The sequence below is a fragment of the Ignavibacteria bacterium genome (genome assembly GCA_016873845.1).
Lineage (GTDB): Bacteria > Bacteroidota > Ignavibacteria > Ch128b > Ch128b > JAHJVF01.
Map to the genome: position 1 here is coordinate 1 of VGVX01000017.1, position 40,575 is coordinate 40,575.

Here is a 40,575-nt window from a genome sequence, read left to right on the forward strand (position 1 = left end):
TTTTGAAAACGTACTGTTATCGACATTCTTCTTCAATATTTCGCCGCTGATATTATTATGAAATAAATTGACGGCTGGATCAATTCTTAACCACGGGATCATAGTTATACTTGAAGAAAGCTCCGCACCAATGGTTCTGGTTTTAGCAATATTATCAAAGGAGATTACGAGCTTTCCTTTATCATCTACAGTCATGGTCTGCGTGAAGGAATCATCTTGAAGTCTCATATAAGTTTGAGCTGACAAGAAAACTCCAGGAATGAATTTTTGAAAATTCAATTCAAATGAATGTGTGTATTCCGGAAGCAGGTCGGGATTACCAACGCTGCTTATATATGAATCGCTGTAATTCGGATAAGGATTTAGCAGCTGCTCTACCGGTCGATTTATTCTTCGTGTATAGCTGAATTGAATCTGATTCCCCTCACCAATTTTTCGAAGGAGATTAAGAGATGGGAAGAAATCGAGTTTTGTGAATTTGTAATCTTTGCTCATTGTGATCTGTTCAAGAACTCTATCAGTGTATTCTGTACGCAAGCCAAGTTGATAATCAAAATCAAACAAATTGTCGGAATAAGTAACAAATGCCGCATAGACATTGTTTCTGAAGTCAAATTGATTAGTAAAGTCCGTCTTTACATCCCACACTAATGTTGTCCAATTAAACACTTTATTGCTGATATCAAATTTTTTAAATGATAAAGTTGATTGTAGCCCGGTTTCGAGTTTACTTTTTGGATTGAAGGTATAGGTATAATTCAATTTGATTCTGCCGTCGTTCCGTTTTGTATCATCTTTGAATTCGCGCATTTTTGGGTTTGGAAGTAAATTCTTAAAACTTGCATCCGATTTGTACTCAGAAGTGTTTTGAGTCCTCGGCATGAAGAGATTTGTATAGGTCGCTTCAAATACTAACTCGTCAACTCCCGGTGTGAACTTGTTATTATAATAGAGTGATGAATTGACATAATTCGCTGTTAAATCATAATTATCATCTACGAAAATGTAATCATCCGCAGCAGTTGAAAGATTGTGTGTGCTGAAATCAAACGATCTTTTCAAATCGACTTTACCGGCTGCAGCATTCAGTGCGATGCCGCTTTGCTGAGAAAAATTATAATCTAATCCTGCACGAATTGCATAATTATTTCGAATTACTAATCCATCAACTGATGTGTTATTCAATATCGTTTCTGTCGGGAGATAAGTTTCTCTCTCAATTTTCTGGTCGATTAAATTAGTCCCTTTTCGATAATCAAATCCGCCGGTTAAAGTATAGTCGCTGTTCTTATAATTAATTGTCGATTCGGTATTGTACTTATCTCTTGAACCGCTTCCAACGTTAAAAATTCCGCTTAAGTTAGATTCAGTCTGTTTTTTAGTAATGATATTAATGATTCCTGCAGAACCTTCCGCGTCATATTTTGCCGATGGATTCGTGATCAGCTCAATGTTATCGATTATATTAGCCGGAATTTGTCTCAATGCATCCGAACCTTGCAGGACACTTGGTCTTCCGTTAACTTGAACTGTGAAATTTGAACTCCCTCGGAGAGTAATATTCCCCTCCTGATCTTGTTGAACAGAAGGCTGTTCTTTCAAAACGTCGAGTGCGGTTCCACTTGTTGCGGATAAACTTTTACTGACATTGATAACTTTCTTGTCGATATGAAATTCTTCAATTGGTTTTTCTCCAACTGCTTTGACCTCACCTAACTCAACAGATGTTGATTTCAATGATATTGTCCCGACCGATACATCTTTGTTTTCATTTGTGATTGCTGCATCTGAAATAATTGCCTTTTCGTATCCAACAAAGGTTACCTGCAAATAATATTTTCCGACAAGAACATTCTCGATAAGAAAATTACCTGCCCGATTTGTTACAGAACCGCCAATAAAAGTTGAGTCTGTGTAATTAAACAAACCAACGTTTGCATTCTCCATCGGTTTGTTATCTTTGGAATCGATTACATTTCCTTTAATCGTTCCTTTTGTTATTGGCTGTGCATACGATTGATGCAGAAAACAAATGAATAAAACAGCTGCGAATAGAATTTTTGCTCTCATCTCTACCTTCATATAAATTATGATTAATTTTTTGATGCTGTATACGACAACTAAAAACCTTAGTTTCAAGATATATTCAACAAAAAGCCCAATCAGTTGCATAACTAATTGGGCAAAAAAAAATATTTCTTGTCACAATTACATCACAGTAGTCAACTATTAACCTCTCAATTTGTCGAGTAGATTATTTAAAGTTTCAGCTTCAGATATGGTTAAACGATAGAACATTTTTTCAGATTCTTTCACACTTCCATCCAATTTCTTAAGCAGTGCCAACCCTTTTTGTGTTATTTTGACATCAACTCTTCTGCGATCTTTATTGCAGATCTCTCTCTCGACGAATCCTTTGGTTTTCAGTCTATCGACAAGCCGTGAAGCATCGGACATTTTATCGAGCATTCTATCTTTTAGGAGATTGATGGTCGCAGGATTTGGATATTGTCCTCTCAAAATTCTCAAAATGTTGTATTGCTGTGGAGTTAGATCATAATCGGTAAAAACTTTGCTTTGATGAGAAATAAGCCAGCCGTGAGTATATAAAATATTCACGGCTAACTTATGATATTCGTTTCGAAACTTCGATTGTTTTATTTCATCTTCGAGTTTCATGATTGCTGCTTAGCTAATTCAACCTTAATAACTAATTCAACTGTTTTACCTACTACTAATCCGCCAGTCTCAATAGCGGCATCCCATTTCAGACCATAATCGAATCTATTCAATTCCCCTTTGACAATAAAACCGGCTTTCGTATTTCCCCAAGGATCCTTGACTGTTCCATTATGCTTCACATCAAGTTCAATTGTTTTTGTGATATTACGAATTGTAATATCACCTGCCAGTTTATATTTTTTATCTTCGATCTTTTTAAATGATTTACTTTTAAAAGTTATTGTCGGATATTTTTCTGCGTTAAAGAAATCGTCTGATTTCAGGTGAGCATCTCTTTTTTCATTATCTGTGGAGATGCTGTTCACATCTGCTGTGAATTCGATTTCAGTATTTTCAAAATCTTCACCCTTTGATGTGATCTTTCCGTCAAACGTTCTGAAAAATCCATCGACTTCAGCTATTACTAAATGTGTTACTGTAAATCCAATTTTCGAATGTGATTTATCGAATGTCCATTCAGTCTGAGCAAAACTTATTGAAAGTAAAGCCACAAGTGAAATGGCGATTAGTTGTAATTTTTTCATTTTATCTACTTTTATATTAATTACTTAGAATTTAATTGATAACAATATATGTTATAACATTTAATGTTGCAACAGATATATTCTTGAAACAGTTCCGAGGTAGTGCGGATTTCGGAATGCGGAATACGGGTAGGAAAATTGATAATGAGCTTTTTAATCGGATCGATTTTGAGTCAACCGATATGCTTACATTCTGGACAAGAAATTGTGAGCGAATCGAGAAGTTGTTACTTCAGCAAAATTCCTTTCACTCGTTTTACTGTATTATTCGCTTTCAGTTCAAATATATAGAGTCCACTTGATAAATTGCTTCCATCAAAAGTTACCGAATGAAGTCCTTCACGCTTGTGTTCATCAACTAAAGTTGCGACCTCCTTGCCTAAAATGTTATAAGCTTTAATTAGAACCTTCCCATCGAATTCATAGGGTACGTAATATTCAAGCTTCGTTTGGTTGTTGAATGGATTGGGAAAGTTTTGTGAAAGATGAAATTTAATTGGTGGATAAAAATCATCTTCAGCATAATCATAAATTCCAAAATACAAACCACACAAATACCATAATTCTGCTTCAATAAGATCATTTGTATCATTATTCCCAAATATCGTATACATTATATCTACCCTCCCAAAATAATGAACCCCAGTATACAGAAATGAAGACATCTGAGTATATTTTTCATTTATATTTTTAGTATTAGTTACGTTTAGAATAGTTTTTGGTGAACCCCATGCACCAGCAAGAAATATATCATATAAGGAATCCAGTTGGCTTGGTATATCACAAAACTTAATCACTCCAAAAGTTCCATTCCACGACGAAGCAAATTTTACTTCATTTAATGTAGTCAGTCCGCCTGGCAAACTAAGTGAAGTTCTATTTACTTTAGCAATCAATTCCCCATTCCAATTTATCTCCTCACCCCATAAATGATAGATTCCAGTATATCCTGAGAGGGACTTATCAAGTGTATCTAAGAACGTTCCAACAAAATGAAGTTTTCCATAATTATCCGTTGCAGCATCAACTTCATAATTCAATGCGTGAACCTTTCCTGATAATGAAGGAATTGTATATGGATTCACCCATGTCCAATTCGTATCCCATGTTGCTCCATCATTAGTTGTCTTCTTGTAACCGAATGAATAAAAATTTTGTCCTGATTTTTTTCCCTGAACCATTATATAGCCAGTCCCATTTTTGTTAATGAAACCTTTCGTTCCATTCCAGGTGTCTTGCTCGAAATCAGAAGTTTTAGAAATTGGGCTCTTAGTCCAAGTTACACCTCTGTTTGTAGACATGAACAGATCCATATTAACAGTATCGGATCCAATAATTTGATAATCAATTTTCGGTGCGACTGTAAAAATATCTCCTTTAGAGTTGATGAACATTTCATCATTTGGATAATATGTACTATCTAAAAAGTGAGTGAAAGTCATGCTTCCAACAGTAGGATCGGAAGAAAATTCTAAATAATGCCAAGTTGTAGTTAGAATTGGGAAACTTGCGATAACACTTTGTGCACCCGGAGTTACATCCTTGGTTGGATTTGATAATGCAATATTCGGATGTCGGCCCAGAGAGCCCGGTAAATTCATCGGACCAACCTCGGGTGTCCAATTGGCTCCATCATCATCGGTCGCCTGATAAACTATTGTGCCGCTGTTCGGATACTTTCTGCTGCCCCGATGTACAACACTGATCAATCCGGAAAATGGATCTGTGAAAATTTGATTTGTATAAGATGCCTGCGTTGAGTAAGCATTCCACATTTTTCCAATTAACACTCCAGTAGGAGGATATTGTGATGGCATCGGATCATGAGGATAGTTTTTGTCCAATTTCAGATCCTCAAATTTTGGACGGGGAGCTTTTTCGTGAACAAGATGAGAAGTCTGTGAATAAAGATTTAGTGACGAGAAGAGAAAAGCGAAAACAAAAATTATTGCTTTCATAAATCACCCAATTTTTTAATAAATACTCAGACTATTTTTCTAAGCAGCACTTGATGAATATATCTAATTCCGAATTAAGCTATGGGTTTTAGGACTTCGAAATTAGAATTTCGAATTTTTCAAATCATCAATGAACAATAATTACTTATAAATTACCGTAAGAAATATAATTAATTTTCTACAATTTGTCTCTAACATTGCTGTAAAATTTTATTTCGACTTTTTTCTGGTGCTTAGCATTTGTTTCAAGATAAAATGAACCTCTAACTAAGCCAGAATGAGTTGGTAAATAGGTCCCCTCAATTGTGGCAACTTCATCTGAGTTAAGCGTGTATTTATCAATCTTTAATTTTAGATTTTTAGTTGAGTTATCGACTTTTAAAATTTTAATCGGACTGCTGGTTCTATTAATTATTTGAACGAATGCATTTTTATCCGAACCAACAACAGCATTGTCGAATACGAGATAAAGCGGAACAACGTCTAATTCGACTGCAATGTTGACTTGAACTTTTAAAATAACCAGCGGCTCTTTCGATCGCCGCTCATGGACGTAAATGTTTTTTTCTTGGTATCCTTGGAAGCTTTCGGAATCAAATTCGGCTGTAACCTTTGCTTTCTGTTTTGGTTTCAAAGTCTTGTTCGAGATTAGTGCAGCCGTGCAGCCGCAGGAAGTTTCCACTTTATCTACTTGAATTGTTTTTGAAGTTAGGTTCTCAATTTCAAATACGTGCTTTACTTTTTGTCCTTTATAAATCGTTCCAAAATGATGTGTATCACCGCCAATAACTTTTACTCTGATCTGTCCAATCCCAATTGCAGAAGTTAAAAGTATGCAAATAATTGTCGCAAAATATTTCATTTATTCGTTCCTACTTTTTGTATGAATATAAATTTTTTATCTTTAATACCAAATTGAGCGATATATGTTTCGAAAATATCTTTAATCGCCAATGAGCCAAGAAAGCAAAGTTATTTGTAAAGAGAAACAGAGGAACATAAATTGAAGAAATTAAAAATCGGTACATGCAGTTGGAAATACGATTCATGGAAAGGAATAATCTATCCAAATGATGCAAAATTCAATTATCTCGAAGAATACTCAAAATACTTTAACACAGTTGAGATTGATCAATGGTTTTGGTCGCTTTTCGATAAGGATAAAATACGTCTGCCGAATCCTAAGGATGTAAATGAATACTACAAGTCAGTGCCGGACAGTTTTCAATTCACGATAAAGCTCCCAAATAGCATAACGCTCACACATTACTACAAGAAATCAAAGTCTGCACCCTTAATTCCAAATGACAATTTTCTTTCAAAAAAACTTTTTGATACGATATTGAAAAAGCTCGAACCGATGAAAGAAAAAATCGGAATTTTAATGTTCCAATTTGAATATTTAAACAAGCAAAAGATGAGTTCTCAGATTGAATTTCAGGATAAATTCTCTTCATTCATTTCGAAATGCTCTGATGAGTTCAATTATGGAATTGAAATCCGCAATCCGAATTACTTAAACCAAACTTATTTTGATTTTTTAAAAGATGATGGATTAGCTCACGTTTTTCTCCAAGGATATTACATGCCAGACATCTTCGAACTATTTCAGAAATTTGAAAAGTCAATCAAGAAGCAGACAGTTATACGTTTGCATGGTCCTGATAGAAAAGGAATTGAAGAGAGAAGCGGTAGCGATTGGAGTAAACGCATCGAACCTAACGAGTCTGAGCTCGAAAAAGTTGTTGAAATGATTCAAACTCTTCAAAAGAAAAAAGTCGATTTATTTGTAAATGTCAACAATCACTTCGAAGGTTCCGCTCCGTTAACTATTAAGAGAATCGAGGAGTTGATGGGAGTTTAGTTATTAGTTATTAGTTATTTGTTAATTGTTTTATGCTTTAGTCAGATGATTGACTTCTGAAATTATGAATATTTCATGAAGTTCTTATCAATATTTGGGTTTTGTTATTTGGAATTTGGATTTTCTACTATTTTAAGCTGAGTATATAATTTTTCAATCAATATTATTTTAGGTAAATTTGAATTGACAATTTTTACGGATTAATGAAGAAAATATCTTCTAAGAGTTTTACGTTCCCTTCAAATAAATCTTGCCTTTGGCAAAACAAATCGAATCTTTTAATTTAGAATTATAATAAAGGAGTTCAGAAAATGTTATTTATATTCTTTTTAATATTATTGATTGCATCCATTGTACTTTATAGTAAAAGCAGAAATTTAGTCGGCAATCCTTTTAGAACTTTTTCACCAATAGCAGTTGGAATATTTGCACTTCTCGCACTTCTGCAATGTTTTACAGTAATTCCAGCGGGAAATGTCGGTGTTGTCGATTTCTTCGGTATGGTTTCCGATAACACGCTTAAAGCTGGAATCAATCCAGTTAATCCATTAGCAAAGGTTGTCAAATTCTCTGTAAAGACCCAAGAACTTAAAGAGGATATGGATGTTCCATCAAAGGAAGGTTTGACTGTAGGACTTGAGATAAGCGCTCTTTTTCATTTAACCCCCGATATGGTTGCTTCAATTTACAAAACAGTTGGTGAGAATTACGCTCAAATAATTCTGGTGCCACAATTCCGCTCAGTTTGTCGCGGCGTAACTGCAAGCTACGATGCAAAAGCACTTTACACCTCAGAACGAGAAACATTGGCACTGCTAATAAGAAAAGAGTTAGCTAACATTGTAGAAGCACGCGGAATATCCATTGAGTCAACTCCCTTACGAAAAGTGGGGCTCCCCTCAGGATTAGCTCAGTCTATTGAAGCTAAACTTCAAGCCGAGCAGGAAAGTCAGCGAATGCAATTTGTTTTAGCAAAAGAAGAACAAGAAGCACAAAGGAAAAGAATTGAGGCAAAAGGAATTGCTGATTTTCAGGATATTGTTGCTCGCGGAATAAGCGAACCCTTGCTGAGATGGAAAGGGATTGAGGCAACTGAGAAACTTGCATCGTCACAGAATGCCAAAGTAGTAGTAATTGGCGCAGGCAAAGACGGGCTGCCGTTAATTTTAGATACAAAATAGGAAAATTCTTTGCGGCACTTTTTTGACAAATACAGTGGAAGATTTCTATTTGTTATCGCTCTGCTTGCATTCGCTGCACTTCTATTGCAGTATGGATTTTACCTCACTCCAGAGATCCACAATCTGATTAGTTATTCTTATGTAATAATTTTTGGATTGTTCATTTATTACCAATTCGGAAAAATATTTTATTCAGAACACAGAATTGAATACATGAAATCGCGTTGGTTTGATTTAATACTCTTGATTTTAATTTTAATTCAAACAGTGATTTTTATTATCATCCCATCTGTATTTACCGATGTTGCTGGTTATTTCCATGTTACAGATTTAAATGTTTTCTACATAATTGTGCTGCAAATTTATATTGTCGTAAGCTTAGCGATAAAAGCAGTAAGATTTGGACACACAATTGCTGAGTTTAAAATTCAACCGGCAAAACTTTTTCTATTCAGTTTTCTTCTTTTAATATTCTTCGGAACTGGATTGTTGATGCTTCCCAAAGCAACCACAACTGGAAACATCTCTTTAGTCGATGCATTGTTTACATCAACAAGCGCCGTTTGCGTGACTGGATTAATTGTTGTTGATACAGCAACATACTTCACTCAATTTGGACAGATTATCATTTTATGCTTATTTCAAATCGGCGGACTTGGCGTAATGACAATAACAACTTTCTTTGCAATTTTCTTTGCCGGCGGACTGGGAATTAAAGAGAGAGTTTTAATCGGCGATATGATAGACGAAGAAAAAATTGGGCAAATCTCAAAAACTTTGATCCAAATAATTTTACTGACTTTCGGATTGGAAGCAATAGGCGCTATAATAATCTTTCAGGGTTTCGAAGGGACATCACTAAGTTTAAATGAACGAATCTTTCACTCAATCTTTCATTCTGTTTCTGCATTTTGTAATGCTGGATTTTCGACTTTTTCAGAGAATCTTTACTCAATTCATACAAGATTTAATTATACGATACTGACTACAGTTTCTTTTCTAATTATCTTCGGAGGGTTCGGCTTCTCTGCATTTCTAAATGTTCTCGAAACTGCGGTCAGCAGATTTAAAAAGAGCAGATTAAGACGTAAGCATCTTACTATTCAATCCAAAATTGTTCTTTTCTCTACTATTGTTTTAATATTTGCTGGAATGTTTTTTTTCGTTGGATTAGAGAATAACAATACATTGAAAGATTTTACCCTAGATCAAAAGTTGTTAGCTGCTTTCTTTCAATCGGTGACCACGCGAACTGCCGGATTTAATTCAATTCCTATCGACAAGATTTTAATTCCGACATCATTGATCTTTATAATGTTGATGTTGATTGGTGCTTCGCCTGGCGGAACAGGCGGCGGATTAAAAACTACAACTGTATTTATATCCATTGTTGCATTTTTTGAATTTGTCCGCGGAAAGAAAAAAGTCGAGATCTTTCATAGAAGTATTCCGGATGAAATCATTCATAGAGTTTTTACTAAAATGGTTTTTTCATTTGTATTTCTTTTTTCAACTTTGATAATTCTTTCGTACATAGAAAAGCACAGCTTGCTGGATTTGATCTTCGAACAAGTTTCTGCCTTCAGTACAGTTGGATTATCAAGAGGAATTACAGGACAATTGACTGATCCGGGAAAAATTATTATTTCATTGATCATGTACATTGGAAGAGTTGGACCATTAACTTTTATGCTGGCACTTACTAGAAAAATCGTTACAGAAAACTACGACTATCCATCAGAAAATATATCAACCATTTAATAATCGGAGATAAAACGTGGCAAAGAAAATCGCAATAATTGGATTAGGAGATTTTGGGATACCATTAGCTACTACACTAACGGAACTTGGCGCTGAAGTTCTAGCAATAGACAGCAACTTCAATGTAATTGAAGAGATTAAGGATAAAGTCACGGTCGCTGTTCGGCTTGACAGCACAGATGAACGAGCGCTCAAAGCACAAGGTATTATTGAGATGGACGCAGTAGTTGTTTCCATCGGCGCCGGGTTTGAAGATGCACTGTTAACAATAATGAATCTAATTCACATGGGAGTTAAAAGAATTATTGCACGTTCAACCTCCCCAGTACATAAAAAGATACTGTCAAAAGTCGGAGTTAAAGAAGTTATTTCACCCGAAGAGGAAATTTCAAAAAAGCTCGCAAGCAACCTTATTCATGAAGATATTCTTGATTACATTCCATTAGGGAGCGGGCACAATATCGTACATTTAAAAACACCGGATGCATTTATCGGTAAGTCAATTCAAGAACTTGATTTAAGAATTAGGTACAATGTCAATCTAATCACAATAAAAAAATTTGTAACCGCAATTGATAAAAAAACCTCTCAAAGTGAAACGGTTGAAAAAATTGCTGGAGTTCCTTCTGCGAGTACAGTTCTTGAGAAAGACGATATTCTAATTCTCTTTGGACGAGATAAAGATATTCAGAAATTGATAGACTAAAAAAAGCTCGAACTGCGATAAAACAATCCGAGCCTTGCAAAAATTACCTAAATGTGGTAATCTACTTCTGCGAAATTCTTAATCTATTCTTGGCTCTTTCCATTGCAAGGAAAGCTCTCTCATAATCTAAATTTGCAGCTTTTTCCTTAATCCTGCTTTTAGCACGCTCTAATGCTTCTTCGGCACGTTTTACGTCTATCAAATCAGATTTCTCAGTTGTCTCTGATAAAACTGTAACAACATTTTCAAGAACAACTGCAAATCCACCGCTCGCTGCAAAATACTCTATAGAATCATCTACGTTTTGAACTTTGATCTGTCCAATTGATAGATTACTCAGAATTGGTGCATGATTATAAAGAACTTGGAAACTTCCAACTTCACCTGGAAGAGTTACAGACTGAACATCTTTTGAGAACACAACTTTGTTTGGAGTGATTATCTCAAGTTTGATATTCTTCGAATCACTCACACTGCAGCCTCTTTGCTTTTTCGACAGCTTCTTCGATCGTTCCTACCATAAAGAAAGCTCCTTCTGGCAAGTGATCATAATCCCCATTAATGATCCCTTTAAAACCTTTGATCGTATCTTCAAGTTTTACATATCGGCCTGGAGTTCCTGTAAATTCTTCTGCCACAAAGAACGGCTGAGAAAGAAACTTCTGAATTTTTCTTGCACGCTGAACTATTATCTTGTCATCGTCAGAAAGTTCATCGATTCCAAGAATATTAATAATGTCCTGCAAATCTTTGTACGACTGAAGAATTTCTTTCACCCTTCGAGCAGTTGTATAATGTTCTTCACCAACAACTCCTGGTTCAAGAATTCTGGACGTTGAATCTAGTGGATCAACTGCAGGATATATTCCAAGTTCTGCAATTTGGCGGCTCAATACTGTGGTTGCATCAAGATGTGAAAATGCCGACGCTGGTGCGGGATCAGTTAGGTCATCAGCTGGAACATAAATCGCTTGAACTGAAGTGATCGAACCTTTCTTCGTTGAAGTAATTCTCTCTTGAAGTTCACCCATTTCCGTCGAAAGTGTTGGTTGGTAACCTACTGCTGATGGCATTCGTCCTAATAGTGCACTTACTTCACTGCCAGCTTGGATGAATCTGAAAATATTGTCGATGAATAAAAGTACATCTTTTCCTTCTTGATCTCTAAAGTACTCTGCCACGGTTAAACCGGTTAATCCAACTCTTTGTCTTGCTCCTGGCGGCTCGTTCATTTGTCCAAAGACCATTGCTGTTTTATCAAGCACTCCAGACCCTTTCATCTCAAGCCAAAGATCGTTTCCTTCTCTAGTTCTTTCACCAACACCGGAGAACACAGAATATCCGCCGTGAAATTTTGCGATGTTGTGAATCAACTCCATTATGACTACAGTTTTACCAACTCCTGCCCCGCCGAATAATCCAGTCTTCCCGCCTTTGGAATACGGCTCAATCAAATCAATGACTTTAATTCCAGTTTCAAGCATTTCCTTAGTCGGATTTAGATCCTTAAATTCTACGGCTTCGCGATGAATAGGAAGTTTTTTATCAGTCTTGATTTCCCCTAAGCCATCAATCGGTTCACCAATTACATTCAATAACCTTCCTAACACTTCGGGTCCAACTGAAACTTCGATTGGCTTACCTGTATCGAATGCATCCATTCCTCTAACTAGTCCATCAGTAGAATCCATAGCTACAGTTCGGACTCTATCTTGTCCTAAATGCTGCTGAACCTCACACACTAATTCCTCATTCTGTCCTTCGATGGTTTGGCGCGGAACTTTCACAGCATTGTAAATTTGCGGAAGTGCTCCGCCAGAAAAATCGATATCTATAACGGGTCCAATAATCTGTACTATCTTACCTTGGTTCATTTAGCATCCTTATGATTAAAATTTTGAGCACAAAAATAAGGATTATAGAAAAGTCTTACAAATTTATTTACGGTTACCCGCTTCAGATACGTATTAGACACCAATCTGTAAAGAACAATAGGATACAATTGCTTTTGTTTTCAAAATCGGATTATAGCGTTTTAGAAGTTAGTAGAAAGCTGTCAATCCAAATAAAAGTTACGAGATTTATGTTGTATACCACGGCGTGTTTGAAAGAACATTACTAGAAGGCGGTACAAGTTCATTTGAGTTTGAACCTAGAGAGAATCTCAAATTTCATTTAGCTCAAAATTATCCAAATCCTTTTTCCGCTTCATCTTCAGACAAGAGCGGATCCACCTCCGGCGGAAATTCAATTACAAATATCAACTTTACTCTTCCACAAAGCATAATGGTTGAATTAATGATTTTTAATTCTTCTGGAGAAAAAGTTCGAACCTTGATAGGAGGTCACCGTGAAGCAGGCACTCACACAATTGGATTTGACGCTTCGGACTTGACTACTGGAGTTTATTATTATAGACTTCAATCAAAAAATTATGATGCGACAAAGAAATTAATTCTATTAAAATAATGCCAACTTATTTCATCAATATCATTTTCTTTGTCTCAATAAATCCTCCAGCTTTTAGTTGATAAAAGTAAATTCCGCTCGTTAAACGTCCGTCAGCTGACGGATCGTTAATGGTTAATCGTACTTCATGATTACCCGGCCATTTTTCTTCATTCACAAGAACTGCAACTTCCCTTCCCAGTAAATCATAAACTTTTAGCGTAACATGACTGACTGCTGAAAGCTGATAGCTAATTACAGTACTCGGATTGAATGGATTTGGATAGTTTTGAGAAAGCCGAAATTGATATGGAATGTTGTTCGACTCATCTAATTTAGTGAGCGGATCACCAAAACGATCGATAGTGATCGTTGAATCATTTCCATACCTTAATTGAAGCCAATCAATAAGAACCTCTGCCGATGCATCTATTGGTGTTATAGTGATAGGCATGAAATAGAATTTTAAAACAATCTCCGAGAAATTTGGAACCGAACCCAAATAAGAAGATTTACTGCTTGAAACCCAACAAAAAAAAGTTGATTCTTTATAAACTGTACTCGCATCAAAGTAGTAAAGTGAGTCTCCCTTTTTCATATAAAAGTGAATCTTTAAATCAAATGGTGCTGACCAATTACCAGATTTGTAAGCATATTTATACATTACATGAGTTGGTTTTACATATTCTCTCTCAAAATTTTTAACCCACTCAATAGTCGCTCCACCATGAGGAAGTGAAACATAGAAAGCTTGTGAATAATTGCCTTCATAGGCCACACCAGAAAGATATGAAGATGTTGCCGCAGGCCCGTTGCCAAAATACCCACGAAAAGACCAACCATTTACAGGTAGTGGGGGAGTTATTTGAGCGTATACAGTCGAAACAATCAGAAATATTAAATAAGAAAGATAAAGGTTTATTGTTTTCATACAACTATTCTCCTAATGATATAATTAAAAAATGTAATTCATAAACTTGTTAAGTTACTTTGAAACAATCATCTTTTTCACCTCTCTGAAGTTGCCCGCTATCAACTCATAAAAATAGACACCGCTTGGCAAATTTTTTGCCTCCCAATTTAATCTATATCTACCAGCAGGCAGAAACCCATCAATCAATACACTTATCTCTTTTCCTAGTGCATTGAATATCTTAATGTTTACATTTCCCATTTGGGGTATATCAAATTGAATTGTCGTTCTAGAATTGAAAGGATTTGGATAGTTCTGAGCTAACTCATATTCAGTCGGTATAACATTGTTATCTTTCTCAACATGAGTAGTTAAAGTGGTGAAATTCCAAACTGCAGACCAAGCACTTGTCCCGCCTGTATTCTTCGCATTTACTCTCCAATAATATTTTGTATTATTCAGCAATGGTCCAACTTGCTTAGATGTAGTAGTTAGTGTAGAATCGTTATACACAACGGAAGTGAACATCGAATCTAATGCGACTTGTAAATGATAGGTGGCTGCACCAGTTGATGCAAACCAGCTTAAAGTTGGAGTAATTGATATGCCAATTGCTCCATTCGTTGGCGATGTCAATGTCGGTACTGATGGTACAGAAATTATCGTTGTAAAATTCCAAGTTGATGAATATAAACCCCACCCTGCTGTATTCTTTGCTCTCACTCTCCAAAAGTATGTTTTATTGTTTTCTAATGATGTGAGTTGCCTTGATGTTGAAGTAATATTAGTATCATCCACAGCTAATGAAGTAAAACTGCTGTCAACCGATAACTGTATATGATATGTCGTTGCTCTACTGACTGCGTTCCATGTCAACGTCAAGGTCGTAGGTTGGTTTATTGAACCATTCGATGGGGATAGGAGTGTAACTTGTCCGGGTACAGCACTGGCGGGGGAAAAAGTGGGATCAAAATCCTGCTGAGAATTATTGGTCAGTCTTGTTCTAACTGAACCATCGGGATTCATAGTCCAAATTTCCATTGAAGTGGTACCGGCTGTCCCCATATATGCTATTCTATCTCCCTCATATGAGTACATCGGCGAGTCCTCATCTTCATTCATTGTATTGGTAAGATTAGCAACATTGGACGTTGGAGGTGTTTGATTAATTGAAAACTTTGCGATGTCCGCTTTACCGCTGGCAATAGGATTGTATTTGCAAATTACAAACTGTCCATCCGGTGATACCCTTGGTAGTTCATAGAAATCTGAAGTATTGGTTAGCTGAATTACGTTTCCCCCGGCGGCAGGAACTTTATAAATTGCCCCTTTCAATTGGTCGGGATTTACTCTTTGAAATACAACCCATTGGCCGTCCGGTGTAAAAAAAGGAGAATCACCAACAACAGGGTTCCCTGCCTGATCATTGATGTACTGTTTATTTGTTCCATCAAGATTCATTGTACACAAAACGAATCCGGAACCCATATAATTTCTAAAGAATGCCAACCTGCTTTCATTCCACGCAAACTTTGGTCCAACACAGGATTCTGATACGTCTGATGTTAAATTTGTAGCATTAGTGCCATCGCTATTCATTATATAAACATCGTTCGTAAAGTTGGGTGATGATCCACTGGTTCTGGAGAATGCAATATATTTTCCGGCGGGGCTGAAGTGTGGATTCATATCCTTTGCATCACTATCCAATAATTTTGTTTGATTGCTGCCATCGGCATCCATAATCCAAATATCCCAATCGGTTGTACTTTGCTGTTTGCAAAATGCAATTTTTCCATAGACAGCAGCTGCAGATGCTGTTCCTGATCCTTGTATTGCAAGTGTGTATGGATTTTCATCCGAGTCATTATTTGGAATACTTATTGTTGCTGTTCTTGTGCCGCTTGCACTTGGATCAAATCTGACTTGAAATGTTGTGTTGCTGCTTGCAGCTATAGTTGATGAAGGATTTACAAGAACAGAGAAGTCAGTGGAATTTGTTCCGGTTAGTTGAACAAGAGGACTTCCTGAGAGTATGAGATTAGCAGTACCAAGATTTTCAATTGCAAAAGTTCTTGTAATGGCACCGCTATCAACTAGCACACTGCTAAAATCAGTGTAATCTAAAGTACTTGGTGTTGCACTGCCATTTATAATAGTTATATTATTTCCTTTAATATTTATTTCCGGTCCCGAAGTTGTAGAAAATGGTGAAAATGTTGGATTGAAATCAGCAACTGAATTACTGGTTAATTGGGTTTTACCTGAACCACCACTATTCATTATCCAGATCTCACACGTATTCAGAGCCGAAGTTGACTGCATCCAAGCAATTTTCGTCCCATCATATGAGTATGCAGGGGCATCATCTACTACAGAGTTATTAGTAAGATTTTCTAGTGCAAGATTGTCAATACGAATCCTAAAAATTTCCGGATTAGTAGTACCCCGTTTAAATAAAACATAATTTCCGTCCGGTGAATATACTGGCATTTCATCAAGGTAATTCCCGTCAGTCAATTCTGTAATTGTCCCATCTGAAATTTTGTATCTTATAATCTTTGATTTCTGATTTGAGATCGCACCAACATATCTCTGAAGAACGATGTACAAACTATCCGGTGAAAAACTGGGCCATTCATCATTTGTGCTTCCAGTTATTAATGCTGTTTTACTTGTACCATCCGCATTCATCAAAAAAATATCACCATTGTCAGGACCTGCGGATACTTTGTAGACAATTTTTATCCCATTCCAGGACCATTTTGGCCTGCCGCATTCGGCTGGAATATCTGATGTCAGATTGACTAAATTGTTTCCATCCGGATCAATTACACAAATATCTGCAGTAGGGGGCAAGGCCTGTGTAAAACGGCTAAAGACGATCTTACTGCCATCACTCCTAAAATGAGGATCACCATCATTCGATGTTGAATTATGTATTCTTGTTTGGTTGCTTCCATTCAAATCCATAGTCCAGATATCCCAATCGTTAGCACTTTCCTCTCTGCTGAAAACAATTTTATCAAAAGTTGGGGTCTGTGAATTCAGTAAAGGAGGGAATGGAAAAAAAAGAATGTTAAGAATAAATAGTACAATATTCCTAAAATAGGGAAAAGAGATTTTCACAGCGACCTCCTATTTATTGTATAACTTAATAGGGGTACAAAAAGCTACGAAAAATTTAGTAATGTAGAAGTGAGAAGATTTTACAGTTTAAAAATGATACTTGCTTTTTGACCTCTTTCAAGAATCCTCAAACAAAAACTATTCAATCTTAGTAATTAATAAAATGCAAATCAAGAATATTCTAAGATTTTTTTGATTATTAAAAATATTTTCATAAGAACTAATCTTAAAGAATTTTGGAAGTGAATTAAAATATTTTCTTCACTCTCAGAGAATCAGTTGGACATCGCAAAGTCTATTTCATCAAAATCATCTTTTTGGTAGAATGAAAATCACCTGCCGTAATTTGATAATAATATACACCGCTTGGTAATCCATCAGCCTTGAAATCGATTACGGTTTTTCCGGGCTGTGCTTCCCCTTCGAAAAGTGTTTTGACATTTTGCCCGAGCGAATTGAATAATGATAAAGAAACGAATTTCTCTGTCGGCATCGTAAAGGTAATTGTCGTTACTGGATTGAAGGGGTTCGGAAAATTTTGATAGAGTTGAATATTGGTTGGTGCAAGATTTTCATCTTTAACACTTACATAAGTTGGCACTACAAAAGTTCCTGTTCCACCGAGGTCGTTATATCTCCTCTTGAATTCCTGCATGAATTGATTCGCAATAAAAATATCTTTAATAATTAGTGTATTCTCATCGTTGTCATTTTCAGCTGCATTGCTCCAATTATGAGAACCCGTAATCACGAAAGGATTCGAACTTGGATATGACGCATCAACGACTCCGTATTTGTGGTGAAGTGTGCCGCCAATATTATGGTCAAACGCTTCAATGTTTGATTTTAAGAATAAATATTGAGAGCCAGAGTCATTAACATTATCGATAATACCTCTTGCAACTGCGCCATTATTTTTTCGTGCAACGATTTCACTTGCCAAATCGCTTCTTGTAAATGAAAGAAGTGCAAAGAAAAGACTTGAGTCGGCAGTTGACAAAGTATTCTTGATTTTGGAATTAGTTTGATCAGATGGGCTGAAGTAAAGTTGCACTTCTCTCCCACCAATTGTGAAGAAGTGAGGCGTATTATCAGATTTTGCTGGACCAAACTTTGCAGCCGATGAGTTGGGTGAATCCGTATTGCTTCCCCACATTTCTTCAAATTCTTTTGTATAAGCTTGAGCGAGTGCATAATCGTTTATCTCCACAACATTATTCAGCCAGCCGCTTTCATCTCCGGAAACATTCCACGAACCAGTCCAAACCCAATCGTTAGTTACATCTGTATCTCTTCCGTCAAAAACGAAAAATTTATTGTGCATGATTCCATTTATATTGGGACGTTTGCTGATTAAAAATCCAGCGTTGATCAAGGACTGCATTGAATTTTGAGTTGTGCGCTTGTCGTAAACAATTCTAACTTTTACACCGCGGTTTTTTGCTGCGATTAGTGCATTCACGATTGTATTTTGATTATAAAAACTATAAAGAGCCATATCAATTGAATACGATGCCGAATTAATTCTTTCCAACAGTTTATCGGTGAAGACAACGTTTCCTTTTGCGGTATTTCCTGGAATCGCTGCTGTTTGGTCGACAGTTGTATTAAAGTAAATATTTATTGCTCCGGTTGATGGATTAGTCGAAGCTGTGGTAACTGACTCTAATGGGCCCTCGCTTGTACCAGCAGTATTAGTTGAATAAACTTTAAAGTAATATTTTGTTAATTGATTTAATCCACTGACTGTAATCGAATGATTTTTTGTTAGTGAAGCATCCTTCAACATTCCCATTTCAAGCGAAGTAGTTAGACCGTACCGCACTTCAGTATCGCCATCGCGTAATGTCTCATAAAAGATTTTGAAGGAAGTTGGAGTTATGTTTGATGCAATAACTGGTAAAATAATCAAAGGTTTATTGTCAGTAACAATATCAGCAATAAATCTTGGGAGAAGCTGATAACTGCTCGCATCGTAAGGTACAGAAGTTTTGTAAGCTCCAAGTGCAGCTATAACATCAAATGCACCGGTTGGGATCGGCTGCCCAACGAGTGTTGTCCCATTTGTAATTCTCAGCAGTGTGGTTCCCGTTCCATCAGCAATCGTATAATTAGTGTTTCCCACCCAATTTCCTGAAGCAGAGACTGTAATGTTATTCACGCGGACAAGCGTTCCTTCGTAAGCTTCATAAGCATTCCAGTTTTGTGCTTTGATTTCAGCAATTGTCAGAAACAGCGGTTCGATTGTTTTTTGCGAATCAAGTCTTGCAAAAGAAGTGGGGTAAAGTTGTGTCAATCCATTGAAATGGGCAAGAGTTCCTGTAACTCTTACCGAATCACCAATCTTCACAGACGCAGAAAAAAGTCCGGCGCCGCGTGCATAAACTGCAATACCTGCATCGTGATCTTGCATATACGACGGGCTGTTGAATTCGTTCGCAACAGATACATTTCCAGTTACGGTAAATACTTTTCCAGTGTCGACTGGAACTCCGCTTGAATTATTGTTGCGTAACGCCGAAATCGGTGTGAACTGTGCATAAGAAACATTAAATAGAATTAAAACAATAGTCATTGAATAAATTATTCTGTGCATTATATATCTCTACTTTCTCTTAGGTAGGAATTAATTAGTATCAGTTGATAAGATAAATCTTAAAATTCGATTATTACCTGAGTCGCAGATGTAAAGTGTTCGATCATGGAACGCTACACCTTTAGGATTCTTAAAAACTGTCGGACCTCCGAATGAATGCTGCTCGGTGCCGAATTGATTAAACTTAAATAAACTATCTTTTTTACTGTCGACAATGAAAATATTGTTCGAGTTATCTACAGTTACATCTGCGGGAGTGTCAAATTTATTTGGTCGAAGAAAATCTACTGGTTCAACACCTGGATCAAACTTGCTTACGTAACCGGCATAATCAGTTGTAATTATAAATCTCAACCACTGGACTTTAAAACTTGTATTGCCAATTTGTGCTGTTACTATTTCTTTATTCTTTCTGTTAAATGAAGTAACTGAACTTAGTTGATTGATTGACAATAATCCGCTCCCATTTGCTTCAAAGTTTGGCAGCCGGCCCATTAAACTGTCTCGATAAGTTCCGTCACCGTTTTTCCATTGTGTAAATTCTAAAATGGCATTGTCGGGATCGATAGGACTTGTATTATCCGGTCCAACTCTCGTTACAAGATACGAATTGTCGAAGAAGACTGTAACGCCCGTATATCTTCTCAAATTCTTTTGAAAGTGGCTGGAGGTTGAAGGGAGTAAGCGTTTCAACGGTGCACTGCCAAGCTGGTTTCCAGACGCAAACATATCAATCTTATACAATGCGCCAAAAACTTTAGATTCACCTCCGATAGTTGTATCGAACTCAGCACAAACTAATAAGTTCAACCTATAATCTTGCGCCAAGGCAACCGGTCGTTTGATCTTTACAGTTCCTAAAATAAGTCCTGCAGTATTCAGCATAACCACACGATCATTATCAGTATCTGCAACATAAATGAAAGGTTCTTTGCCGATTAAAATGTCAGTTGGATTGTTAAATCCTTCCCATACAGGTTTAAGCTGGATGTAAGATGTATCGCTTGGATTTTCAATTTTCTTTCCTGTTGAAAATTCTGTTAAGTCTAATTTATCACCGCAACTCAGAAATATTATACTTAAAATAAATTGTAAAATTAGAATCTTCTTCATCTTCAAATTCCTAACAATATTGAAAATCGATGCGTACTCCCTAATCTGTTAAAGTTCGCGTAGGCATAATCGAAAGACGCTTTGGCGAAAGATATTGGGGCATTAACTCCAGCACCAAATGTGAAATTCTGTTCGTCAACATTTAGCTTATATCCACCCCTAACAAAAAATAAATTCTTGAAATTATATTCCAATCCAATTCCGACATTCTCAGAATTATCATTTGGATGATTAAGTTGAATTGATGTTGTTAAAGTATGATTATCTGTCATAATCGGTTCAACAGCGAATCCAATTCTAAACATAGTCGGCGGAGAAAATGCTTGAAATTCAGAGACTTTAGACCCATCAATCTGGTAAACTTCTCCTTTGGGTGAAATTTGATTCCCGAAATTTGAAACCGCAACTGCAAATCGTGAAGTCCCGAGACCTGTCCAATAATAAGTCCCAAGATCAACCATGAAGCCGTTCATGTAAAGTTTATCCAAAGTTTCATGTATATACTTTACTGTTGCACCGAAGCTAAATTGCTCGGTAAATTTGTGAGCATAACTTAATCCCACTGCAACATCACCGTAGGAAAAATATTCTCCTGTTCCGAATGGCAGAGTTTCTGTTGTCACTTTCATATCGTCCATGTGAAGGGTTGTGAACGAGACACCAACAGCACTCACATCTGAAATTTTATAAACTGCACCGGCAAATTGATGCTTAATGTCAACTACCCAATTTGTATGAGAGAAAAACACTTGATGCTCGTTGAACTGTACTAATCCAGCCGGATTCCAATACAGAGCTGATGCATCATTTGCAATTGCGACGAATGATTCACCGAGCGCTGAAGCTCTACCGCCGACTCCAATCTTTAGGAATTGTGCAGTCGAAATACCTGCACGCTGTCCGCCAAGCACGGGAAGCAATTGCGCATAAAGCGTGCTTATGTAAAATAACAATGATATCATAACAAAAGCTAAAACTCTCATTTATCACCTAAAAATGATATTAAATTCCGCACGAGAAATATTAATTAGATTAACATTCATTCTAATCCGTACCGTCATCGTGATATGATCTTTTTATAATATCGAATATCGAACAAGGAATATCGAATGTCGAAATGAAGTAGTAAAAAATAACACGCCGTAATCGGGTCGAATTTCTATTTTTTCTCATTATTCTTCCTTGCTGTTTCTACGCTTTTTACAAAAATGGAGATAAGTTCATTACATTCAATTAATCCTTTATCAACTATTTCTAACTTTTTTGTCAAAGGTACTTTTTTAATAATTTTCAAAGCAACTAATGTTTCTCTTAATTCTTTCAAAAGAATTTTGAGTTTATGGATAAAATCATTTCTCGATTCAGCACTTTGTGCCTCTCCGTAATGTAAAGCTGGCGACGTTCCCGACCTTACCAACTGCCCAGTGATATGATTACCTTCTCGTGTATTATCAAGGCTTCTACTTATTTCTATTATCAGTACTGCGAAATTGATTAACCTTTCTTCGAGATCAAATTTCTTATTTTTATTTTCGGTCATACTTTATTCTACCAAACTAGTTAATGCGATTATAAACTGAGTATAAACTTCAATGTTCGATGTTCCTTGTTCGTTATTCATTATTCATTCTCCATTTTTCATTATTCATTATCCAACACATTTCCATTAAAACCTTACACTCAATCCAAACTTAATATTTCTCTTCGTCAAAAATCTTGCAGGATTAAACGGATACGGATCGAGCGGAGCCTGATAATCTGGATAATATGGATCATTCCACCCCGGTGGAGTTGGATCGCCTAATTCATAGGCTTTGCCTGTAACTGGATTAATAATCGCAGAATTTTTCATATTCAATAAATTATTTACTTCAATTGTAAAAGCGAGACGAACGCCTCCGATAGAAAAATATTTTTCGAAGTTCATGTCCATCCAGAACCAGTCTTGACCGATACCGCCGTATCTGTTCTTTCGATCTACAAGGTACTCAGGCCGTCCATCTAAATCGTACTTCCCACTGAATACGTAAGGAGTAAATCGTTTACCAGATTGATAAAATGCACGGATGTACAAATTATAATTGTCAAAAATTCCATTGCCAAAACCGAATAATGCTTTGCCTGGTTCCACAAATAAATTCAAATTCAAAGATGCTTGAAAAGGTCTATCCCATACAGTGAACTCTTCTTTAATCGTTTCATCCAAATCACCGCGTAGGACGAGTACTCCTTCATCTGCACTCGAACTTTTTCCAGTCGCAATAGAGTATGCACCTGTGACAGAACCCGTGAACCATCTTCCAATTCGTTTTTTATATTCTACTTCAATGCCTCGGCTTCTTGCATAATCTTGATTAATGTAAGTAATAAAGCTCGCAGTTCCCAATCTTGCACTTTGAATGTATGCTGTGCGAGTTGCAACATAATCGAAAATATCTTTGTAATAAGCTGTTAATGTGAAAACATCATCTGATGAAAATTGATTTCGAATTCCGAGTTCGTAAGCTACAGTTGTTTCTGGATTTAGGTCAGGATTTCCAAATCTTTGAAATGAAGATTTTGCACTTTGAGGACTGAGTTTTGCATATATGAATTGCGGTTTGGGCCACTTGCTGAAATGACCATAGCTAAAGAACAATGTTTGATTATCGGAAATTGGGTGAGATATGCCAAGCCGCGGACTGATACGAGCTTTGAATCTTCTACCAAAGAAAGAATAAGTATTTTCCCTGTAACGTTCTCTGATTTCCTCAGGAATTGTAATTACTTCAGGATCGTTAACGGCATCGTCCACATATTTTCCGGGGAACCAGTAATCAAGCCGTAAACCGAAATTTAAAATCATTCCACTGAAATTTATATTATCCTGGACATAAAGCGCTCCATTTGCTGGAAAAACTTTGTAAACATCATTATTCAAACCCATTTCACCGATCCATGGTTTATAAATATCCACTAATTGCATTTCGCGGAAACTGAAATCGAATCCGGCTTTAAATTTATTTTTTTCATCGAAGTGACTTGTTACATCGCCGCGGATACTGTATTCTTCCACATGATGATCGTGCCACGTGAAAGGATTACCATGATCCCAGAATCCATCGCCTGGAATTACACCAATTGTATCTCGACTGGGATTGTAATATTCAATGGGGAATGTTGTAATGTCTTTCGGTTCTTTGTACTCTTTCCAATCTAAGCCATTCGCATCCGCTCTAAGTTTTGTGAAATAACGCGAAAGTTTTATCTCGTAAAATGTTTTTGCGTTAAGTGTGTGAGTATAAGAAATTATATGATATTGATTGTTATGCGTATAAACATTCGCATTATCTAAATTGTACTGAAACGGATATTGATAACCTGGACTCGGTTCGACGTATTCCAGATTCGTTTGAAGCGATTGCGAATTCTGATTGATATTGACCGATTGATTGAATGAATAGGATAATTTTATCAATGGACTGATTTTATATGTTGCTTTACCGAGCCAGAACCAACTGTTCTCTTGCCGAGGTGCAAATCGGGTTCCGAAAAATGTAGATGAGTTAAGTTGTTTCGCAGTATTTCTGATATATCCTTGAGTTATTCCATCTGAAATTCCCATGTAAAAATTTCCAAACAAACTTACAGAACCGGGAATGTTCAATCCAATCGCTGGCAGGAAAAAACTTGTAATTGGTTCAGGACCGCTCAAGCTTGCTTCAACAATATCAATGTTAAAAGTTGAAAATGAATTTTTATTAAAACCAAGATTATCTCTTTTCCAGCTGAATGACCCTTTATATTCATTCCCACCTTCTCTTGTTCTAACGTTTACAACTCCGGAAGTTGCCTGTCCGTATTCAGCATTGTATCCGCCAGTAATAACTTCAACTTCTTCGATTGATGACGCACTCAATTGAAGTCCAAATCCAGTTCCGGATAATGGATCTTGAATCGAAACACCATCCAATAAAAATGCATTTTCATAAGCGCGTCCACCGCGAATATGAATTGCATTATCAGAATAAACAACACCAGCCTGCTGTGTGACTACATCTTTCACGTTCTCAATAAGAGCGACTTCAATATCTTCTCTCGAAATTAATTTTTTGCTCTGAGTTTCTTCCACATCGAGCATTGGCTTTTCACCTACAACTACAATATCGCGGTCAAGCGTTAAAACAGTTTCTTCTAACTTTACGTTTAAAACTTTCTTCTCACCTTCCGCAATTTTCACTCCTGTGAATTGTACGAGCTTATATCCAATCAATGAAACTTCTATAGTATAGGAACCGGGATTTACATTTCTGATTGTATAATTTCCATTAATATCAGAAGCGGCACCGTAATAAGTTCCTTTAATAATTACATTTACGGCAGGAAGTGTCTCGCTGGTTTTCGCATCAGTTATTTTGCCCGATAAAGTTGCTTTCTCTTGTGCGAATAAAGATGATGAGACGAACAGCAATACTAAAACGAGAGTAAATATTTTTTTCATGGTGTGACTCCAAACTCGTCAATCAAAACTTTTCTTAGAAATTCTTTCGTGTTTGATGGAGCTCCATTGCATCGATGGAGCGGTAAACCAAGAAAGATTCTTCTTGTATCAATATCTTTGAATCCGATTATTGGATTTCCGGTCAATCCTAATGTATAAAGATTTTTTGCACCTGCAGCACTTGGAAAGAATGTTCTAATCCGCGCTACCGGAATTGTAGAGTTATCAATCGATAGCGGAGAATATCCGAGTGCAGTTCCATCTGCAGTAAGATTGATCTTTGTGTTCATTGGAATAATATTAATAGGCGTTGGACTTACGCTGTCAATCGGTAGGAAATCGCTCAGTCCGCGTGTATCGAACGTTTGTGGGAATACCATTGATAAGAGAATTTTTCCGCCTGATTCGGTGTAATTACGAACTGTCAATTGTGCAATTTCCAGTGAAGGATCATTATCAGTGTACCAAATTACAACCTTGAACAACTTAAGCATTTCCGTGAAAGTTGGATTTGTAAATTTTGGCAGCAAGACTCCTGGGGTTGTTGAGGTTTTTCCATACTTGATATCGAGTAAATCATATTTATTTTTGAGAATTCCAGAGTTGATACTGTCCATCGTAGCATTATAAAAACTCGCAGCTTGATCATTCACTCCGTAATCATCAATGATAAGAATATTCCCTTTTTGTTTCTTTACAAACCAAGCTTTACCGGTATCTGGCATTTGGATCATTTTACTGAAAGTACCGGCAATGTCTATTGCTTTAACATAAAAAATATTTTTTTCATCAAGCTTCAGATTCGGCAGCTTTATGGAGTACGGAGTACCAATCGTTGTACCAATGAACACATCGGCAGAAACTGTTGAACTTGAGAATGGAGCTTTCGCACGAATTGTAACGAATCTTGCCGAGCCTGGCAATTCAATAAAGCTCGCTGTGTCATTCAATGCGATAAAAACTTTTTGAACCGTTTCATCACCATCAACATCAGAAATATTCCATGCGAATGAAGCAACAGTAAATGTTGTCTCCGGAACTTGACTGTTCTGTTGAAATGAAACAATCGGCGGAGAGTTTTTTATCGGAAACGTAAGATGTGCAGGAGTTGGATCAATTGCACCGAAGTCGATAAACGGCTCTCCCTCATCCCATTTTCCATTATTATTTGAATCTGTAAATGGCTCGCTTCCATAGTTAATTCCGTTCACTACAACGGTTTGATCGTACTTTTTATTTCCCGCATTATCTACAGCAGCAGCCGAAAAGATATAGGAGGTATCAAGTCCTCTGATGACGAGCGAAAATGTTGAATCGTTTCGCGGTGTGAATCCATAATTTTTTTGATCCCATGAGATCAAATATCCAATTACGAAACCATCAGGATCGTCGCCCCACCAATGGACTTTCAACTTGCTGCTCTGCTGGCTTATAGTCTTTCCCGAATCCGGGTGAAGAAAGATATGAGTTTCAGGCGGTACATTTTGAACCTTTGAACCTGTTATCGATTCGGAACAGGAAATGATCAGAATCGCTGATATCAATACTGGAATGAGTATGTAATATTTTTTCATGTATCTAACAAGATATTTTAATTGTAGAGACACGCCCAGCCACAGCTGGTAAACGCGGCGTGTCTTTACTATATTATTTTACTATTTAATCAGCAGCATCTTCTTCGAGCTTGTAAATCCATCTGCAGTAATTTTATATAGATAGATTCCGCTAGACAAACCATTCGCGTTAAAGAAGTACTTATGTACACCGGGAGTTTGGAATTCATTATTCACTAATGAAACAACTTCCCTGCCAAGCACATCATAAATCTTCAAGCTTACATTTGAACTCCTCGGTAATGAATATTCAATTACGGTATTGGGATTGAATGGATTTGGATAATTTTGTTTTAGACTATATTCAATTGGGAATTCCGGATCATCTCCTACCGATGTTTGGAAGCCCACAAAGTCATCATCCTTCCGTGGGACTAATTTGTAATTACTGAATGAAAAGAAAAGTACACCAGTAAGAGAATCGAATTTATAACCAGTTTTCACCTCAGTTGTTTTGTGAGTCGGTAATGAAGTTGTCCAATTATTATGATACTTGTTAGGTCCTTCCTGAAGTTCAAGTCTAAGATCACCCGAACCATCTGTAATTAGAATTTCTCCAAAGTTGCTATTGCCTCCGCCGCCAGGACCAGGATTGCCGTCCGCATTTTCATTCGATACAGTTAGATTATTAAATTTAATCAAGACACCTTCCCATTTTTCAGCAGAAACAGTTCCTTTTGTTTTTCCGCCAATATCACCTGTAGTTTGTAATTGAGCAGCAGGAACTGAATTTCCGGATGAATGCTTAACAAAACTTGTGATCGAATCAATTGCTGTGTGAGAAAAAACTTCTCTAATTAATCCGGAAACAGAGACATCATCCCCTTTTCTTAATTCATCTCCAGTTAATCCTGCGACCCAAATTCCGCTCCAAGGACCAGTACCATTTTGAATATATGCACGGCGTGTTACAGAACCGCCATCGCCTCTTAAATCAGAAGTATCTGCTGTTACAATTCCACGCAATGTAACTCTATAATTCACATATCCGCCAAGACCATTTCCAAATGGTGCATATTGAATATCTTGAACTGTCAATGGTCTATTCAGCACTAAATAAAAATATCTTGAACGTGAAGTGTCTGTAGGATTGATAGAAGAGTTCCCTCCGTTATCTTGTGCCCAAACAAAGTAATCAACTAAAGCTGAATCCGTTACACCAGGAATAGTCGCTGTGTACGTCGTTCCGCTAGTGTTTGTCATATTCAATTCATTCAATGTTCCACCATTAACTCGGTATTTTAATTTAGCTGAAGAAATAGTTCCGTCAATGTCCGTAATTGATGCAGTTACTTGAACAGCTTGGCTTGGCGCTATAACGGCTTGATCTCTTGTGATGCTGCTTATTGCAGGCGGAATGATTGAACCGAGAACAATATCATTCGGGAAAATCGGTCTTAGGACAAATCCCTGAGAGCCGGTGCCAATGACACCGCGAATTTTATCTATTGTAGTTCCATCCAATGGTGGATCCCATGTTCGAAGTTGATGAGATCGGCGTGTAAAATATCCCGATTGATCATGAATAAATATTTTGTTTCCAGTTGCATCATTGATTGCATATGTGCCATTCGTCAAGTTGCGATCAGATGTGAAAACATTTGAGAACTCAACATACATTCCTTCATACTTTTCACCGGTGGTAAGTTGGATTGTTGTTCCAGTTGCGAATTGAGAAATTTGGACAGGAACTGCAGCTGGTCTTGCGGGTTTTGTACTCAGAAAATTTATCGAAACAGTTCTTAATACAAATATTTGTGTTTGCCTATTCGGTGTACCAAATTCACTCACTACACCAGTTATTGCAACAACTTGTGCCGAATCAAGCAAATCCATATTTGTTAATTGAGTGACACTGTCATCTTGGATAATGTTCAATCCCGCCCATTCACTCCCAAAAGCTGTATCAACAAGGTATGTTTGCCAACGGGGACCTGCCCACATAATTGGTTTTCGAGTTGTAGATGGATTGTCCAAGGTGGGAACCATCACCAATCCGACAACAGTAACCGTATCTCCAAGCTTAGAGGATGCATCGTTGCCTCCCGTTAAATCAGCTTCAGAACGAAACTGAATATCTCGGATTGAAACTGTGGGATAAGTCTGTGAATAAACGCTTGAAAAAGCTAAAACAATTAAAGAGGTGATTAAAAATATTTTTTTCATCTCTAACTCTCCTTTGTTATTATTTAATTATTAAAAATTTTCCGGTTTTAATTTTATTAGTAAGATTATCTTTCACTGTGAATAAATAAAGTCCGGTTGCAATTGCCTGATCGTTGTTTGAGATTAAATCCCAAGCATGTTCACCGCCAGACAGAATTTGATTCCCTTCTTTTGAATAAGTTTGGAACCAGCGAATATCATTTCCGCGGTAGTTTTGATCGTGCCGCAAAACTTTAACAATATCTCCTGATAATGTGTAAATGGTAATTTCACACGATTCAGGAAGATTGTAGAAATAAATTTTTCGCTGCCTTTCGCTCGGTCCATCCCAAATTGCATTAGCGTAATATGGATTTGGGTAGACTCCAATTTCTGCTTCATCTTTTGAAGTCGGCGAAGTTCCCGGTAAAACTCTTGATGCATTCACCAGCTGACTTCCCTCTAATATATCGATATTGTTTTCAGGATCTCCTTTATCAAATCCAGTAACAGAAAAAATATACTGCCAGCCATTCAACAAATTATCGAATTCGTATTTGTAATAATATTTCGTCGTATCATCTTTAAAAGTCTTTGCTGATGGTAATTGGATATAATTAAATCCTGTATTATAGCCAATATTATTTCCGGTACTGTCAAATTCTGCAATTTTGATAAAGAGCTGCTGAAGATCTTGGGCTTGAGTTAAATCAGAGCCTGCATTAGTTCTATAAATTCTATATCCTTCGAAATCTTTTTTCTTGGATAGTGGATCTATTGATTCCTCAGCGGACTTATCCCAATAAAGCGTAACCTTTCTATCTTCAGAAACAACTCTGAGATGAGGTGTAGTCGGCGGTTCGGGGAATCTGTAATTCGTGCTATAGATCAATTGCGCCCAATTTGCATTAACATAAAAATTCTTCCTCTGGATTTCTGTGTCGTAACGAGGCAAATCCGGACCATATTTTTTTGCACATATTATTGCAAACGTAACGTTTATTGAATCACCAGGATTGATTCTCGAAAAAGGACCGGTACTGATCATTACGGAACGATTGCTTGGTGTAGTGCGAAGCGGATCAATTCGATTTCTCGCAAGTGACTGCGACATTTTGTTGTATCTTTGATTATCATCCTGCGGGGCAAAGTAAATTGGATCAGAAGTATTTCTGAACTGCCAAGACTGAAAATATGCTGAATCTTTTTTTGGATTTGAACCAAGATATTTTATTCCAAGATAACTATCGCTAAAACCTGGGTCCCCGTCAAAATCAAACTCGTATGCCATTCTCATGCTGTCTATATATCCATTGCCGCCATGAGCATAAAAGGGTCCACCGGTTCTTGGTGAAGTTACGTTTGTATTGCGGACGACTGCATCTGTCCAAAGACTAACATAAACGCTGTCAATTCTTTTTGAAGAAACATTTTTGATCCAATAATTCATTATCACAAAGAAATCGGCAAACGGAAAATTCCATGCGTAGGATTCTTGCCTGACTGCTATTCCCAAGGGAATGTGATCTGGAATTGGTTCACCGGCAGCAAGCTTTGTACTTGTGTCGGCATATTCTGCTATGAAATCTTGATGACTGATCGCTTCGGGTCTATAATATTTCGAATTCAGCAAAGATGATTTTTCAATTACATAACTTTCGGCTGAGTTAGTGAATTCAAAACCTCCGCCGCGGGCACCAACGGTCGACGCATCAACTGAAGCGGTTGTTACTCGCACCTGACCATCGACAAAACCGCCGACCCACAAACCACCATCGAAAAGATGTTCAATTCCACTTCCCTTGGGATATTCACAACTCGGTTGGGCAGGCCAAAGCGTAAAACCGTGTCCATACATTCCGAAGTTTGTGATGGTAAGACCTATGTTCCCAATTTTAGTGTATTTTGAATTATCATCTTTTACGATTTTTGACAACTTCTGTGAATCATCATTAGGAATAAAACCGAGTGAAAAAATAATTATTGGAATAAAAATAATTTTGAGTTTCATGAATATTTAAAATTTAATTGATATTTCTTCACACAACTAAATATAAAAAAGCAGTACAGCTAATTCAATGAATAAGAATATTCGAGCCACCTGTCGGATTCGAACCAACGACCTGCTCATTACGAATGAGCTGCTCTACCAGCTGAGCTAAGGTGGCTTTACAATTTATAATGGAAAATGGATAACCAGTCTGCCGACAGATAAGATGGAGGATTATTCCATTTACCATCCGCCATTAAAAATATTTACTATCGATTCTTCTTTTTATGTCGATTCTTTCGAAGACGTTTTTTCCTCTTATGAGTCGACATTTTATGTCTTTTACGTTTCTTGCCTGATGGCATGATTTCTCCTTAATTAATTTTCAATGTGTTTTTAATAATTCGCTTGCTCTATGACCAACATCAGTATGCTCGCCTAATGCGATACACTTTTCAAGCCATTCCTTCGCTTTATCAACATTTCCTTTTGATAGATGCACAACCCCTAGGTTTAAATGAGCAATTTGATGCTTTGGCGATCGTTTGATCGATGCTAAAAATATCTCTTCGGCTTTATCGTAATTCTTCAATTCAAAATAACAAACTCCCATATCCACTCTTGCATCGGTATCGTTCGGTTTGAGAGCTAAATATAATTCATAATTTTTAATCGACTTATCGAATAAACCTGCATCATGAGTTAAATTCGCAAGCCGCAATAATTTCTCGGAATTCTTACTATCGGAAGCGAGTTCGGACTCTAATTGGTTTATTTCATTAAACTTTGCGAGATCAACTTTCTGCTGTTGTGCCTGCGGAATGTTCTGAACAGAAGTCGGAATAGTATTTTGTTCACTATAAACTAAAAGAATAAAAATCCCAATTATTATTGCCATAACAATAATTGAAATTACTTTCCATGTTTCTATACTCTTCTCAGCAGTTGTGGAATCTCCCAAGCTCGCACTTTTTTTCACCTTTACTTTTTTTAGAGGAGTTTCAACTCTTTGAGTGTGAGTAGTTGTCACATCACTCACAAAAACTTCCTCATCCCCAATAAAAGGAGAACCACAATATGAACAAGATCTTTCGGAATATAAATTCTCTTCTCCGCACTCACGGCATTTTTTTAATGATCTTTGAATTGTTTCTGGTTGACTGGATTCTTTAGAAATTTTGGTTCCGCATTCTCGACAAAATTTATCACTTACAGATATTTTAACACCGCATTCCGGGCACAAACTCACTTACTTACTTCTCCGATACATTATTTAATTTCATTCCTTTATCTACAATGGTTTTAAATTCTTTTGAAAACTTAAAAGTCGGGACATAATGCTCAGGTACAAAAACCTGCTGTCCGGATTTTGGATTACGAGCCATTCTGGAATTTTTCTTTTTCACTTTGAAAGTTCCGAAACCGCGGATCTCGATTCCGTGTCCTTCTTTTAATGCTGTAATTACTGTGTTGAAAAATCCTTCGACTACTGCTTCTGTCTCAAGTTTCGTTAAGCCTGTGCCTGCCGCAACTCGATCGACAATATCTGCTTTTGTCATTTTATTTACTCCTAAAAATTTAACCAAAATCTACCCAGGGCAGATCGTTTTTGATAATTTCGTATGATTAGATATTATCGAGAATCTATAACTTATTTAATTATAATAAGTTAGACGGCACAAAAATAAGTAAGCGGAAGGTGATTGTCAATTAAAATCAATCTTTTTGATATTATTTTAATTAGATAAAATTACTCCGGAGTTCCAACCGCCGCAATAAAATAACAGCAAGCCGCTGAGACTAACACAATTGAAAAACCAAATTCAACTGAGAGAAGCACTGCAAGGACAGTTGCAACTACACTTGCATATCCATTGATCCCCCAAGCCCATGGAATAATTAATGCATCCGAGTCGGATACTAATTTCAGTCCGGATGGGAATGGCATACCCATTAAAAATGCTATTGGAGAAATAATTACTAAGGTAATTAAAAGTTTGGTGAATAAATTAAATTCTAAAGTTATTAAAATTACTTCATCAATTATTATAATATAGATTAGCATCAGAATTACAATTACAAGAATCAGATGCACCAATGATTTGGATGTTAAATTCTTATATCCCGTAAAAAGACTCCCCACACCGGAGAAACACAGCATTGTGCTGATTATTATTGCAGTTGAGTAGATGTTATTTCCGAAATAGAAAATAAATTTATGTATGAAGACAATTTCAACAAGCATATATCCAAAACCTATTCCGGCGAAAAATAATAAGGTTTTTAATTTTATCGATTTTTCACCTCTGAGCCTGAGAAGTGGAAGTAAAATTAATAGGACGGAGAGCAGCAGTATAACAACAAAAGTCAGAACAACAATCACATAGCCAAGTTCAATGAAAGGTAAAGCCCTATCGCCAAAAAGTTTTGAAAGTATTGGAATGGATTTCCATTTGATGAAGTTTGAAAAATAGGGTTTATCATCAGTTGGTGCACCTATTTTGAATATATAATTTTCATCTAAATCATTTATACCATTAGCGACGATCATTTCCGATAAAGAGAAAATAGAAGTGTCCTGAAGAACATTATACTTATTTTTTTCGAAATATTTTTCACTCGCTGACCATAGCAGATCGAAAGAAAATTTTTCGCAGAATGCTTTTGTTTGATCTATTTGATTTCGATCGAAACTATTTTTTGATACAAAAAAAGTGACCATACCCCAGTTACGAATTGCTATGATGTGCCAATTCATTTTCATGATAGATTTTGCCTTGAGCATTCGAATAATAGTCGAAAAAATTTTCAATGGAGCTCGAACCGGATAATCGAGCCAGGTACTAATCATTATGATTCCACTCGGTGATAAACTTTCGAACATCTCTTGAAATGATTCGACTGTGAAAAGATATTCTTCCTGCATTGCGTACAATCCAGAGGACCCTCCAAACGTTTCGATAATCGGTAGAACTATTAAATCAAATTTTTCAGATGTACTTGCTAAATAAGACCTGGGATCTTTTGAGATGACTTCTACATTTGAACGCAAATAGATAGAGTCACTCTCTTCTGCTAAAGATGACACCATTAATTCTGCTAAAGACTCATTTGGTTCGACTGCTGTTATCTGTTTAGCGGCAGAAGTCAGTGCATGCGAAATATTTGAACCCGTACCTGGTTTAAATATCAAAACTTTTTCAGGCTGAATCAATCTGTACGCTAATTCTTGAGTAGTAAATTTGAGAAAATGCTCATCGACATAATACTTTTTCTTGTTGACCGCTCCGATAAAATCACCATTGTTAAAAATTGCATTCTTGGTTTGTATTTCATTTTTGAAGTGCAAGCTCAACCCTGGTGCGCTTCTTATTCCTTCGACGGAAACTACATTTATCAAACCATAAGGACTTGATTTAGTTAGTTCGATTTTACCTTTGGGCAGATTTAGTGTCTTACTCAGACTTTTATATTCCGAAATCTTAAGTTCAATCGGATTTATATACAATCCCACAGATATTATTAATGCAATCAGTCCAAATGAGATTAGAATTTTTTTCCGTCGCATTGGGATAAGTAAAAAACCCCCAACAACTGAAATCCACGAAACAATTACAGGTATATTGGTAGGAAGAAAATTCCACATCAAAATTATTGCAGCAACACCTCCGCAAGCCGAACCAACTAAATTGAAAAAATATAGTTTGCCAATCTTTGCTACGTGTTTTACGAATATCACACCGATTCCTAAGGCACCGAAAAAGAAGGGGAGGAAATATATTAAGAATGTGGTTAATAAAAGCAATGATTGCCTGCCGTCTACAAAAAGCAAAAACGAGTCAAATGTTCCTACAAGATTGTTCGAAAGAACAATAGATATCGAACTTGTCAATCCACTGCTAAAAAGTGCAGCTGGAATCACTAAGTCCGAATTTGATAATATCTTGTCACGATATAATGAAATAAGAGTACCGCTCGCTCCAAAACCAAGCAGAGCAATTGATATTATCATGTAAGCGTAATGATACCACTGAACAATTGAAAGAATTTGGATCAGAGATAATTGAAGTGTAATAAGAGATCCCGAAATTAAAAAAAGTGAAATGTACAGACGGCAGCCAAGAGGTTTGATATTTTCACTCTCCTCTCACAAAAGGAACAAATCTCACATGCATCAAATTTTTTGTAGAAATCTTTTCCCCTTTTTTCTCCACAAGCACGAGCGATTGAACGAGGAAAGGTGATCCAACTGGAATAATCATTCTTCCCCCATCTTTTAATTGCTTGATTAATGGAGGAGGAATAAATTCCGAAGCGGCAGTTACAACGATCGCATCAAAAGGAGCATGTTTTTCCCATCCATAATATCCATCAGCGTTTTGTGTAAGTATATTTTTATAACCTAATTTTTGCAGAGTTTCATTTGAAGAATTATGGAGTTCAGAAATAATCTCGATCGTGAAAACGCTGTCGACTATCTCGGCAAGTATGGCTGCTTGATATCCCGAGCCTGTCCCAATCTCCAGCACTTTATGAGTTTTCTTCGGTTGAATTGCTTCGGTCATGTATCCAACAATAAACGGCTGAGATATCGTCTGCCCATAACCGATTGGAACAGGTCCATCATCATATGCATCATCGATTCTGTTTTTTGGAACAAACTTGTGACGCGGGACAATTCTCATTGCAATTAAAACAGACTTATCAAATACGCCGCGTGCCTCAATTTGGAGCCGCACCATTCTTTCCCTTTTTGATTTATATGGATCGTCGTCACGAAATGATAAATTATAAGTTAAACCCAACGTCAGTGCGGCTAAGAGTAAAGATAATCGATTTTTTCCTATTCTTAACATTCATTCACTCTGCAATCCAGCGGAAATATAAAAGGAGTTTATTTTTAGTTCAATGAAAATCGGAAGTCAACGAATGGAGAAAAACGGGCTGTAACAAGTATCTGATGGATTTTGAAGGTTTGTCAGCTTAATTCGATAAAGGTTGGAACTTGCCAAATGTGAAGGTACTTCCCAATTAAATAATCCATCATCGGAAGTTTCTTCGGCAATCGAAAGTTTATGAGTGTGTTTCCTGTACAAATCAATCGCAACTGATTTTGCATCGGAGGAAACTGTCCATTGAATTTCTTTAAATGAATTATAATTCCAAATCTCTGAATATTTAGGTGAATTGATTCTTAGATGCGTTTGATCGACCTTCGGCGGTATGATGATCGTGGTACCAGTAATATTTTCCTTTTCACGGCAGGAAATAATTATCAAAAACAGAGTAATCAGAATGAGATAATTAATGAAAAATATTTTCTTAACGATCATATTCATTGTCAATCATCAATTGTCCATTTTACATTTGCAAGTCGGGGAGAGAGTCAGTCAAATGACGGAGAACCTGCGACTTTGGCGCCGAAGGCGCCACGCTCTAGCCGGGCTGAGATATTTGAAGTTCTTTCAAATACCTTGACGCTCCCCTTGCTTTTATCCTTTTTTCTTCTTTCCTCGCCTCGGCTCGTGTTAGGAATTTCTAAAAAAGATCAATTGCCGCGGTATCCAAAACAAGTCGATTTTAATTCGCCTGGATTATCTTCAAGCAAGCGACTTTCAATATTGCTGCACAGCCAGAATAGTATCGACCGGTTTTTCGATTGCGAAGAATGCAGGCATAAAACATTTGTCGGGGAGACAGGATTCGAACCTGCGACTTCTTGGTCCCAAACCAAGCGCTCTAGCCGGGCTGAGCTACTCCCCGAATAATATATTTAAACAAAATTTTAAAGAACTCTAAAGCAATCGAACATGCGACTTTGGCGCCAAAGGCGCCACGCTCTAGCCGGGCTGAGTTTATCCCGCAACTGCGGGGCTACTCCCCGAATAATTAATGTTCAATATTTCAAAATGTTTATTTGCGATTCAAATTGCGGTGCAAATTTAAGATTTCTTTTAAATAAATTCTATTAAAAAATCTTCTCCAAAAAAAAACGCAATAGATTCTATCTTTTCACATTGTAATTGAGTTCTAAAAAGATAGAATCTTTGTACATGTTAAAATGATTTTTGACGATAAGAGAATCTTTCTAGTTGAGTAATTCTAACTGTTTCAGCTTAGCGTTAAAAAATTTATTTAACGAATCAATGATCTCAGGAAGCTTTTGTTCAACTTCTACTGTTATCTTATCTCCGAAAGTAATTGCATCTTTTACTGATATGCCGCAGAGGATTATTTTGGGCAGTTTAATTTTCGAAGCTTCGAATAGTGAGAGTGAATTTGTAAAAGAAAGTGTATGGGGCGAAACGAATCGGGGGAGTTTTCCGTCTTCAAATTTTATTTCATAAACTTCGCCAATACTTTCTTCTTTTCTGAATGAATCAATTATGAATGCAACATCAAATTCAGTCAATTCATTCAGCAAGGAAAGCATATCATCAGAATGCTTGATAAGTAAACAGCCGAAAGTATAACGATTTAATTCGTATAATCCTTCGGCTGCTATTAGTCCAATTGCATCGTCAGTTAAGAGAGGATTCCCAATACCAACGATTGCAATTTTCACAAGCGCGATCTTTCGTTAAGTAAATTTCCTTTTGAATCGAATATTCGCACAACCATTGGCATTTGACCAGGCAGTGAATGGGTTGCACAACCAAAACACGGATCATATGCACGGAATGCCATTTCAATTTTATTCAAAAGTCCATCTGTAATTTCAGCACCTTTGGTAATTAGTCCGCGTGCTGCTTTATTAATCGAAAGTGATATTGGTGCATAATTATTAGTTGTTCCAACAATTAAATTGACTTTTGTAAGAATTCCTTTTTCATCAGTTGTATAATGATGCGTTAGAGTTCCACGAGGAGCTTCCACAATCCCAACTCCTTCAGAAGGAGTTTCTGATGGAATAGTTCGAATATTTGTACCGGTAATTTCCGGATCGCGGACTAAATCCAAAGCCATCTCTGCTGCACTTAATAATTCAATCACTCTTGCCCAGTGAGTAGCAAGAGTTGCATGAACGGGTTTCCCTCCAAGTGTAGAATACATTTTTTCATATTCTTCTTGAGCAAGCGGAGTTGGCATTCCATCTGCTGCATTCAATCGGCTTAATGGAGTCGCACGATAAATCCCGCTCTCTTTCCCATCGACAAATCCTTTCCATCCTACTTCTTTCAGAAATGGAAATTTCAAATAAGTCCAAGGTTCAACGTGTTCGGCAACAACATCCAAGTATTCGTTCGGTGAATATTTTACAAATTCAATTCCATCTGGATCGACTACACGAACTTTGCCGTCATAAAAATTGACTTTGTTGTTTTCGTCAACCAAACCCATGTAATAAGTCTGACTCGTAAACATGTCTGATAAAATCAAATCAACGTAAGCTTTGTTTTTAAGAACAACATCATTAAAAATTTGTAAAGTGAATTTACCGAACTCCACAAACCATTTGCAGTGCTCTTCAATTTCTTTTCGCTCTTCTTCGTTAATTCCTTTTGTGACTCCTCCGGGAATTGATGTAACTTGGTGCGTTTGTTTGCCGCCAAGAGTTTTAATAACCTGTTGAGTTCGTTTCCTCATTTCGATTACTTTGCCGCCAATCTCGAGTCCAACTTTTGCAACCACACCAAGAATATTTCGTTCTGCAGCCGGTGCATCCGGACCTACGACAAAATCCGGTCCGCCAAGAGCATAAAAGTGAGTTGTATGATCACCAGCATAAAAAACATTGTAAAGCAGTTCGCGTAATTTCTTTCCTGTTGAAGGAGGCTGGACTTTAAAAACCGCATCACATGCTTTAGCCGAGGCCATGTGATGTGCTTCAGGACAAACGCCGCAGATTCTTGTTGTGATTCGCGGCATTTCCTCAACTGGTCTGCCGACACAAAATATTTCAAATCCTCTCAATTCCGGAATCTGAAAGTATGTATTTGCGACCTCCCCATCGTCATTAACGAAGATGTCTATCTTTCCATGTCCTTCCAATCTTGTGATCGGATCAATCTTTATCTGTTTCATATTTGCTTTCTCCTTAGAATTGATGTCGGTAGTGAAAATCTATAAAACGTTCCAATCGGATCGGCTATTTGATCAAGAATTTTATCGATCTCTTCAAGTTCGTGTGCGTCAATCACAGAACTCAATGCGCTGATCATCTTTGTGCCTTGATCGTGAACATTCGGAGGCGGACCGTAACAACCTCGGCATGCGATGTTCGCTTGCGGACACAATGCGCCGCATCCATCCCGTGTCGCTGGTCCCATACAAATTAATCCTTGATCCAGCAGACATTCATTTGGATCTGGGACGATTTCGTAAGGTCTATAAAACTTTTTCAGTTTTTTCTCTTTACGTTCACGCGGGCATTCATCACAGCAAGTTTTTGTACCTGCCCCCAGAATTGAACCTGCAGGCGGAAGCTCTTTACCGCTTAAAATATATTCAATCACATTCCATATTTGTGTCGGCTGAGGCGGGCAGCCAGGAATGTAATAATCAACTTCAACCTCTTGATCCAGAGATTTGACATAATCCCACATCTCGGGAATTTCGATTTCACCTTCGGGCATTTTTGTGTGTGTTTGCGGGAAGACTCCGCCATTCTGCTTTACAGTTGAAGGAGAATCCTTATAAACCCAATCAAATATTTCTTGTTTGGATTTTAAGTTTGCCAGTCCAGGAATGCATCCTTCATAGGCACATGAGCCAAAAGCAACCAAGACTTTCGATTTCGCACGAAGCAGATGAGCTAATTCCGCATTTTCTGAATTTCTGATCGAGCCGTTGAAAAGACATATATCAATGCTTTTATCTTCCATAGCTCGAACATGGTGGTATTTAAAATCGAGTGCGACAGGCCAAAATACAATGTCGAAAGCATTCGCTATATCAAGAATTTTCTCATGAACATCGAGAACGGCTATCTCACATCCGCCGCAGCTTGCCGCCCAATATAATGCTAATTTCGGTTTAGACATTTTTTTCTCCTTTTAAATTCAATTCTGTAATGAAACAGTTTCTGATTTAAGATTTTTCACTGTCCCATTTGTCAATCTTAATGGACCGAGTTGTTTAATCTCTTCAGTGAATTCATTCACAACTTCAGCGAATCTATCCCCTTCAGATGCAGAGACCCATTCGAGTCTCAATCTTTTTGGATCAACACCAAAGGAATTCATCAATCTCTTGAGGAAGGGAATTCGTCTGATAGTCTTGTAATTCCCTTCTTGATAATGACAGTCACCAAGATGACAACCCATTACAACTACACCATCGGCTCCGAGTTCGAACGCCTTTAAAATAAATGTTGGATCGACACGACCACTGCACATTGTTCTGATAATGCGAACATTGGGTGCGGATTTTATTCGTGAAACACCTGCCAGATCGGCACCAGTATATGAAC

31 protein-coding genes and 2 tRNA genes are annotated in these 40,575 nt (G+C 37.0%); 5 read left to right on the forward strand and 28 right to left on the reverse strand.

Going from position 1 to position 40,575, the window contains the following annotated elements; translation table 11 throughout:
- The 5 genes from FJ213_05355 to FJ213_05375 form a co-directional block, all read right to left on the reverse strand.
- A partial coding sequence (locus FJ213_05355; GenBank protein MBM4175587.1) for a hypothetical protein occupies window positions 1-2,172 on the reverse strand: 2,172 nt, incomplete at its 3' end.
- Window positions 2,173-2,229: 57 nt separating this feature from the next.
- Entirely contained in the window at window positions 2,230-2,679 is a 450-nt protein-coding gene (locus FJ213_05360; GenBank protein ID MBM4175588.1) for a MarR family transcriptional regulator, read from the reverse strand.
- Window positions 2,676-3,266 carry a polyisoprenoid-binding protein gene (locus tag FJ213_05365; protein ID MBM4175589.1) on the reverse strand — a complete coding sequence of 197 codons (591 nt, stop codon included), beginning with the start codon at window positions 3,264-3,266 and terminating at the stop codon, window positions 2,676-2,678. The genes FJ213_05360 and FJ213_05365 overlap by 4 nt, the downstream gene beginning before the upstream one ends.
- A 227-nt stretch (window positions 3,267-3,493) precedes the next feature.
- The gene (locus FJ213_05370) at window positions 3,494-5,224 is read right to left on the reverse strand and encodes a T9SS type A sorting domain-containing protein (protein MBM4175590.1); all 1,731 of its coding nucleotides are present in this window, start codon (window positions 5,222-5,224) and stop codon (window positions 3,494-3,496) included.
- A gap of 178 nt (window positions 5,225-5,402) precedes the next feature.
- Window positions 5,403-6,086, reverse strand: a complete 684-nt coding sequence (locus FJ213_05375; protein MBM4175591.1) for a DUF1573 domain-containing protein — start codon at window positions 6,084-6,086, stop codon at window positions 5,403-5,405.
- Between the two features lie 141 nt (window positions 6,087-6,227).
- On the opposite strand from FJ213_05375, the gene FJ213_05380 reads away from it, so the two are divergent.
- From FJ213_05380 to FJ213_05395, 4 genes are all read left to right on the forward strand, one after another.
- Complete coding sequence (locus FJ213_05380; protein MBM4175592.1) at window positions 6,228-7,088, forward strand: DUF72 domain-containing protein; 861 nt, start codon at window positions 6,228-6,230, stop codon at window positions 7,086-7,088.
- 311 nt (window positions 7,089-7,399) lie between these two features.
- Window positions 7,400-8,269 (forward strand): prohibitin family protein, encoded by an 870-nt coding sequence (locus FJ213_05385; GenBank protein ID MBM4175593.1) that lies wholly within the window; start codon window positions 7,400-7,402, stop codon window positions 8,267-8,269.
- Between the two features lie 9 nt (window positions 8,270-8,278).
- Entirely contained in the window at window positions 8,279-10,030 is a 1,752-nt protein-coding gene (locus FJ213_05390; GenBank protein MBM4175594.1) for an ATPase, read from the forward strand.
- 16 nt (window positions 10,031-10,046) lie between these two features.
- A complete protein-coding gene (locus tag FJ213_05395) occupies window positions 10,047-10,736 on the forward strand; it encodes a TrkA family potassium uptake protein (GenBank protein ID MBM4175595.1) in 690 nt (229 codons plus the stop codon).
- Between the two features lie 61 nt (window positions 10,737-10,797).
- Here FJ213_05395 and atpC read toward each other — a convergent pair whose 3' ends face one another.
- Complete coding sequence (atpC, locus tag FJ213_05400) at window positions 10,798-11,235, reverse strand: ATP synthase F1 subunit epsilon (GenBank protein MBM4175596.1); 438 nt, start codon at window positions 11,233-11,235, stop codon at window positions 10,798-10,800.
- Window positions 11,201-12,610 carry a F0F1 ATP synthase subunit beta gene (atpD, locus tag FJ213_05405; protein MBM4175597.1) on the reverse strand — a complete coding sequence of 470 codons (1,410 nt, stop codon included), beginning with the start codon at window positions 12,608-12,610 and terminating at the stop codon, window positions 11,201-11,203. Before atpD ends, atpC begins: the two co-directional genes overlap by 35 nt.
- 205 nt (window positions 12,611-12,815) lie before the next feature.
- Between atpD and FJ213_05410 the strand changes: the two genes are divergently transcribed.
- Window positions 12,816-13,205 carry a T9SS type A sorting domain-containing protein gene (locus FJ213_05410; protein MBM4175598.1) on the forward strand — a complete coding sequence of 130 codons (390 nt, stop codon included), beginning with the start codon at window positions 12,816-12,818 and terminating at the stop codon, window positions 13,203-13,205.
- 7 nt (window positions 13,206-13,212) lie between these two features.
- On the opposite strand, the gene FJ213_05415 is transcribed toward FJ213_05410, so the two are convergent.
- The 21 genes from FJ213_05415 to FJ213_05515 all read right to left on the reverse strand — a co-directional run.
- Complete coding sequence (locus FJ213_05415) at window positions 13,213-14,115, reverse strand: T9SS type A sorting domain-containing protein (protein ID MBM4175599.1); 903 nt, start codon at window positions 14,113-14,115, stop codon at window positions 13,213-13,215.
- A gap of 54 nt (window positions 14,116-14,169) precedes the next feature.
- Window positions 14,170-17,226, reverse strand: a complete 3,057-nt coding sequence (locus FJ213_05420) for a choice-of-anchor D domain-containing protein (GenBank protein MBM4175600.1) — start codon at window positions 17,224-17,226, stop codon at window positions 14,170-14,172.
- Between the two features lie 295 nt (window positions 17,227-17,521).
- Window positions 17,522-19,822, reverse strand: coding sequence for a T9SS type A sorting domain-containing protein (locus FJ213_05425; GenBank protein ID MBM4175601.1), 2,301 nt, complete (start codon window positions 19,820-19,822; stop codon window positions 17,522-17,524).
- A 30-nt stretch (window positions 19,823-19,852) separates the two neighbouring features.
- Entirely contained in the window at window positions 19,853-20,935 is a 1,083-nt protein-coding gene (locus tag FJ213_05430) for a hypothetical protein (GenBank protein MBM4175602.1), read from the reverse strand.
- Between the two features lie 2 nt (window positions 20,936-20,937).
- The gene (locus FJ213_05435) at window positions 20,938-21,918 is read right to left on the reverse strand and encodes a UPF0164 family protein (protein ID MBM4175603.1); all 981 of its coding nucleotides are present in this window, start codon (window positions 21,916-21,918) and stop codon (window positions 20,938-20,940) included.
- 176 nt (window positions 21,919-22,094) lie between these two features.
- The gene (locus FJ213_05440) at window positions 22,095-22,475 is read right to left on the reverse strand and encodes a four helix bundle protein (GenBank protein MBM4175604.1); all 381 of its coding nucleotides are present in this window, start codon (window positions 22,473-22,475) and stop codon (window positions 22,095-22,097) included.
- A gap of 126 nt (window positions 22,476-22,601) precedes the next feature.
- Window positions 22,602-25,415, reverse strand: coding sequence for a TonB-dependent receptor (locus FJ213_05445; GenBank protein ID MBM4175605.1), 2,814 nt, complete (start codon window positions 25,413-25,415; stop codon window positions 22,602-22,604).
- The gene (locus FJ213_05450) at window positions 25,412-26,989 is read right to left on the reverse strand and encodes a hypothetical protein (GenBank protein MBM4175606.1); all 1,578 of its coding nucleotides are present in this window, start codon (window positions 26,987-26,989) and stop codon (window positions 25,412-25,414) included. The genes FJ213_05445 and FJ213_05450 overlap by 4 nt, the downstream gene beginning before the upstream one ends.
- 81 nt (window positions 26,990-27,070) lie before the next feature.
- Window positions 27,071-29,194 (reverse strand): T9SS type A sorting domain-containing protein, encoded by a 2,124-nt coding sequence (locus tag FJ213_05455; protein ID MBM4175607.1) that lies wholly within the window; start codon window positions 29,192-29,194, stop codon window positions 27,071-27,073.
- A 19-nt stretch (window positions 29,195-29,213) separates the two neighbouring features.
- Window positions 29,214-31,184, reverse strand: a complete 1,971-nt coding sequence (locus FJ213_05460; protein ID MBM4175608.1) for a hypothetical protein — start codon at window positions 31,182-31,184, stop codon at window positions 29,214-29,216.
- Window positions 31,185-31,265: 81 nt separating this feature from the next.
- A tRNA-Thr gene (locus FJ213_05465) sits at window positions 31,266-31,341 on the reverse strand.
- Between the two features lie 207 nt (window positions 31,342-31,548).
- Window positions 31,549-32,412 carry a tetratricopeptide repeat protein gene (locus tag FJ213_05470; GenBank protein ID MBM4175609.1) on the reverse strand — a complete coding sequence of 288 codons (864 nt, stop codon included), beginning with the start codon at window positions 32,410-32,412 and terminating at the stop codon, window positions 31,549-31,551.
- Window positions 32,413-32,416: 4 nt separating this feature from the next.
- A complete protein-coding gene (locus tag FJ213_05475; protein ID MBM4175610.1) occupies window positions 32,417-32,722 on the reverse strand; it encodes an integration host factor subunit beta in 306 nt (101 codons plus the stop codon).
- Window positions 32,723-32,913: 191 nt separating this feature from the next.
- The gene (locus FJ213_05480) at window positions 32,914-35,175 is read right to left on the reverse strand and encodes a hypothetical protein (GenBank protein ID MBM4175611.1); all 2,262 of its coding nucleotides are present in this window, start codon (window positions 35,173-35,175) and stop codon (window positions 32,914-32,916) included.
- Between the two features lie 124 nt (window positions 35,176-35,299).
- The gene (locus FJ213_05485) at window positions 35,300-36,019 is read right to left on the reverse strand and encodes a protein-L-isoaspartate(D-aspartate) O-methyltransferase (protein ID MBM4175612.1); all 720 of its coding nucleotides are present in this window, start codon (window positions 36,017-36,019) and stop codon (window positions 35,300-35,302) included.
- Window positions 36,020-36,085: 66 nt separating this feature from the next.
- Window positions 36,086-36,502, reverse strand: coding sequence for a hypothetical protein (locus FJ213_05490; GenBank protein MBM4175613.1), 417 nt, complete (start codon window positions 36,500-36,502; stop codon window positions 36,086-36,088).
- Between the two features lie 346 nt (window positions 36,503-36,848).
- Window positions 36,849-36,926 (reverse strand) — tRNA-Pro (locus FJ213_05495).
- Window positions 36,927-37,251: 325 nt separating this feature from the next.
- Complete coding sequence (locus tag FJ213_05500; GenBank protein MBM4175614.1) at window positions 37,252-37,737, reverse strand: hydrogenase maturation protease; 486 nt, start codon at window positions 37,735-37,737, stop codon at window positions 37,252-37,254.
- Window positions 37,725-39,188 carry a Ni/Fe hydrogenase subunit alpha gene (locus FJ213_05505; protein ID MBM4175615.1) on the reverse strand — a complete coding sequence of 488 codons (1,464 nt, stop codon included), beginning with the start codon at window positions 39,186-39,188 and terminating at the stop codon, window positions 37,725-37,727. Before FJ213_05505 ends, FJ213_05500 begins: the two co-directional genes overlap by 13 nt.
- Window positions 39,185-40,147, reverse strand: coding sequence for an oxidoreductase (locus tag FJ213_05510; protein ID MBM4175616.1), 963 nt, complete (start codon window positions 40,145-40,147; stop codon window positions 39,185-39,187). The genes FJ213_05505 and FJ213_05510 overlap by 4 nt, the downstream gene beginning before the upstream one ends.
- 18 nt (window positions 40,148-40,165) lie before the next feature.
- Window positions 40,166-40,575: hydrogenase iron-sulfur subunit (locus FJ213_05515; protein ID MBM4175617.1), on the reverse strand; the 410-nt coding region annotated here is incomplete at its 5' end.

Bases quoted from the DNA above. Each gene is read 5' to 3' on its own strand.
- FJ213_05385 (MBM4175593.1), top strand. From the start codon at position 7,400: ATGTTATTTATATTCTTTTTAATATTATTGATTGCATCCATTGTACTT.
- FJ213_05360 (MBM4175588.1), bottom strand. From the start codon at position 2,679: ATGAAACTCGAAGATGAAATAAAACAATCGAAGTTTCGAAACGAATAT.
- FJ213_05365 (MBM4175589.1), bottom strand. From the start codon at position 3,266: ATGAAAAAATTACAACTAATCGCCATTTCACTTGTGGCTTTACTTTCA.
- FJ213_05455 (MBM4175607.1), bottom strand. From the start codon at position 29,194: ATGAAAAAAATATTTTTAATCACCTCTTTAATTGTTTTAGCTTTTTCA.
- FJ213_05505 (MBM4175615.1), bottom strand. From the start codon at position 39,188: ATGAAACAGATAAAGATTGATCCGATCACAAGATTGGAAGGACATGGA.
- FJ213_05435 (MBM4175603.1), bottom strand. From the start codon at position 21,918: ATGAGAGTTTTAGCTTTTGTTATGATATCATTGTTATTTTACATAAGC.
- FJ213_05445 (MBM4175605.1), bottom strand. From the start codon at position 25,415: ATGAAAAAAATATTTACTCTCGTTTTAGTATTGCTGTTCGTCTCATCA.
- FJ213_05485 (MBM4175612.1), bottom strand. From the start codon at position 36,019: ATGTTAAGAATAGGAAAAAATCGATTATCTTTACTCTTAGCCGCACTG.
- FJ213_05460 (MBM4175608.1), bottom strand. From the start codon at position 31,184: ATGAAACTCAAAATTATTTTTATTCCAATAATTATTTTTTCACTCGGT.
- FJ213_05475 (MBM4175610.1), bottom strand. From the start codon at position 32,722: ATGACAAAAGCAGATATTGTCGATCGAGTTGCGGCAGGCACAGGCTTA.
- FJ213_05490 (MBM4175613.1), bottom strand. From the start codon at position 36,502: ATGAATATGATCGTTAAGAAAATATTTTTCATTAATTATCTCATTCTG.
- FJ213_05480 (MBM4175611.1), bottom strand. From the start codon at position 35,175: ATGATAATATCAATTGCTCTGCTTGGTTTTGGAGCGAGCGGTACTCTT.
- FJ213_05415 (MBM4175599.1), bottom strand. From the start codon at position 14,115: ATGAAAACAATAAACCTTTATCTTTCTTATTTAATATTTCTGATTGTT.
- atpD (MBM4175597.1), bottom strand. From the start codon at position 12,610: ATGAACCAAGGTAAGATAGTACAGATTATTGGACCCGTTATAGATATC.
- FJ213_05370 (MBM4175590.1), bottom strand. From the start codon at position 5,224: ATGAAAGCAATAATTTTTGTTTTCGCTTTTCTCTTCTCGTCACTAAAT.
- FJ213_05450 (MBM4175606.1), bottom strand. From the start codon at position 26,989: ATGAAAAAATATTACATACTCATTCCAGTATTGATATCAGCGATTCTG.
- FJ213_05510 (MBM4175616.1), bottom strand. From the start codon at position 40,147: ATGTCTAAACCGAAATTAGCATTATATTGGGCGGCAAGCTGCGGCGGA.
- FJ213_05375 (MBM4175591.1), bottom strand. From the start codon at position 6,086: ATGAAATATTTTGCGACAATTATTTGCATACTTTTAACTTCTGCAATT.
- FJ213_05425 (MBM4175601.1), bottom strand. From the start codon at position 19,822: ATGCACAGAATAATTTATTCAATGACTATTGTTTTAATTCTATTTAAT.
- FJ213_05440 (MBM4175604.1), bottom strand. From the start codon at position 22,475: ATGACCGAAAATAAAAATAAGAAATTTGATCTCGAAGAAAGGTTAATC.
- FJ213_05430 (MBM4175602.1), bottom strand. From the start codon at position 20,935: ATGAAGAAGATTCTAATTTTACAATTTATTTTAAGTATAATATTTCTG.